The sequence below is a fragment of the Corallococcus sp. AB032C genome (genome assembly GCF_003668935.1).
Classification (GTDB): Bacteria; Myxococcota; Myxococcia; order Myxococcales; family Myxococcaceae; genus Corallococcus; species Corallococcus exiguus.
On sequence record NZ_RAWP01000055.1, the window covers coordinates 1 to 56673 of the forward strand.

Sequence of the window (56673 nt, forward strand, 5' to 3'; positions counted from 1 at the left end):
GTCCCCGGCTCCTGGACCGGAGGCGGGGCTGAAAAGCCCGATCCGGACAACTGCCAGGATTCGAAGTTGGGGTGCCCACCCTCGGAGCAGCCTTCGCTACCGGGCGAGGTTCCACCTCCGGGGAGCGGCACGCAGACGCCGCCGGGCAATCAGAACCCACAGACACCACCGCCTCCGGTCCAGGAGCCGGGGACCGTGCCGCCCGCATCCGGGGCCACGATGTGGTTCGCGAAGGAGGGCGCCGCGCAGGACGACCTGGCGCTGGACCTGGCGGTGGATGCCACGGGCGACTTCTTCACCGCCGCCGTGCACGGCTACGACGACCTGGAGGCGCGCACGCCCACGGATGACGCCGTGGAGCTGGTCCTCACGCGGCGCTCCGGCGCGGGGCAGACGCTGTGGACCCACGCGTACGACGTGCGCGTGGACGCCACGCCCGAAACGCTGCGCGCGGACGTTCAGGCCCGCGTGGCGGCGGACGGCGCTGGCGGCATGCTCCTGGCCGGCAACATCCAGGGCACGGTGGACCTGGGCACGGGCAAGCTCAGCGACGGCGCCATCGTCGCCAGGCTGTCCGCGGACGGCGCGACGCTCTGGGCGCACCGGGTGCCCGGCGAGCTGAGGGTGAAGGACGTGGCGGCGGATGCGCAGGGCCGGCTGTACGTGGCCTATACGGCGCCGGGCACGGTGGACCTGGGCAACGAGGTGAAGGGGGCCTCGGCCGGCGTGGCGGTGTTCACGGCGGACGGCACGGCGGAGCGCGCCTTCGCCGTGGGCAGCGCGGAGTCCGAGGGCGCGGGCGCCGAGCCCCTGTCCCTGGCCCCCGGCGCGGACGGCAGCGTGGCGGTGGCGGGGCGATACACGGGCACCGTGCGCTTCGGCACCAACGTCACGCAGGGCTCCGTTTCGGGCAGCCCGTTCGTGGCGCTGTACGGGCAGGACGGGGCGCTCGGCTGGGCGAAGCCGCGGCCTGGCGTGAAGGGAAGCGTCCGCGACGTGAGCCGCGACGCCGCCGGTGACGTGGTGGCGGGCGGCGACTTCCAGGGCAGCTTCTCCTGGGCGGGCGCGGCGCTGAAGGGCGCGGCCAGCCCCAGCCCCTTCGTGGTGGTGACGGGCGCGGACGGCACCGAGCGCTGGGCGCGCGACCTGGGCGTGGACGCGTCCGTGCAGGGCGTGGCCATCCACTCGACCGGCGAGGTGCTGGTGGTGGGCTACACGTACTCGTGGCTGGAGAACGGCGCCACGGGCCCAGACGGCCTGGGGTCCGCGCAGCTCTTCACCCAGCGCTTCGACCCCACGGGACAACCACTGGCCTCGCGCCTCTTCCTGGGCACGGCGCCGGAAGCGCGCGGCGAGCTGTACGGCGTGGAGGCGGTGCCAGCGGTGACGTTGATGCCGGACGGCGACGCGGTGCTGTTCGGCTACACAGACCGCGTCACCGACTTCGGCGTGGACAAGTTCAAGCCCACGCGCGGCGACGTCTTCCTGGTGCGCGTGAAGTATTAGGCCCCAAAGACAACGGGCCCGGCGCACTGAAGGCACCGGGCCCGTCCATGTCTCACTGCGGGGAATGCCTCAGCTGCCGAGCGCCACGTTCTCCAGCACGCCCAGCGCGTCCGGGACGAGCACGGCGGCGGAGTAGTAGGTGCTCACCAGGTAGTTCGTCATGGCCTGGTCGTTCACGGCCATGCGCTTCACGGTGAGGCTCGGCTCCACCTCGTCGGGGATGCCCGCGTTGTGCAGGCCCACCACGCCCTGGTCGTCCTGACCGATGCGCATGGCGAGGATGGAGGTGGTGTTCTCCCGGCTGATGGGCAGCTTGTCGCACGGGAGGATGGGCACCCCGCGCCACGCCTGGAACTTCGCCCCGCCCACGTCCACCACCGTCGGGTACAGGCCGCGCTTGTTGCACTCCCGGCCGAACGCCGCGATGGCACGCGGGTGGGCCAGGAAGTAGCGCGTCTTGCGGCGGCGCGACACCAGCTCATCCATGTCGTCCGGCGTCGGTGGACCCGTGCGGGTGTTGATGCGCTGCTTGAGGTCGGCGTTGTGCAGCAGGCCGAACTCCGGGTTGTTGATGAGCTCCCACTCCTTGCGCTCCTTCAGCGCCTCGATGGTCAACCGCAGCTGCTCCGCGGTCTGGTTCATCGGGTCGTTGAAGATGTCCGACACGCGGGTGTGCACGCGCAGGATGGTCTGCGCCACGCTCAGCTCGTACTCGCGCGGCTTCAGCTCGTAGTCCACGAAGGTGCCGGGCAGCACCGGCTCGCCGTGGTGACCGGCGGCCAGCGCGATGGCGGACTGGCCCGCCTTGTCCTGGGGCTTCTTGAGATTGGCCTGGTACCGCGCCACGTGCGCCTTGAGCGCCGGGGACTGGTTGATGAGGGACTCGAACACATCCTGCGGCAGCGCCATCACCGTGCAGGCCGTGACGGCCTTGACGGTGAAGGGCCACACGTCGTTCGACTCCACCACCGCCTGGTCACCGAAGTGGTCGCCGTCCGCCAGCGTGTCCAGCACGACGGGGTCGCCGTACTTGCCGGCCTTCAGCTTCTGCGCCTTGCCGTGCGCCAGCAGGATCACGTGCTCGGCGGACTTGCCCGCCTCCACGATGGTGTCCCCGGCCTTGTACTGCTGCTGGGTGAAGCGGCTGGCCAGGGTGCGGATGAGCAGGTCATCCACGTCCTGGAAGCCCCGCATCAGCGGCAGCTTGAGCAGCTCCTGGGGGATGATCTCCACCTTGGCGCCGATGTTGCTGAAGTTCAGCCGGTCGTCGCCCACGGTGTACGTCAGCCGCCGGTTCACGCGGTACGTGCCGCCGGACACCTGCACCCAGGGCAGGATGTTCAGCAGGTAGCGGGGCGAGATGCCCTGCATCACCGGCTGCGTCTTGGTGGTCGTCGCGAGCTGGCGGGCGCCGGCCGTGCTCAGGCTGGTGCCGTCGTGCGCCGCCAGGTTCTTGTCTGGATTCGCCATGGAATGCCTTCCGTTCGGTCAGGGGGACGGCGACGACTACGAGCGGCCCAGTTCCACGCTCTCCAGGATGCCCAGCGCGTCCGGCGTCAGCACCGCCGCGGAGAAGTACGCCGTCACCAGGTAGTTCATGATGGCCTTCTCGTTGATGCCCATGAACCGGACGTTCAGGCTGGGCTCGATCTCATCCGGGATGCCCGCCTGGTGCAGGCCGACGACGCCCTGGTTCTTCTCACCCGCGCGCATCAGCATGATGGACGTGGTGCGCGACTCGCTGATGGGCAGCTTGTTGCAGGACACGATGGGGATGCCGCGCCACGCGGGCACCATGGTCCCGTTCACGTCGGTGCTGGTGGGGTAGATGCCGCGCTTGTTGCACTCCTGCCCGAACGCGGCGATGGCGCGCGGGTGGGCCAGGAAGAACGACGGCTCCTTCCACACCGTGGCCAGCAGCTCGTCCATGTCGTCCGGCGTCGGCGCGCCGGAGCGGGTGTGGATGCGCTGCTTCAGGTCCGCGTTGTGCAGCAGGCCGAACTCACGGTTGTTGATGAGCTCGTGCTCCTTGCGCTCCTTCAGCGCCTCCACGGTCAGACGCAGCTGCTGCTGGGTCTGGTTCATGGGGTCGTTGAAGAGGTCCGCGACGCGCGTGTGGATCTGCAGCACGGTCTGCGCGATGGCCAGCTCGTACTCGCGCGGGTGCGTCTCGTAGTCCACGAAGGTGCCGGGGAGCACGGGCTCGCCGTGGTGGCCGGCGGCCAGCTCGATGGCCTTCTGGCCGGACGTGTCCTGCTTCTTCTTGGAGCGGGCCTTGAAGTTGTCGATGTGCTTCTGCAGCGACGGCACCTGCGCCACGACCGCCTCGAAGGCGGACTGCTGCAGGACCAGCGCGATGACCGGCGTCACGGCCTTCGCCGTGAACTGCCAGTAGTCCTGCGACTCCAGCAGCGCCTGGTAGCTGTAGTGGTCGCCGTCCGCCAGCGTCTCCAGCACCACCGGCTCACCGTACTTGCCGGAGCCGACGCGGTTCACCTTGCCGTGGGCGATGAGGACGATGGAGTCCGCTTCCTTGCCGGCCTCGGTGATGACCTCACCGGCCTTGTACTCCTTCTGCTCGAAGCGGTTGGCCAGCGCGGTGAGCGCGTCCACGTCCTCGTAGCCGCGCAGCAGGGGCAGCTCGCCCAGCTCCTGCGGAATCACCTGCACCTTGGCGCCGGTGCTGGTGAAGGTGACGCGGCCGTCACCCACCGCGTAGGTCATGCGGCGGTTGACGCGGAACGTACCGCCGGACACCTGCACCCACGGCAGCAGCTTGAGCAGCGTCCGCGAGGAGATGCCCTGCATCTGCGGCTCGGACTTGGTCGTCGTCGCCAGCTGACGCGCCGCCTGCGTGCCGAGGCTCTGGTTGTTGTCGTCGAACTTCTTGATGTCGTTGGACATGGGGTCACCCTTCTCCAGGTTGAAGAATCAAAAGGCTTCGGACTGCGGTTGAACTCAAGGCTTGCCGGTGCGGAACAGCTCGGCGATGCGCATCGCGGACTTGCCCAGACCGGAGACGTTCCCGGCCTTGAACTTGGGCGCTGCGTCGTGGGTCAGCTCGGTCTCCGTGTAGCGGGTCACCTCCGCGTGCCACCGCGGGATGCCCGCCATCCACTGCTGGAGCTGCTCCACGTACTTGTTCAGCTTCTCCTGCGCCTTCGCATCCAGGTTGAAGGTGCGGATGACCACCGGCAGCTCCTTGGCCACCAGGTGCTCGAACTGCTTCATGCGCGCGGTCATCAGCTCGTTGACCGTGAGGACAGCCGTGTCCTTGTCCACGCCCAGGAACTTCTGGACCACGAGCACGCAGTTGTTGAGCTCGCCCTCGAACTCAATCTCCTTTTGATAGGAGAAGAGGTCGTTGACGAAGCAGGCGTAGTCCGCGGCGGAGTTCTCCAGCCCGCGCAGCGTGCGGGTGTTGAAGACGTCCTCCGGCACCGCGTCGCCCTTGGAGAGGCGCGACAGGCTCATGGTGAGGTCCGAGCCGAACGTCTTGCGGCGCATCTCTATGTAGTCCACGGGGTCCGGCACGCGGTTGACGATCTGGTTGTTCAGCTCCCACACCCAGCTGTCCGTCATGTCCTGGATGGCCTTGCGGAACAGTGTGCGGCCACGCGACGACAGCGGGCCGGCGGTGCGCTTCCACAGGTCCACCAGGCCCAGCTCCACCGGGTTGGTGGGCACCGCGGCGTTGGCGGCCTCCACGTCATCCGGCATGAACTGGCCCAGCCGCGCGGTGAACATCTTCGCGCCCGCCATGTCCCGCGTGTTCGCGTAGAGCATGGGGAAGTAGTCGTCCGCGTAGGTGCCCCAGACGAGCCAGCACGCCGTCAGGTCCAGCTGCTCCGGCGTCGCGTCCGGGTGGATGTACGCGCCGCAGAGGGCCACGTCCGCCGCGTCGAACTTGTGGTCGTCCCAGACGTAGAACCCCACGACGGGAACCACCTCCAGCATGCCCACCCGCCGCGCCCACTCCTTGGAGTGCTTGCGCGCGCGGTCCAGGTGCGGGCTCAAGTACGTGCTGTACGGCATGTAGAACTTCGGCAGCTTCGTGGGGCCCACGTGCTGGCGGGGCACGTGGCTCAGGGAGCGGGAGCGAGGCCCCAGTCCCAGCCCGCCGGGCGTCAGCGGAATCCGCAGCGCGGAGGTGCCCAGGCCGGAGGGCACGGGGATGGACAGCGCCGGCCGCTCCTCCGAGTGCTGGTTCATGTAGCGGTTGGAGCGCATGTGCCACTCGTGGCCGCCGGACTGCCAGTCCTGGAGTCCGCGCAGGTACGTGAGCACCTGCGCCTGCTCCACCGGGTTGAGCCCGTACTCCGCGAACAGCCACGGCAGCTCCGTGGCGAACGTGGTCTCGAACTGCTGGAGCCGCGACGTCAGCAGGTCGTTGACCAGGTCCGCCGCGCGCTGGGTGTCACAGTCGAGGAACGTCTCCACCACCAGCACGCCGTTGGAGAGCTCGCCCTCCTCCAGGATTTCGCGCTCGTAGGAGAACAGGTCGTTGCGCAGGTGCACCGCGTCCGAGAACGTGTCCTTGAAGACGCGCATCGGGCGGCTCTTCACGACGCGGTCCGGAATCTCCGCGGCGACGGCGTGCTCCACCAGGTCGGACGACCAGGGCGCGCCGCCCACCTTGCGGCGCATCTCGATGTACTCGATGGGGTTGGAGATGCGCGCCTCGCTGATGTTTTCGATCTCCCACATCGATTCATCGAGCAGGTGCTTGGTGTTCTCGAAGAAGCGCTTGCGCCAATCCATGGACATGGAGGGCACGGTGCGCTGCCACAAATCCCAGAGGCCGCGCTCCACCGCGTTGGTGGGCTCCGGCGGCGTCTGGGACATGTCCAGCGGCATGAACAGCGGCAGACGGTCCAGGTAGGCCTGCCCACCCGCCACGTCGCGCGAGTACTTGAAGACCTCCAGGAAGTGGTCGTCGAAGTAGAAGACCCAGACGTACCAGTCCGTGATGAGGTCCAGCTCCGGGCCCGGCGCCTCCGGGTGCGTGTACGCACAGAGCAGCGCGTAGTCCATGCCGTCGAAGCGGCGCTCGGACCAGATCTCGCGGTCCGTGCCATCCCTCGGCGGCCCCAGGATGCCCATCTGGTACGACCACGCCTTGGTGTGCGCGCGGGCCGCTTCCAGGTTCGGGTTCAGGCGCGCCGGCCACGGCACGTAGAACTCCGGCAACTGGAATGGCTGCTTCTGCTTCCCCTTGGACATCTCCACCCCTCGTTGGACCCCGGACGACTAGTACTGTCGTTCAGTGTCCAACTCCACGCCTATCAGGCCCAGCCGGAAAACTCGATTAATCCGGCGAATAAGGGGGCGCGGGGATGGAAGATGACCCGCCCCTGGGTCACTGGCGGGAACCCGGTGATGGGGGGTATTTCCGCCAGCGACGGGGGCTGTTAGCGGCGCGTGGAGCGGCGCGACGGGCTCTTGCGAGCCGTCGTCTTGCGCGCGGACTTGCCACGGGCGGACGTCTTGCGTGCGGTACGTCCGGCGGCGGCGCGACGGGCCGGAGCCTTGCGGGCGCCGCGCTTCGCAGTGGCCTTCTTCGCCGTACCGCGCTTCGCGGTGCCGCGCTTCGCGGTGGCCTTCTTCGCGGTGCGCTTGCCCGCGGCCTTCTTCGCGGTGGTGCGCTTGGAGGTTGCGCGCTTCGCGGCCCCCGTGCGGCGGGACGATGCCTTGCGGGCACCCTTCCGCGCGCCGGAGGAGCGGCGGCGCGACGGAGTGGCGGGCGTCGCCTCACCGACCGGCAGGATCGTGTTGGACGACGGGGTCTCGTTCGGGTCCTGCATGTTCGACTCGGCGTGCATCAACAACCTCCAGGGATGACGACCCTGCAAGGGTAAGCGCAACCGCCGGAGTTGCATCCATGCCCCCCTGCGCAGATGCACGCCACCTGACGAATGCGCGAGGCCGAGAATCCGGCCCCGGAGCGCACGACGCTCGCGAGCCGCTAAGCCGCGCCCTTCAGGAACGCGGCCAGCTTCTCGTACGCCACGGCCAGCGGAGGGATGGGCGCGCTCTCGTGGAGCTGGTGCGCCTGCGCCGTCTCACCCGGTCCGAAGTTCACCGCGTCCACGCCCCACTCACCGAAGCGGGCCACGTCCGTCCACGCCTGCTTCGACGCGGCGGGCAGCCCCGTGAGCGACATCAGCCGCTGGAACAGCGGGTTGCCCGCGGCCACCGGCCCGCTGGGTGACGCGTCCGTGAACTCCACCTCCGCGCGGCCCGCCACCAGCGCCAGCACGTCCTCCTTCGCTTGCGCCACGGTCTTGCCCGGCGCGAAGCGGTAGTTGAGGTTCAGCTCGAACGCCTCCGGCACCACGTTGCGCGCCCGGCCGCCCTTGGCCAGCGTGGCGCTCATGACTTCATAGAAGGGGAAGCCCGCGACGTTGACCTCCACGCGCTCGCGGCCCAGCAACTCCGTGAGCAGCGGCCCCGCCTTGTGGATGGCGTTCTCCCCCTGCCACGGCCGGGCGGAGTGCGCGCTGCGCCCCGTGAAACGGACGGTCACCTGCATGCTGCCGACGCAGCCCACCTGCACCACGCCGTCCGTGGGCTCCATGGCGATGCCGAACTTCACGTGGGACAGGTCCGGCCGCTTCGCGTACAGCGGGATGAGGCCACTCTCCGCGTAGGCGCCCTCCTCGCGCTCGTACAGGAGGAAAGCCACGTTGACGGGCAGCGTGTCGCGCTTGAGGTCCTCCGCCAGCGCCATCATCACCGCGACGCCGCCCTTCATGTCGGACGCGCCCAACCCATGCACGCGCTCCCCTTCGATGCGCGGCGCGCGGCCCACGTCCCCGGGGTGCATGGGCACCGTGTCCAGGTGACCGATGAGCGCCACCGTGGGCCGGGGGTCCTCCAGCGAGCCCAACAGCAGCGTGTGCCCGACGCGGAAGACCTCCTCGCGGCGGAAGTGCTTCAGCGCCCAGCCTTCCACGTGGTCCGCGATGGGACCCTCGTAGCCAATGGGGCTTTCAATGCGACACAGCTCGAGCGTCGTCTGGGCGAGTCGGGTGGCGAGGTCGGTGGAGGACATGCGCGAAGCACCATACTCCCCGCCCGGGCCCGGGACATCGTCCCGTCAGGCGCCGTCCGCCAGGTCCTCGAAGGACGTCACGCCATCCAACACCGAGACGCAGATGCACGCGGGCCCCTGCAGCGCGGTGAAGTCGTGCAGCGAGCCGTCCGTCTTCTCCAGCTCGTCCCCGGGCCACACCTCGTGGCCGGAGTCCTCGCGGAAGCCGCCCTCCAGCACCAGGTTCCACTCGCGGCCCAGGTGCGTGTGACGCGGGTAGCGGGCGCCGGGCTGGAGGCGCACGATGGCGGCCATCATCCCCTCGCGCGCCGGGCCCGTCTCCACCGGCATCAGCTCCACGCCCTCCACCGGGCCGGGCATCCAGTGGGACGGCTCCGACATGGACTCCAGCAGCTCTCGGGCCCGAGCCTCCGCCACGTCCAGGAACGCGGCGACCTTCCCGGCCTGGCGGGCGAAGCGGCCGGGGCCCTCCATCTGCTCCATCAGCCGCTGGAGCGATTCGACGGGGGGCGCCACCGGCTCCACGAGCGCCCCCAACGCATCCACGGCGGGCGTCAGCCGGGCCAACTCCGCCCGGCAGTGCGCACAACCGTCCAGGTGCCGTGCCGCGGCGTCGCGCCGGGCCGGCTCCAGGGTCCCGAGCAGCCACTCGGGGAGGATTTCGTCGAGGTGTTCCATGCTCTCCTGAAAACGACGCGGCCGTAACAAGTCGCGTAACAACTCCTATACGCGACCCCGCCCGCGCCGGATTTGTCGCAGGCTCACACCGCGACGGCGAAGTCCCGCAGGGCGGAGTTGAGGCTGGTCTTCTGGTCGGTGGACGCCTTGCGCTGCCCGATGATGAGCGCGCACGGGACCATGAACTTACCGGCGGGGAACTGCTTCTCCCGCATGCCCGGAATCACCACGCTGCGCGCCGGCACGCGGCCCTTGTGGATGACCTCCTGGGTCCCGGTGACGTCGATGATCTGCGTGGACGCGGTCAGCACCACGTTGGCGCCGAGCACCGCCTCCTCCTCCACCACCACGCCCTCCACCACGATGGAGCGGCTGCCCAGGAAGGCGCCGTCCTCGATGATGACCGGCGACGCGGTGGGCGGCTCGAGCACGCCACCCAGGCCCACGCCGCCCGACAGGTGGACGTTGCGGCCCACCTGCGCGCACGAGCCCACCGTGGCCCAGGTGTCCACCATGGTGCCCGCGCCCACCCGCGCGCCGATGTTCACGTACCCGGGCATCACCACCGCGCCCCGCTCCACGAAGGCGCCGTAGCGCACGGTGCCCGGCGGCACCACGCGCACACCCGCCGCCTCCAGGCCCTTCTTGAGGGGCACCTTGTCGTAGAACTCGAAGGGGCCCACCTCCATCACCTTCATCTCCGACACGGCGAAGAACAGGAGGATGGCCTCCTTCACCCAGGCGTTGACCCGCCAGCCTTCCGGGCCCTTCTCCGCGACGCGCAGCTCCCCGGTGTCCAGCCGCGCGAGCGTCTCGCGCACCGCCGCCACCGTGTCCGCGTCCTTCAATTTCGCCCGGTCCGCGAACGCCGCGGACACCCGCTGGGAGAGCTCTTCGAGGGAAGTCGCCATGACGCCAGGTTGAATCACACTTCAGGTGTCCACGCCCTCCTCAATGTCCACCGCCGGACGGCCTCACGCGTGCGACGGCTCGAGCCCCAGCACCAGGGGCAGGGTCTGTGTCGGGATTTCTCCGTGAAACATGGCGTCCGCGTGAGTCAGCGGGCCCGTGCCCTCCTTCAGGATGACGGCGCCCTGGAGCACCCGGCCCACGGCGGACAGGGGGGCCTCCTTCCAGTGGCGATGGCGGACGAAGGGCGAGCGCCGGACGTAGAGATGCTCCTGGCCGATGAGGGCCACGTACCCCAGGAGCTTCCCGTCCGCCGAGCGGACGCGCATGCCGCTGATGATGGAGCGCCGTTCGGACGGCGTGTCGTCGAAAGCCATCGGTCGTCTCCTCCTGTGCGATGGAAAGGTGGGGACGGCCCGGGGTCGCCGCGAGCCACCCGCCCCTTGCCGGGCCCCTGCCCGCCCGGTCCCTCCGGGAGCGGAAGGGTTCCGCCGGCCGGCCTGGAGCCCATCCGTCACCTCGTGCCCCGGTTTCCCGTACCCGGGAGATGCGCTCCCGTTAGCGTGCGCCCGCCATGACGACCCCCGTCTTCCCTCCGCTGCGCGCCGCCTATGAACCGGAGGCCTTCCGGACCACCGCCCACGCCCTGATGGATCAGCTCGCGGACTACCTGAAGGCCGCGCTCGCCGGGGGCGCGCTGCCGGTGCTGCCCTGGGCCCCGCCCGCGGTGAATCAGGAGCGCTTCGCCACGGCCTTTCCGGAGGAGCCGGCGCCAGAGCCTTCACAGGCCTTCGCGTCACTGATGGCGCGCGTGCTGGAGGGTTCGCACCACCTGCACCACCCGCGCTACGTGGGACATCAGGTGACGGCGCCCGTGCCGCTGGCCGCGCTGTGCGATGCCGTGTCGTCGCTGCTCAACAACGGCATGGCCGTGTACGAGATGGGCCCCGTCGCCACCGCGATGGAGCACCACGTGCTCGCGTGGATGGCGGCGAAGCTGGGCCTGCCTCCCAGCGCCCGGGGCGTGCTCACCTCCGGCGGCAGCGCGGGCAACCTCACCGCCCTGCTCGCCGCCCGTCAGGCGAAGGCCGGCTACGACGCGTGGAACGGCGGCGCGCACGCGGGCCCGCCCCTGACGGTGCTGGTCCCCCGCTCCGCCCACTACTGCCTGGCCCGCGCGGTCCGCATCATGGGCTGGGGCGAGGGCGGCCTCACCCCGGTGGACGTGGACGACCACTTCCGCGTGCGGCCGGACGCCCTGGAGGACGCGCTCGCCCGGGCCACCCGCGCGGGGCGCAAGGCCATCGCCGTGGTGGCCAGCGCGGGCTCCACCGCCACCGGCGCGTTCGACCCGCTGGAGCCCGTGGCGGACTTCGCGCAGAAGCACGGCCTGTGGTTCCACGTGGACGGCGCGCACGGGGCCGCGGCGTCCCTGAGCCCGAAGTACCGCGCGCAGGTGAAGGGCATCGAGCGGGCGGACTCCGTGGTGTGGGACGCGCACAAGGGGCTGCTCATGCCCGCGCTGGTGACGGCCGTGCTCTTCCGCGACGGCGCGCGCTCCTTCGACGCCTTCTCCCAGGAGGCCCACTACCTCTTCCACGGCGACGGCGACGACGCGCGCCCCTACAGCGACGTGGGCCTGCGCACGCTGGAGTGCACCAAGGAGATGATGCCCCTCAAGGTCTACGCGTGCCTGTCCGTGCTGGGCACGCGCGTCTTCGAGGAGGCCGTCACCGCCTCCTACGACCAGGCCCGGCGCTTCGCGGGGATGCTCACCGCCGCCCCGGACTTCGAGCTGGCCCTGGAGCCCGACTGCAACATCGTCTGCTTCCGGCACACCCCCGCGCACGTGCCGCCGGAGGGCTGGGACGCGCTCCAGGTCCGCCTGCGTGAAGCGCTGGTCTCCCGTGGAGATTTCTACCTGGTGCAGACGCGGCTGCCCCGGGGTGTGTACCTGCGCACCACGCTCATCCACCCGCTCACCGGGGACGCGGACCTGGAAGCCCTGCTGGACACGCTCCGGAGCGCGGCCCGGCCCTGAATTTTGTGTGCAAGGGAGTCGCCCTGGCGGGGGAAATGCGATAGGGCGGGGCCGCCATGCTCGTCTCGCTCGTCATCCCCGTCTACAACGAGATTCCCACCCTGGCGGAAATCCTCCGGCGCTGCATCGCCGTGGACTTCCCCAAGGAGCTCGTCCTGGTGGACGACTGTTCCAAGGACGGCAGCCGCGAATTCCTGCGCCAGCTGTCCGAACAGGGTCTGGAAGTCCTGGGGGGCTCGCCGAAGAACCGGAACGAAATCCGGGTGCTCTTCCAGGAGAACAACCAGGGCAAGGGGGCCGCGCTGCGCCGGGGCTTCGCCGAGGCCACGGGCGACATCGTCCTCGTGCAGGACGCGGACCTGGAATACGACCCCCGGGACATCCCCCGGGTCATCCAGCCCATCCTGGACGGCGACGCGGACGTCGTCTTCGGCAGCCGCTTCATCGGGTCGCCACGTCGGGTGCTGTACTACTGGCACACCGTCCTCAACAACCTGCTCACCACGCTCTCCAACATGACGAGCGGGCTGAACCTCACGGACATGGAGACCTGCTACAAGGCCTTCCGCGCGGAAGTCATCCGCTCCGTGCACGTGGAAGAGGACCGGTTCGGCTTCGAGCCCGAAATCACCGCCAAGGTGGCGCGCGGCAACTGGCGCGTCTTCGAGGTGCCCATCAGCTACCATGGGCGCACCTACGAGGAGGGCAAGAAGATTGGCTGGAAGGACGGCGTGCGCGCCCTCTACGCCATCGGGAAGTACTCGCTGAAGCGCTGAGAAGCCCGGACGTCCGCCCGGCTGCTGGCCTGGGGAGGACGCGGGTTGGGGTCCTTCAGGAAAAGCGCGGTCCGAATGCGGACAAGGGAACAGACGGGCGGGTGCGGTTGGTTGTCCAGCGAGCGGCGCCCAGAGAGGGGCTCCGGCTTTTCTTCCTCCGTATTGCGGCGCGTAGTAGTTTCGACAACGCACTCCGTCTGAAGGGCGGAGAGTTTCCCGGCCCTTCCGAAAGTTTCCGTCCCCGTATGTTCGACTGGCTCCACACCCTGTTTTCGCGCGACCTCGCCATCGACCTGGGTACGGCGAACACGCTCATCTACATCCGCGGCCAGGGCATCGTGTCCAACGAGCCCTCCGTCGTGGCGGTGCAGCATGACTCGCGCGGCGGCAAGAAGGTGCTCGCCGTGGGCAAGGAGGCCAAGGAGATGCTCGGCAGGACGCCGGGCAACATCGTGGCCATCCGGCCCATGAAGGACGGCGTCATCGCCGACTTCGAAATCACCGCCGCGATGCTGCGCTACTTCATCCAGAGCGCGCACAACCGCAAGACGCTGGTGAACCCGCGCATCATCATCGGCATCCCGTCCGGCATCACGGAGGTGGAGCGCCGCGCGGTGCGTGAGGCGGCCGCCAACGCGGGCGCGCGCGAGGTCTACCTCATCGAGCAGCCCATGGCCGCGGCGATTGGCGCGGGCCTGCCGGTGACGGAGCCCAGCGGCAACATGATCGTGGACATCGGCGGTGGCACGTCCGACGTCGCGGTCATCAGCCTCGCGGGCATCGTGTTCGCCAAGTCCGTGCGCATCGGCGGCGACAAGCTGGACGAGGCGATCATCCAGTACGTCAAGCGCAAGTACAACCTGCTCATCGGTGAGCGCACGGCGGAGCTCATCAAGATGGGCATCGGCACGGCGTACCCGACGGACGAGGTCATGACCATGGAGATCAAGGGTCGCGACCTGGTGGCCGGCGTGCCGCGCACGCTGACGGTGTCCAGCGACGAGGTGCGAGACGCGCTCGCGGAGCCCGTCAACGGCATCGTCGAAGCGGTGAAGCTGACGCTGGAGCGCACGCCGCCGGAGCTGGCCGGTGACATCGCGGACAGGGGCATCGTGCTGGCCGGTGGTGGCGCGCTGCTCAAGAACCTGGACACGCTGCTCCGCGAGGAGACGGGCCTGCCGGTGTTCCTCGCGGAGGACCCGCTGTCCGCCGTGGTGATTGGCGCGGGCAAGGCGCTGGAGTCGTTGGACATCCTCCGCCAGGTCTGCCAGCCGGGCTGAGGTTCCCCTTCCCCGCTGCACCGTGACGGCGCCGGACCCGGTTTCAGGGGTCGGCGCCGTTCGCGTTTCTACGGCGTCGTCGTGGCGGCGGTCCGGGGAAGCGGCAGCCCCGTGGGCCTGACGATGCGCGCCTCGCAGTTGGGGCGGCGGCCCTCCCGGTCGTCCTCCTGGCGGGCCTGCTCTTTCACAAGGTCACCCCTCAAGAGGATGCCCTGGGGCAGGGACTGCTCCACCTTCGTGTCCATGCAGGCGTCGAACGCGCGCCGCATCCAGGGGCCGGCGGCGCGGACCGAGAAGCCGCCCAGCGCGTCCATGCGGGCAAGACCGTCCAACCGCTCCGTGAACACCGGGTAGCCCTCCTTCGCCTCGCGCCGGGCGTGGACCAGGGTGGCGGCGGCGCGCAGGCCCGGGGGCAGGCGGAGGAAGTCCGGTCCCGGGACGCCCGAGACGGACAGGACGTGGTTTCGCAGCGGTTCGCGCGCGAGCATCAGCGGCAGCGAGACACTGAAGAGCCGTTTCCCCACGGCATCGCCGGTGCGCGTGAACTCCAGGGCGAGCAGCGCGAGGATCTCCGGATCCAGCCGGGGCAGCACGACCAAGGGGTCGCCGTCGGCCTCTTTCAGCGCGCGCTTCGGATCCACCAGCACATCCCGGGTGAGGCGCAGCATGGAGCGGTCCTCGGGGGACGCCAGCGCGGCGAGCTCCGCGTCCTTCGGCGAGCGCTGGCCGGTGAGCAGGTCCAGCAGCAGCATCCGTTCCGGCTGCCGCGCGAGGTCGGCGGGGATCCAATCACGCATCACGTAGGACGTGTGCTCAGGCCCTGCGGCCTCCGCCGTGCGTCCGGCCAGCACCAGGAAGGCCCAGGTCCGGTGGCGCGGGTCCTGGCCGTAGCGGCGCACCAGCCCCGTGGCCGCGTCTCGCAGCCGCGCGCGCAAGAGGATGCGCACGTCCAGCTCCAGCGCCTCCAGTGTCTCAGGTGGGTGCTTCTCAACGAAGGGCTTCAACAGCTCCGCCGTCTGGACCTCGTACGGCGAGCGTCCAGCGTCGTCCCCCCGGTCCGGGTGCTCCAGTTCGAAGCGCCACCGCGCCTCCAACCACGCACGGGTCACGTCGGGCGAGTCCGGGAAGCGCGCCGCCAGCTTCGAGTAGGCGTCGACGGCGTCCGAGGAGCCCAGGTCCGGCGGGCTCGCGCGCTGCAGGTAGAGGGCCGCCAGCGGCGAGTCCGGATGCTGCTGCGCGTGCTCCGCGTAGCGTGCGCGGGCCTGGGACCCCTGGCCGATGTGGCGCATCAACGACAGCGCCAGCGCTTGCGCGGCCGGGTCCTCCTGCCAGGTGTGCATCAGCATCGCCGCGAAGTCGCGCGTGTTGCGCCAGCGCAGGTCGGCCGGCAGGTTCGCGGGCACCTGCGTGTCCACGAAGAGCCATGCGCGCGCGGCCATCTCCCGAGCGACGGTATTGCCCGGCTCCACCTCCGCCACGGCGGACGCCACGCGGCCCGCGGCCTGCCAGCTCCCCTCTTCCGCGTAGAGGCGCGCGGCGGACTCCCACTTCGCGGACTGCACGGAGAGCTGTTCGCCCGGCTGGAGCACCGAGGCGATCTCCGGAAGGGACCTGGCGTAGGGGCCCGCGGAGACGACCCCTTCCTCAGGGACCGCCTCCAGCATCGCCGCGCCCTTCACGTTGTAGAGGATGCGCTCGCCCTGGACTGGAAGTGTCACGTCCTCGATGACGGACTCCTGGCCGGGCCAGGTCGTCACCGCATGGAGCGGTCCGTCTCCCAACTTCACGCGCCCCTGCTCCTGCGTCCCGGGCGCCACCACCCAGTGCTCGCCTCCGATGCGCACGTCCACGGGGCGCGACAGACCGTTGACGACCGTCACGGCGCGCATGCTGCGCGCGTCCAGCCACACCGCGCCCAGCCCCACCAGGCCGCAGAGCCCCAGCGCCATCCCAGCCAGGGACACCGCGCGGCGGCGCGACCTTCCAAGCGAGGGCGGCACCTGTCCGATGACCTGGACCCGCGCCTTGCCGTCCGTGCGCACGAGGTAGCCGTCCATCGGCCACACCGGAATGCCCAACACCGTCACCGTGCGCTCGGCGACGAAGGGCGCGTCCGGCGCGGCGCCGCGAGGAGGCGCGCCCCTCCACCGGACACCCGTCCCCAGCACGGAGGACGTCTCCGGCGACCGTGCCGCGATGACAAAGGCGCCCCGGTCCTCCACCAGCGTCGCCAGCAGCTCCCGCATGGGGCCAGGCGGCTCGTGCTCCAGCCGGCGTGAGAGCACCGCATGCACCGCCCACGCATCACCCCGCGTGAGCGCCTCCGACAGCGCGGCATCCGGCAGGAGCTCCGCCAGACGCGGCGCGCGCTCCAGTAAACCGCTGGGGTCCGTGACAGGGACGAGGGACATGGCCCGCATTCAACCGGGACCCGGCGGGGGGAAGGCAAGACCCCAAGCCCTGAATCCTGTCAGGCCATGGCCCGAAGCCTCCCCGCGCAGCGGACGCCGTCGACCTCGTAAGGGTTTCCACCATCCATCGTCCCGCCAGGCCTTCAGGCCTGAAGGCTGCCCCCACCGATGAGAAGGTAAGAACCCCGCCGAGCCCCCGGCGGCGGCGCGCGGCCAAAACCTGTCCGACTGTCGGACAGCTTTGGACCACCGCATCCAGGGTCCCCGACACCCGAGCCGAGAAATCCTGTCCGACTGTCGGACAGCTTTGGGCCATCGTGGCTGGCCGGGGCCTCCGCTCAGTCCCGCTCGCGGAAACCTGTCCGACTGTCGGACAAGTTCGGGGGCAACCGCGGCCGAGGGAGCACCCCATCGGGCCATTGGAAATCCGCTGGACCGGTTCGTTCGGTGCGCCACTGGCGGGGTGCGGCATGCCACTTGCCTTGAATCCCGTCAGGCCGTTGTCCGAAGCTCCCGCGCCATGGGCGCCTTCGACCTTGTGATCATCTCCGTCATCGTCGCGCTCGGCCTGGGGCGCTTCCTCGTGATGCGCGACCAGCGCAGCGCGCCGCCTCCGGAGGCCGGGCCGCGCAAGCCGACTCCGCAGCGCATCGCCGGTCGCGTCCTGCTGGGGTACGCCTACGCGATGGCGCTGTTCATCCTGGTCCGCTTCTTCCTCAGCCGGATGTGACGGGGGCTGGCTTGCATCCCCTCCCGAGCGCGCTGGATGCTTTCCCCCATGACCCCATGGCTCGTGGCAGGGATGGTGTCCTTGGCGCTGGGGGCATACCTGCGCCGCCGGGATGAACGCGGCCCCACGAAGGGCGTCATCGACCGGCGGCACCTGACGCCGCTGCAAATCACCTACATCCTGCTGTTCGCGTATCCGTTGTGCGCGGCCTACACCGCCCTGGACCTGTACCTGGGCCCCTGAGCGCACGAAGCGCCCCGAGGCCCGAGGTCCAACCCGCGCATCAGTGCTTGCCGTACTCCAGCTTCACGCCCTTGCGCTGCGCGTAGATGTACGCCTCCATCGCGCGCATCTTCGGGTCGCCGTCCGCCAGCGGCTTGCCTCGCACCGGGTTCTCGATGCACCAGTTGATCATGTCGCGCAGCAGCGCCACGCGGCCCAGTTGCACCTGGTACTTCGGGTAGGTCTCCGGGTGGGTGTTGGCCGCGTCCGGATGGCACATGTCGCACGACACGCCCACCGTGCCGCCCAGCGCGTCCGCGTCGTGGAACACGCGGTGGCCCTCCTTCACGGCCGCCTGCACGGAGTCCGCCCACACCTGCTCGTCGCGTTCGGAGTACGCGCCGTAGGTGTGGCCCGTCTGGAGGTTGGCCTTCTGCTGCTGGGGCACCGCCTTGGCGCCCGTCTCCGCGCCCACGCCGCCCTGGCGCACGTCATTGCCCGAGGGCTTCGAGCCGGGGTTGGGCTGGGGCGCGGGAGTGGGGGACTTCTTCGTGGCCGGGGGCGAGGCCTGCGCCAGCACCGGGCCGGGCACGTCGTCCCAGTTCGCGTCCGGGTTCTTCTTGCGCCAGTCATCCATCAACTGCGCGGTGGCGGTGATGGCCTGTGTGCGGGTGAGCTTCTGGCCGTCCTTCACGCCTTGCACTTCCATGGACGTCTCACCGTCGCACAGGCCCAGCACCAGGTTGCCGTCCTTGGACGCGGGCAGGACGTGCTTGGGGAGCGGTTCAGGCTTCGACTCCGGGGACGTGGCGAGCGCCACGCCGCCGGCGAAGGACAGAGCCGCGCACGGGACCACGAGCAGCTTCATTCGAAGGTTCATGGGGAGGGAGTTCCTCTTCCGGTCCTAGTAGGTGGGCAGCTTGGGCTTGGGGGGCGCGGACTGCTTGCCACCGGAGCCCAGGTAGCTGGCGCGCACGGTGATGGGGTCGCGCTGCCAGAGGTTGTAGACCTTGTCCACGAGCCCCGACTCCAGCACGTCCATGCGGCCGTCACCGCAGCCGTCGAACTGGCTGAACGGATCCGCGCGGTTCATGGGCACCGTGAGCGTGGGCAGGCCTTCCGGCGCGTACGGCCACGGCCACGCGGTGGACAGCATCCCGTGGAAGGAGATGTTGCCAATGCGGTTGCTGAGCAACTGGTGCGTGTGGCCGTGGATGACGGTGACCTTCTCGTACGGCTTGAGGATGGCCTGCACCTCGTCCGCGTCGTCGGTCCAGAAGTTCCAGGGCTTGTAGTACTTGTAGAGCGGGGAGTGGCTGAAGACGATGACGGGCGTCGTCTTCGCCACCTTGGCCAGGTCGTTCTGGAGCCACTGGCGCTGCTCGGCGCCGACCTCGAAGCGGGACTGGATGCCATTGTCCAGGCCGGCGACGATCTTCATGCGCTCCATGGGGGAGAGCTTCCGCTCCGTCCAGAAGTCCTTCTCGTGGATGGAGTTGAGCACCACGAAGTGCACGCCCTTGTGGTCGAAGGAGTAGTTGGGCGCGCCGAACAGGTCACGCCACAGCTCGCCCATGTCCAGGAACCAGTCGTGCTCGCCCACCATCATCTTGATGGGGGCCTTCACGGACTTGAGGATTTGAGCGCCCAGCTTGAGCTCACCCGCCTGGCCCAGCTGCGCCAGGTCTCCGCCGAAGAGGACGAAGTCCGGCTGGGGGTCCAGCGCGTTCACGTCATCCACGGCCTTGAGGATGGCGCGCACGAAGCGGTCGTTGAGCTTGTTTTCATACAGGTGCGTGTCGGAGATGTACGCGAAGGAGAACTTCGGCTTCTCCCCCTGCGCCTCCGCCACGTTGACCAATTGGAAGCTGTTGGGCGTGAGCTTGCCCATGCCCGCGACAATGCCGGCGGAGATGCCGGCGACGCGCATGAAGGCGCGGCGGTCCAGCTTCTTCAGGCCCTCGAAGAAGGCGTCGCGTTCGGCGTAGTGCTTCGTCTCGATGCTCTGGAACTTGTTGGCCATGGCGCGCCTCCGTTACCGCTGCTTGGTGGTCGTCACCGGGGTGACGTCGCCGTAGAAGCCCAGGTCCGCCGGGTTCTTCACGTTCAGGTCCGGGTTTGGAGCCAGATCGCCCAGGTTGCCCTTCTTGCCCATGGCGATGGCGTTGTCCCGCTCCGGCCGGGTGTTCTTCCGGGCGCGCTGCTTCGCCAGCTGCTCCTTGTTGAGCTTGTCGAACTTCGTGTCCGTGAGGGTGAAGAGGAACGCCACCAGGTCGTCGATTTCCGGCTCCGTGAGCCCCAGTCGCTGCATCCCCCCGTCGAGGTAGGGATTGGCCACGCCGCCCTTGTTGTAGTGGTCCATCACGTCCCACAGCGTGGTGAGCGACCCGTCATGCATGTACGGGCCGGTGATGCCCACGTTGCGCAGGATGGGCGTCCTGAACGAGCCCACGTCGTTCTCCTGCTTGGTGACGAGGAAGCGGCCCAACTCGGAGAACTCCGAGTTGAGCGCCAGCTCGTCGATCTGCTTCTCATCGCCGGTGCGGACCACCTGCACGCCCTTGCGCGCCAGGGTGACGAAGTCCTGCTTGTGCGCGGCGACGCCGATGTTGTGGAACTTCTGGTCGCTGAACAGCGGGGACACGGCGTTGCCCGCGTGGCAGGAGTTGCAGCGCGCCTTGCCGTTGAAGAGCGCCCAGCCGTTCTTCTCCGACGCGGTGAGCGCCTTGCTGTCGCCCATGATGAACTTGTCGAAGCGCGCGTCGCCGGAGAACTGCATCCGTTCGAACGCGGCGATGGCGACGGCCAGGTCGTCGAAGTTGGGCTCGCGGCCGAACACCTTCTGGAAGTCGGTGACGTACTCGGGGATGCCGCGCACCTTCTTCACGACGGTGTCCGGGTCCGGCATGCCCATCTCACGCGGGTTGAGGATGGGCAGCTTCGCCTGGTCCTCCAGCGTGGCCGCGCGGCCGTCCCAGAACTGGGTGGCGTTGAAGAGGGCGTTGAGGACGGTGGGGCTGTTGCGCGCCACCTTCTGCTGCTTGACGCCTTCGGACAGCGGCTTGCCGTCGGTGAAGCCCAGCTCCGGCTCGTGGCACGTCATGCAGGCCACGGTGTTGTCCACCGACAGGCGCTTTTCCCGGAAGAGCTTCTCGCCCAGCGCCACCCGCTCCGGCGTGGGCTCGGAGCCCTTGGGCACCGCGAGCCGCCACAGCGTCGCGGAGACGCCTGGCGGGAGCTGTGGCGGTGTGGCGGTCGCCGGTGGTGAAGGGGGAGCTGCTGCCAATCCCACGCCGGAGTTGAGCACCACGGCGAGCATCGTGACGACGCCCGAGGGCAGCCGCATGAACGCCTCCTACCCGTTCTCTGGAGCCGCCGCGGGACATCCGCTCGGGTCCGAGGCCGGTCCGGGCATTTCACGCAATCCGCGAGAGCCGTTCAACGGCCTCTCGTTCCCAGGGGAGGGAGAGTGTCTGGGATTGAAACGTCAGAGAGGCTTCATCTTTCCGTCCGGGCGGGACGTGGAAGTCCACGAGGTCGCCAGAGGGTTTGTCCTCGCAGCCGGACTCAGGGCTCCGGGACGCGCAGGTCGCGTGAGCGCAGCAGCATGGCGGACGCCGTCGCGGGGGCGAGCACCGACGCGATGATGATGCTCCAGTCCCACGGCCCCCTCGCCCTGGCGGCGTTGAAAGCCAACGCCTGCACCAATGTCAGACAGGCATCCGCGGTGGTGAGCCGCCCCAGCAGCGTGGCCAGCCCGTCGCGCCAGCGGCGCAGGAGCAGCAGCAGTCCCGCGATGAGCCCCACGTCGAACACCACCCAGCCGTGCTGCACCCACGGCGAGGGGAACCAGTGCGCGCTCATGGGCAGCGCGAGCAGCACCGTCCACGGCACCAGCAGCGCCGTCAGCGCACGTACGAAGAAGCGCGGCCGGCGCAGCAGCGTGACAAGCCCGAACTTCACCAGGCTCCCCCGCGCGAAGGCCCGGAGCGCGTCGTAGATGGCCCACGGCGCTGGCTCGTCCTTCGGGTGGGACAGATAGAGCGTCACCCATGCGTCGGGGCGGAACTTCGCCTTGAAGGAGCGCAGGCCCTCGAAGTCGAACAGCGGACGTCCCGCGCTGCGCGCGAACCGCAGCCACGGCCGCACCGGGCCCGCGAGCGGCGCCAGGCCCAATGTCACGTACTGGCGCCCGTTCAACGCGGCGGCGCGCATCGCGGCGTCCACCAGCGTCTCCGCGGTGCCGTTGGGCGCGGAGGGTTCGCGCAGCAGGTCCTGGAGGAACCAGCCGTCACGCGCGTACACGGGCGTCACTGAAAGGAAGCCCACCACGCGGCCCTCCACCTCCGCCACGAAGGCGCGGCGCTCTCGGGCGAAGGCTCCGGGGGCCAGCCCCACCAGGAAGCCCATGGTCGCCATGCGGCGCGACGCGAGCCAGTGCTCGGCCAGCACCTCCACCGCCGCTCGCAGCGGGTGGCCTTCCGTCTCCATCACCTCCGCGGGCACCTCGCGCACGCGCACACCGTGGGAGCGCGCGCGGCGGAGCTGTTCGCGCAGGCTGCGGCTGCCCTTCACCACCGCTTCCCATTTCGTCGGGTCCCACACCGGCTGCTCGCCAATGGGCAACTCCTCGAACGGGACGAGCCGGGAGAAGCGCGACTCCGTGGCGAAGAAGCTCACGCGCTTGCCCGCGCTCCGGGCCTCCTGGAGGAAGGCCTCCACCACGTCGTGCACGCGCTCATGCGAGGCGATGGGACCGCCTCCCGCCACCCATGCGCCGCCCGTGTCCACGTAGGCGATGCACCCGTCCGCCTCCGGAGAGAACCAATACTGGAAGCCCGGCTGCAGCACCTGGAAGGACGTCGCGTTCCAGCCGTGGTGCTTGAGCAGCGCCAGCACCCGCTCGCGCGGGTCGCCTGCGGGGTCCTGGTGGGGGTCGGCCATGGTGTTTGCGTTCAAACTACGTCCCACGGGACAGCCCCGCCAGCCAAAGCCGCCCGAGGAGACAGGGCCCTCCTGGAGGGACGGGCTGTGAGGAAGTGCACCGCCCCCGGGTGGAAGTGCACGGGGAATGGATCCAATCCGGCCGCTCCCACGCACTACAGGAGGACGTCCTTGACGGGGAAATCAGGGCCGGAAGCCGGGCCCCCACGGCACGGCCCTGCCTTGGGCGGCCCGGCTTGCAGTACCGACACGACGCGCCTTCTTCAGGGGCCGTCGTCCTCCGCGTCGTCCCCGCCCCCGTCGTCCGCGGGAGCCCGGCCGAGCAACTGGTCCACCTCCGCGTGCGCGCTCTCCGCCTGCGCCGCGCTGATGCGCTTGTAGGTCTTCAGCGCGTCCACCACGTGGTGCGCGTGCTTCCACAGCGCTCGGGAACCACTGGCCGGCGAGCGCTTGCGCGGGGACGGCAGCATCGCGGCCAGCACCGCGCCCTGCGCCACGGAGAGTTGGGACGCGGACACGCCGAAGTGCTCCCGCGCTCCTGCCTCAATCCCATACACGCCGTTCCCCCACTCCACCACGTTGAGGTACAGCGTCAGGATGCGCTGCTTCGTCAGCGCGTCCTCCAATCGGCGCGCGAGCACCAGCTCCTTCAGCTTGCGCGTAAGGCTACGGTCCGTGGACAGCCAGAGGTTCTTGGCCAGCTGTTGCGTGAGCGTGGACGCCCCCCGCCCCAGCTCCCCCTTCTCCACCGCCTGCCCCACCGCGCGCGCCAGCTCCACCGTGTCCACGCCGTCGTGCAGGTAGAAGCTCGCGTCCTCGGAGATGAGCACCGCGTCCACCGCGGGCTTGGACACCGCCGACAACGGCACCCACTGCTGCCTCCGGCGCGGCTTGCGCCCGGCCTCGCGCGCCTCGCCCGCCCGCTGCTCGATGAGCGCCGTCGTCTTCGGGTTCTCCTTCGCCAGGGGACTCGCGTCCGGCAGTCCGGCGAACGTGAGCGCCGCCGTCCCCAGGCCCAGCACCCACACGCCCACGAGTATCCAGCGCGCCCAGCGCCTCTTTCGCGGCGGCGCGGGCTGCACCTCCGGCGGTGTCGGCGGGATGGGGCCGGCGGGTTCGGGGCTCAAGGACTCGGATGGACCTTCGACGGTGGACATCTTCCGGCCGTGTCTAGCGCCGTGCCGTCCGGGCGTCACCCTTCACGGTGAGCTTCGCGGAGGCCAGGCGCGGCTGCTCGGGCGAACGCCAGCGTTCGTCCACCGACGCGAAGCCCGCCACCAGCTCCCCCGCCAGGTAGCCGCGCGTCTTCTTCCCCTGGCGGCGCAGCCAGTCGTTGATGACGTGTCCCTCCGCGTCCTTGCGCGCCTCCGGCTGCGCGAGGTTGAAGCGCGAGCGCTTCACCAGCCCGCCGGACTTGTGCACGAACGTCACCGTGCCGTCCGTCCCCACCCGCTCCACGATGCCGATGTGCGTGAGGCCGTCGTTGATGAGGCCGTCGCGGTTGCGGTCGAACGTGTTCTTGAAGAACACCAGCGCGCCCGGCTTCGGCGTCTCCGTCAGCATCCCCAGCGCGCGCGCCTTGCGGTGGATGGCCGTGACGCCGTTCTCCTCCGGCAGCACGTCGTCCGGCAGCAAATCCAACCGCCGCTGCTGGAACGCCAGACGCGTCATGCCCGAGCAGTCATCGCTCACCGTCGAGCTCATCTTCGCCAGCGTCGTCATCCCCACCCAGGACTTCGCCCGCCACAGCGCCCGGTCCGACAACTCGACCACCGGCCGGGCCTTCTTCGCCGCCGTGGCCTTGTTCGATGCCTGAGCCACCCCGCCCCACACCAGCGCGCTCACCAACGCGCCCACCCACACGCCTCGTCCCATGCACACGCGACAGAGCAACCGCCGTGCCCGGTCTTCGCGGCATTGCGCATGTCCACCTCACGACGGAGCGCGCCCACCTGTCGGCATGCGCTGGGCAAGGAAGTTCCCACCCATGGCAACCGCGCACCCTGAATCCCTCAGGGCGCGACGCTGTTCGAGCTGCGTCCGGTCGCGCCCGCGGGCAGCGGCGCGTCACCCGACGCGGGGTTGTTCCACCGGCGCGTGGGCGGCGGCATCCGCTTCTGTTCCTCGCGGAACAGCGTGCGCAGGTGCTCGTCATGGAGGACGGGCGCCGGACGGGGCCGGGGCTCGGTGATGATCCCTGGGGACGGTCGCGGCGACGTGGGGCCCAATCCACTGTTCCCGCAGACCACGCCCACGCATCCGGGGCTGATGTACTCGCCGGGCGTGCTCGGGACCGCCCCGGGCCGCTCGATTTCCCAGGTCCGCGTGGGCCTGGGCTGCATCAGTCTCGGAGGGTTGGCGGGCGGAAACTCCACCGGCGTCGGGCTCTTCTCCCGGGCCTCCAGCGCGACCATCAGCGGCAGCGCCAGCCCCAGCACCGCGAACTGCCCCAGGGCGCCGGGCATCCGCGAACCGGCCGCGGGCAGCACCTGGGTGCGCAGGCTCGACAGGATGAACGCACCGCCAATGGCCGTGCACAGCGCGAGCGCCCCCCACGTCATGGCCTGCGCCGTGATGACAATGGAGGACAGGCGCCAGGTCGCGCCCACGTCCACCGCCGCCCTCAAAGCATTGGCCTTCCAGTCCGCCGCCGGCCCGGCCATGCCGTAGCCCACCGCGCACGCCGCCACCCACACGGCGGCGCCATGCACCTCGCGGCGCAGGAGCCACCCCTGCGTGAGACCCACCGCCACGCCCATCCCGATGGACGCCGTCCCGGGCGACAGCCCCAGCGCCACGGCCAGGGCCCGCGAGCCCACCAGGCCCACCGCCACCGCCATCGCCGTCAACCCCGCCCAGCCAGCCACCTGAAGCCCCGCCCGGCGCAGCGCGAAAGCCTGCGCGTTCCCGAGCATTGCCCCCGCGACCGCGAAGACGCCCAGCTCCGCGAGCCGGTGCACCACGCCCTGCTCCACCGAGGACAGCCGCCAGATGGCCGCCGAGCCCAGCACCGTCTCCAGCAGGCGGGCCCAGCCGTCCGCCTGCGCCCACGGGACGAGCAGCCCCAGCACGGTGACCACGGAGATGAGGAGGACGTGGACGAGACGAGAGCCCATGGCACGGCAGTCTGCGCGAGTCCCCCGCTCCAATGCCATTCACCGAGCCACCTTCCTGCCCGCCGGCCAACGAAGGTGTCGCCCGGTGGAGGTGGATGTACGGCGCGACGCGAGCTGCACGGGCTCTACACGTGGGCGCCCGGGCAGCGGCCCCGCATCCAGGTGTGGATGCGCACCGCGAAGCGCGGCCGGGTCGTGGCCTTCCGCACGGAGGGCTTCTTCCAGCGCGAGTCGAGCCTCTTCGGGCAGCTGGTGCCCCCGTCAGCGGGGTTGGAGCGCCGTGAAGCGGCGGACACTGGGAAATGGAGCACGAGCACAAGGCGCGGCCGGCGCTAGATTGCCGCCCCTATGGCGCATCCCACCGACGACAAGAACTTCCGCCTGCCCACCACCCTCCGCCCGCGCCGCCATCAAGCGACGGTGACCCTGGACCTGGAGGGGCGCACCTTCACGGGTGAGCAGCGCGTGGAGCTGGAGCTGTCCCAGCCCACCTCGGAGATCATCCTCCACGCCAACGCACTGGAGCTGGGCGAGGTCACCTTCCGCGCCGGCAACGACGTGCGCAAGCCCGCGTCCAAGCGCGTGGCCCCGGTGAGCGAGACGGTGGTGCTCACGTTCGACGCGCCCCTGCCCGCGGGTAGCGCCACGCTGGACGTGCTCTGGACGGGGCACTTCAGCGACGGTCTGCGCGGCCTGTACGCGGCGGGCAAGGTGGCCGCGACGCAGTTCGAGGCCGCGGACGCGCGCCGGCTGTTCCCCTGCTTCGACGAGCCGGCCTTCAAGGCGCGCTGGGCGCTCACGGTGCGCGTGCCGGAGGGCCACGCGGTGCTGGGCAACGGCCGCGTGGTGAAGGACGAGAAGGACGGGGCGCTGCGCAAGGTGACGTTCGAGGAGACGGAGCTGCTCAGCTCGTACCTCATCGCGCTGGTGGTGGGCCCGCTGGTGGGCACGCCGGAGGAGAAGGCGGAGGGCATCCCGGTGCGCACGTGGGCGCTGCCGGAGAAGGCGCACCTGGCGAAGTTCGGGCAGGACGCGGCGCTGCAAGTGCTGCCCCGGCTGCAGGACTACTTCGGGCTGCCGTATGCCTTTGGCAAGGTGGACCAGGTGGGCATCCCGGACTTCGAGGCGGGCGCGATGGAGAACGCCGGCCTCATCACCTACCGGGAGGTGGCGCTGCTGTTGGACCCGGCCACCGCGCCGCTGTCCGTGCAGAAGCGCGTGGCGGAGGTGGTGACGCACGAGCTGGCGCACCAGTGGTTCGGCAACTGGGTGACGATGGTGTGGTGGGACGACCTCTGGCTCAACGAGGCGTTCGCGACGTGGATGGCTTTCAAGATTGTCGACCAGTGGCGGCCGGACTGGCGCATGTGGCTGGACTTCGACGCGCACCGGGCGAGCGCGCTGGCGCTGGACGCGCTCAAGTCCACGCACCCCATCCACGGTGAGGTGCGCAACGCGGGCGAGGCCGGTGAGAGCTTCGACGCGATTACGTACGAGAAGGGCGGCGCGGTGCTGCGGATGCTTGAAGGGTTCCTGGGAGAGGGGCCCTTCCGCGAAGGCATCCGGCTGTACATGCGCAAGCACGCGCGCGCGAACGCGGTGAAGGAAGACCTGTGGAACGCGCTGGGTGAGGCCGCGAAGCAGCCGGTGAACGAGCTGGCGACGAAGTGGATTGGCCAGAGCGGCTTCCCGCTGGTGTCGGTGAAGGTGGAGGGGCGGAAGGTGACGCTGTCGCAGCAGCGCCTCTATTCGGAGCCGGGGGTGAAGAGCTCGGAGACGTGGCCGGTGCCCATGGTGCTGCGCTTCGAGGACGCGAGCGGCGTCAAGGAGCAGCGGGTGCTCTTCCGTGACGCGGAGACGACGGTGACGCTGGAGGGCGGCTCGGGCGACGTGAAGTGGCTGTGCGCCAACGGCGGCTCCACGGGCTTCTACCGGGTGGCGTACGAGAAGCAGGCGCTGGACGCGCTGGCGGCGAACATGGGGACGCTGGCGCCGTCGGAGCGCATCTCGTTGCTGGCGGACATGTGGGCGCTGGTGCGCTCGGCGCAGGCGCCGGTGGCGGACCTGCTGGACCTGGCGGCGCGCTTCGGGGACGAGGAGGACGAGGCGGTGCTGGACGAGCTCGTCGGGCGGCTCGGGTACATCGAGAACCGGCTGACGGAGGGCGAGGACCAGGAGCGCTTCCGCCGGTGGGTGGAGCAGCTGTTGGGCGGCGGCCTGAAGAAGCTGGGCTGGCAGGCGGCGCCGGGCGAGCCGGACCGGGTGCGGCTGCGCCGCGCGGCGCTGGTGCGCGCGGTGGGCGGCCTGGCGCGCAGTCCGCAGGTGCTGGCGGAGGCACGTCCGCTGGTGGCGCGGATGCTCCAGGGAGACAAGACCGCGCTGGACGCGAACCTGCTGGACACGGCGGTGGGCATGGTGGCGCGCGCGGGCGACGCGGCGCTGTTCGATGATTTGTCGCAGCGGATGCCGAAGGAGCCGGACCCGGCGACGCAGCGGCGCTACCTGATGGCGCTCACGTCCTTCGAGGACGCGAAGCTGACGGAGCGCGCGCAGGCGCTGTTGTTCACGGAGACGGTGAAGACGCAGGACGTGGCGAGCTTCGCGACAGGCCTGTTGGGCAACCGCACCGGGCGCGACGCGTGGTGGGCGCAGCTGCAGAAGCACTGGAAGGACCTGGTGGGGCGCACGGGAGCGGCGCCCATGCTGCTGCGCCGGGTGGTGGAAGGCCTGGGCCTGCTGCGCACGCGCGAGCAACTGGAGCAGATGAAGGCACTGCTCCAGGCGAACCCGATTCCGGAGGCACAGCAGGCCACGGCGCAGACCCTGGAGCGGCTGACCCAGGACGTGGCCCTGCGCGAGCGCGTGGCCCCAGAGGTGTCCGCGTGGCTGAAGCGTCGGCCGTGAAGTGAGCGCCAGCCGGGAGGGGTGATGTGGAGGTCACTTCTGTTCTGCATGACCTGGGGGCTCGGGTGCGCGGCATCCAGCCCCACCGTTCATGCAGAACGGCTGTAGGGGTCCCATCCGCATGCGCACGCGCACACTCTTCATCGTGTCCGGATTGATGCTCGGTGGCTGCATGAAGGCCCATCGACCCTCGCTGGCGGAGTCAGAGCCTTCACTCGTCTTTCCCTCCTTCTTCTCCAGCCCTGGGGAGGCCGTGGGGAGTCCTGGAAGAACGTATGCGTTGGACGGTTCCGTTCTGCGCGCGCTCTCCCTCGCGGTCGCGGACTTCCTTCCGCCCCCGACGCCATCAACGCCGTGCTGGGACCGGCCCGAGTCACATCGCTACAGAATCCTCCGTGAGTCAGGGGTCAATTTCATCCGGATCGAAGAGGACCCTGCCCCTGTGGTCGACAGGTCCCCGCACTGCACTCCGGAGCGCGCTACGCCTTCAGTGACGACGGCCGGCTCCTGCGGCGCCTCATCGATGGAGAGCCGGAGCAGATTCCGAACGAGGTGTCCTCACCGGACGATGCGGGCGAGGATGCGGCCCCCGGTACGCCTCCACCTCCGGGCCTCCAGCCGGGAGGCCCTCCTCCTCGTTTCTCCCATGCCCCGGACGGCGGGACTCGCGCCATGATGTCAGCGCCTCCATTGGAGCCGAGCCTTCCTCCCGATGGCGGCCCCGGAAACCCATGAAGACCACGCTCACGCCCGAAGCCTCCGCCGCCTCCCGTGAAGCCCTGCGCCGCGCCAACGTGGCGTTCACCCACGTGTATCCGGGCGAGTCCTCCCGGCGCCAACCCGTGCACACCGTGTACGGCGGCGCCCACCTCTTCCGCGCTGGCACCGCGCGAAAGATGGGGGACCTGGCGCTCGCGGCGCTGCGCGACTACGCCGCCGATGGCTCCCAGCTCGCCCATGGCCTGGGCCTGCCCCAGCGCGGCGGCTTCGCCCAGCGCGTCCATGACCGCGTCGTGGACAAGCTCCAGCGTGAACCCGTGGAGGACTTCCGCATCGACTTCGAGGACGGCTATGGCCACCGTCCTGACTCGGAAGAAGACGCCCACGCTGTCTCCGCCGCCACGGAGGTGGCCCGGGGCCTGGAGCAGGACTCGCTCCCTCCGTTCATCGGCATCCGCGTGAAGTCCTTCACGGAAGAGCTCTACGCCCGCGCCTCGCGCACCCTGGACCTCTTCGTCACCACGCTGCTGGAGCAATCCGGTGGCAGGTTGCCTCAGTCCTTCGTTGTCACCCTGCCCAAGGTCACCGTGCCTGAACAGGTGACCGCCCTGGCGAAGCTGCTGTCGGAGCTGGAGTCCGCCCACCGCCTGTCCCCCGGCGCGCTCTCCCTGGAGCTGATGGTGGAGACGCCCCAGGCCCTCTTCGACGCGCGCGGCCGGCCGCACCTGCGCTCGCTCGTGGAGGCCGGAGAGGGCCGCTGCTCCCACGTGCACCTGGGCGTCTACGACTACACCGCCGCCCTGGATGTCAGCGCGCACATGCAGCACATGCTCCACCCCGCCTGCGATTACCTGCGCGACACCGTGCAGGTGCTCCTCGCGGGCAGCGGCGTGCGCCTGTCCGACGGCGCCACCAACGTCATGCCCGTGGGCCCCCACCGCAAGCAGGGCGACACCCCGCTCCTCCCCATGCAGCGGCGCGAGAACACCGACGCCGTGCACCGCGCGTGGCAGGTGGCGTACCGGCATACGCGCCACTCGCTGGAGCGCGGCTACTACCAGGGCTGGGACCTGCACCCCGCCCAGCTCCCCGTGCGCTACGCCGCCGTCTACGCCTTCTTCCAGGAGGGCCTGGAGCCAGCGTCCCAGCGCCTCAAGGCCTTCGTGGACAAGGCCGCCCAGGCCACCCTGCTGGGCGACGTGTTCGACGACGCCGCCACCGGCCAGGGCCTGCTCAACTTCTTCCTGCGCGGGCTCGCCTGCGGCGCCCTCACGGAAGAGGAGGCCCGCTCCACCGGCCTCTCGCTGGAGGAGCTGCGCAGCCGCTCCTTCCGCGCCATCGTGCAGGGCCGCGCGTCACGCTGACGCGGGCGGCTCCGTGGGGGGCACCGCGCTCCGGGGCCCCAGCCACTCGCGCGCGACGGCCACGTCCACCGCGAGGATTCCCAGCAGGAACAGCCACGGCCCCGGCTTCGAAGACAGGCCCGTCAGCGCCCAGACGGTGATGAGCCCCGCGAGCACCGCCGGCACCACAGAAGGCAAGGCCTCCCGCGCGCGCCGCACCGACCCCAGCACGCCCAGCGCCAGGAGCCCCAGCACCACGCCCGTCGCGCCCAGCCGGCCGCGCCCCGTCCCCGCGCCCTGCCCCGACGGGAGCACCAGCGTGTTGAACTTCCACGTGTCGTTGTCCTGGATGTCCCAGGCGAAGTTGTTGTCGATGGTGATGTTGCGCTCGCGCTGCAGGTGGGCCGTGGGCACCAGCGACCATGCCGAACTCCAAGGCAGCAAGAGCCCCACCGCGCACGCCGCCACGCCCGCGAACACCCACCGCTTCAGCCGCACGTCCGCCGGCCGCTTCGTGAGCGACGGCTCCGCCAGCGACGACGCCTTGAACGCCCGCCACTGCACGGAAGCGAGCACCACCGCCGCCAGCACCCACAAGAGCGGCGCCACGCCCAACCCCAGCGACAGGAACGCCTGCGTCACGGTGAGCGCGGTGAACATGGGCAGGAACGCCGGATGCGCGGCCCACTTCACCACCGGCACCAGCGCGTCCGGCAGCTTCCGGCCCGCGGCCACCCACTCGCGCGCGCCCAGCATGCCGGCGCCCACCAGCATCAACACCGACCATGGCAGCCCCAGCCCACCGCCGATGAAAGGCAGCACGGGCGCCACCACCGCCGCCGCCACCAGTCCGGAACCGAGCAGCGGCAGCGAGCCTCCGGGCAGCCGCTCGCGCAGCCTCGGGTCGTCCAGCACGTCCTGCACCGCGCGCCCCGCCGAGTCCGCCGCGCGCTGGGCATGGTCCGCCACCTCGTCCATCACCGGCGACTTGGGCGCGTTCACGTCCCCGCCGCAGTGGGGACACGTCCGCGACGACTGGCCTTCAGGGAGCGGCTGACCACAGTGCGGGCAGGACATGGGGTGGAGTCCTCCTCAGGCGAAAAAGGCGCGGAAAGAGCCTACACCGCGCCCCCGCTGCGTCTTCCATGAACGCGCACGGAGTCCCCAGGGCTTCGCACCCTGCGCACGCCCGGCCGCTACCAGAGCATGTCCTGGTCCTCGGTGACGCCGGGGACGTTGGACAACTGGAGCTCCCGACCACCCACGCGCAGGGTGCCCTCGAAGAAGCCCACGGGCTGGGCGAAGTGGCTCACCACGAGCCGCAGGTTGCGCTCCTCGCGGTGCACGTAGATGGGCTTGAAGCGCAGGTCCACCGCGCCGTCATCCGTCGTCAGGCGCCACGGGTCCAGGAGCTCCTTCGCGTCGTACTCGAAGCGCGCGCGGCCCACCGGGTAGAGCCGGTCACCCAGCCAGACGGCGTTCTCGTTGGCCTCGGTGGCGCCCTCGTTGAAGCCCTCCACCAGGTTGAGGCCCACGGGCGTGCCGTCCGGCAGCCGCCCGGCCGCGAAGGCCCAGCGCCAAGCGGTGTGCCGCGCCAGGTAGCCCTGCGTGTAGTCCATGCCGCCCACGCCGCCATCCAACCGGAAGCGCCGGCCCCCCGCCTCCAGGCTCCCGAAGGCCAGGAGGCCGCTGCGCTTCTGGGTGACGTTGACCAGCCCGTCGCCCGCCACCGGAGCGATGACGGTGAGGGCCGGCGGGCCGCCCGCGACCAGCAACTCGCCGTTCCACTGGAACGACTGGAGCGACTGCGTGCGCATGCGGCTGACGTCCACCTCCACCTGGTAGCGCTCGTCGGACTCGCCGCGCTTCACGGACATGCGCCCGCCCAGTGTGCGGAAGGCCGCCACGAGCCCCGCGCCCGGCTTGTCGCTCACCTCCGCGAGCGGCCCGGGCACGCCCAGGAAGCTCACATCACAGAGCGGCTTCTTCTCCTGCAGGTCCACCGCCACCGCGAAGGCGTTGGCCGTGTAGCCCAGGTCCACCACCGCGAAGAGGGCCGCCACCTCCTGCGTGGCGACGAAGGTGTAGTGCCAGCGCTTGCGCTTGAGCAGCCGCGTCGCGCGCCCCGGAGCCCACTTCCCCAACAGCCGGGGCAGGTCCACCTCCGGCAGCTCTCCCTGATACGTCCCGAACCGCGGTTCCCCTTCCGTGGAGGCCACCGAATTCGGGGCGAAGGGCAGCAAGGCTTCTCGTTCACGCTCAAGCGTCATCGCGAAACATCTGACGGCACTTCGCCGCCCCTGTCACGTGAACACGCGAGCCAAGTTGTGCCCCGAAGACACTCGGGGCCGTCGAGCCTGCTCGCTAGCTCCTACCGAAGATGATGCGCTCCTGGGTCAACAGACGCGTGGTGAAGCGCAGCGCCACCAGTGACACCGCCACACAGGACAGGAACGCGAGCAGGAAGGGCACTGGCCCCAGCGTCTCGCCGCGCATCACCTCGCCCGCGAGCATCTCCTGCCCCAGCACCGGCACCGCGAACATCCACGTCTGCGTCTGGATGGGGGACAGGGCCAGCATCATCCCGGGCAGCGTGGGCAGCACCATCAGGAGCGACAGGTACGTCTGCGCCTCCTTGAACGACCGTGCATAGGTTGACACCCACATCTGCACGGCGGACGCGGCCAGCACCAGCGGCATCACCGCTGCCAGCATCCCCAGCGCGGCCGGAGCGTCGAAGCGGGCACGCACGCCCAGGTCCTCCAGCGGCACGCGCTTCACCACCAGGAAGTAACCCACCAGACACAAGAGCACGCCCGTGCCCGCCATGGCGCAGGTGGCCAGCCACTTGCCCGCCACCACCGCGCCACGCGGAGCGGGGTTGAGCAACAGGGGCTCCAGCGAACCGCGCTCGCGCTCGCCCGCCATGGTGTCGCTGGCCAGCTGCATGCCGCCCGCGAACGCCGCCATCACCAGGAACAGCGGGATGGTGGTGAGCACCGTGGCCGCGGTCCGCTCGGGGGTGGACAAATCCAGCTCGTCCACGCGCACGGGCACCGCCAGCTCCGGCGACACGCCGCGCGCGAACAGGCGCTGGCTGCCGGTCTGCTGCGAATACACCGCCAACATCCGCTGCGCGCGCTGCACGGACTGGCGGGCCTTGTTGCGCGAGCTGTCCACCACCAGCCGCACCGCGGCGGTGTGCCCATCCGCGAAGTCCTTCGAGTAGTCGTCCGTCACCACCAGCACCAGGTCCAGCTTCCCGGCCTGCACCAGTGACTCGTAGTCCTGAGGGGCCTCCGACAGCTTCGCGCCGTAGCGCTCCAGGAAGGCCATCAGGCTGGGCGCGTGCTCGCGGCCCACCACCGGCATCTCCAGCGGCCGGTCCTGCCGGTACCAGGAGGCCATCACGTTGAACATCACCAGGAACACCAGCGGGCCCAACAACGGCCACATCAGCGCGGTGCCCAGCGTGCGCTTGTCCCGCAGGTGGTCCAGCACTTCCTTGCGCAGCACCGTCCCGATGAGGCCCTTCATTCGCGCAACCCCTGCTCGCTGCCAATCACGCTCACGAAGGCTTCCTCCAGGCTGTCCTTGCCGGTGCTCGCGCGCAGCGCGTCCGCCGTGCCGTCCGCCACCACGCGCCCGCGCGCCACCACCACGATGCGGTCACACAGCGCGGCCACCTCCTGCATCACGTGGCTGGAGAACACCACGCAGCAGCCCTGCGCCTTCAGCTTGCGCAAGAGCGTGCGCACGGAGCGCGTGGCCATCACGTCCAGGCCGTTGGTGGGCTCGTCCAGCAGCACGTTGCGAGGCCCGTGCACCAGCGCGCGCGCCAGCGCCACCTTCACGCGCTCGCCCTGGCTGAAGCCCTCCGTGCGCCGGTCCGCGATGTCCTTCATGTCCAGCAGCTCCACCAGCTCCTCCACGCGCGCGTCCAGCGCGGCGCCGGACAGGCCGTGCAGCTCGCCGAAGTACCGTGCGTGCTCGCGCGCGGTGAGGCGCGGGTAGAGGCCTCGCGCGTCGGGCAGCACGCCCAGCGCGCGACGGGCCACCTCCGGCTGCTTCGCCACGTCCACGCCGTCCACGGTGGCGGTGCCGCCGTCCGGGCGCACCAGCGTGTAGAGCATGCGCATCGTGGTCGTCTTGCCCGCGCCGTTGGGGCCCAGCAGGCCCGTGATGACGCCGTCCTCCGCGGTGAAGGTCACGTCGTGCACGGCCGTCACGGAGCCGAAGCGCTTGTGCAGGTTCCTGGCTTCAATCATGGGCGCTTGAGTCCTACGGAACAGGGCCAGCGAAGGAGGTGAAGAAGGGCGGCCGCTTGAGGCCCGCGCCACAGTCGGGCGTCAGGCCCTCCACGCTGCCGCGCGTGAGCACCTCCGCCATCAACGTGCGCGCGCAGTCCGCGCCCACCGTGTTGTGTCCCAACCCCGGCACCACCACGTGCAGGCTGTGCGTGAGCGTCCGCTTCGCCTCCTCGCCCCAGGGCGGCGGCGTCACGGGGTCCAGCTCGCCGGACAGCAGCAGCGTGGGGATGTCCGACTTCACGGGCTCGCGGAAGCTCGCGGGCACGTTCGCCTGCGGCCACTTCGCGCACCCGCGCTTCACGTCCAGCGCCATGCGCGAGCCGAACCAGGTGCCCTTCGCTTCACGCTCGGCGTCCTCCTCCGTGAAGAAGGGCGCGTCCTCCGCGCACACCACCGCGAGGAACATGCCCCGGCTGGTGGTGCGCGCCACCTCGTCGGTGAGCCCCAGCGACAGCGCGACGAAGGGCGTCCAGTCATCCTTCGCGGCGCGGTCCAGCATCAGCGGCACCAGCGACGCGACGTCCGGGCTGTAGAGCAGCGAGAACAGCTCCGACAGGAAGACGCGCCGGGTGAGCGTGAAGTCCTCCGGCACGCCCGTGCGCGGGTGCGACAGGTGCACCTTCGCAGGGGCGGCCTCCAGCTTCGCGAGCAGCGCTTCCGTGCGAGCGCGCAGGTCCGGATACGCCTTCGCGCAGACGCCGTCCTTCGCGCACGCGTCCATGAGCAGGTCCAGGGCGCGCTGGCCATCGCGCGCGGCGTACAGCGGCAGGTACTGCCCCATGGGGGCCACGCCATCCAGGATGGCGGTGCGCACGCGGTCCGGGTGCTGGCGCATGTACACCAGCGCCGCGCGCGTCCCGTAGGAGATGCCCCACAGGTTCACCTGCCGGTAGCCCAGCGCCGCGCGCACATCGTCCAGGTCGTCCATGGCGATGGACGTGGTGTAGAGCCGCTCGTCCGCGTCCCAGCCCTTGCGGCACTGGGGAATCACGTCCGCGTCCTCGCGGTCCTCGAAGCGCTCCGCCAGCGACGTGCGCGAAGGGTTCAACGCCTCGCAGTCCAGCGGGTGCGAGTCCCCCGTGCCGCGCTGGTCCACGAACACGATGTCGCGCTGACGCCGGATGCGATCCAGCGCGGGAAGGATGCGCGTGCGGGACGCCGCCTGGCCGGGGCCTCCCGCGAGGAAGAACAACGGATCTTCCTTCGGCTGCGATGCGAGCGCGGGCACCACCACCACGCGCAGGGAGATTTTGCGCCCCTTCGCCGCGGCCCGGTCCTCGAAGACCTCCAGCGTGCCGCAGAGCGTCTGCGCGGCCACTCCGTCCAGCCGGCACGGCTTCAGGTCCATCCGCCGCGCGGAGGCAGCCTCGGCGTTGGAGGACCGGGAGCAGCCCGTGAGCGACAGCGCGGCCAGTACCGCCAGCGCGGCGAGGGGGTGAGACAAGATGCCACCTGTCACGGCGGGCCAACCTCCAGCACGGGGGAGTCCCCTGGCGCATACCATTGGAGTGCCGAAGGTGCACCCGTCGAGGCCCCGACACGCGCGGCGATTGAATCCGCGCGAACGCGGTGCGTCCTCTGCTACGCCCATGCCCATGAAGAAACGCGCGTTCCTGGTCCTCTTCGCCCTGTCGCTCACCACGCTCTCCGGCTGCGCAGCGCTGCAGAGCCTGCTCAACGGTGCCTTCAAGAAGCCCACGCTGAAGTTCAAGACAGCCCGGCTGGCGAACGCCTCCCTGTCCGACGCCACGGTGGACCTGGTGTACGAGTTGGACAACCCCAACAGCCTGGGCCTGAAGTTGGCGTCGGTGGACTACGCCTTCTTCGTGGAGGGCAAGCAGCTGGTGGCCGGCAAGCCGAAGGAGGGCTTGAACCTCAAGTCCAACGGCAAGAGCCAGATTGTCTTCCCCGCCAACGTGAAGTTCGCGGACATCGCGCCGGTGGTGACCACGTTCCTGGACAAGGACGTCGCGGCCTTCAAGGCGCAGGGCTCGCTGGGCATCCAGACGCCGCTGGGCGTGCTGAAGTTCCCCCTGGAGAAGGAGGGCACGTTCCCTGTCCCCAAGATTCCCCAGGTGCAGTTCCAGGCGCCGCGCATCACCAACGTCACACTGAGCGGCGCCACGGTGGAGTTCCCCCTGGCCATCACCAACCGCAACGCCTTCCCCCTGCCGGTGGCGGGCATCACCGGTGCGCTCAAGGTGGCGGGCGCCAACGTGGGCAACCTGTCCACAGGCAACCTGGGCATGCTGGACGGCAGCGGGACGAAGCAGGTGACGCTGCCCCTCACCATCAACTTCGCGAGCGCCGCTTCCGCGGCCATGGCGCTGCGCTCGGGCGGTAACGCGCAGGTGAGCCTGACGGGCAACCTGACGTCGGACGCGCAGTCCGTGCCCCTGAACCTCAGTCAGCTCGTGAATTTCACGAAATAGAGAGCAGGGCGTGCAGGGAGGCAGGCGGTGCGTGGGACACCGGGGATGTTGTCCCCGGGCAGGGGAGCCGTTACGGTTGCGCCGCTTCCCGAGGGCCCCCCATGCGCCGCATCCTCTTCAAGTCCAAGATCCACCGCGCGACGGTGACCCAGGCCGACCTCGACTACGAGGGTTCGGTGACCATCGACCGAGATTTGCTGAAGGCGGCGGACATCCTCCCCTTCGAGAAGGTCGCGGTGTGGAACGTCACGCGCGGCACCCGGCTGGAGACGTACGCCCTGGAGGGCGAGTCCGGCAGCGGTGTCATCTGCATCAACGGCGCGGCCGCGCACCTGAATCAGCCGGGCGACCTGGTCATCCTGGCCACCTTCGCGGAGGTCGAGGAGGCGGAGCTCGCCAACTGGAAGCCCACGGTCGTCTTCGTGGACGGAAAGAACCGGGCGGTTCCCGGCGTCACCGAGGAAATCCCCGGGCCCGCGCGCCGTATCGCGTAGAGACGCCCACGGGTCCTTCCGGCACCTTTTGCCGCACCTGGCCCTGTCTGCCATGCTTCCCGCCCTTTCCTTGTTGGCGCGGAGGCGCGGCGACGCGCGTCCCGGAGGCGATGACGCGATGAAGTGGACGTGGGCGGGCCTGACGGTCCTGGTGGCGGTGACGGGGTGCAAGCAGGTGGGCCCGTATCAGCGCGACCCCAACGAGGAGGACGCGTTCATCTCCAACGTGCCGGTCATCCGGGCGCCCGCGCAGGACCGCTGCGCGGCGTTGGGGAAGTCCTCCGTGCGCGGCGGCTGTGACGACGCCCTCTACCTGGCCCAGGAGTACGCCCGGCGCCTGTCGGTGGGGGACGAGGTGTGCCTGGAGGGCGGCTTCGGCGAGGAGCCGGGCGCGGCGTGCAAGGCGCGCGCGGCGGTCATCGACACGGGGCCCAACCGGGTGAAGCTGGAGGTGCGCTCGGCGCGTCCGGATTCGCGGTGGTTCAAGTCGGAGATGCGACACGGCTGGTACGAAGAAGGCGCGTTGGTGGACCTGTACCTGGCCGAGCGGGGTTACTAGAGACGACCGGCCGCGTGCATCGCGGCCAAGGAGGAGGACATGGCCTTCTACGACGGCGTGACAGAGCGGCTGGGCTTCATGAAGAAGCTGACCCCCGCGGAGCTGAAGAAGCTGGGGTCGCTGCGTCTGTCGGACCTCATCCAGGGGGAGATCGGCCGGGCGCGCGTACGCGTGGCGGCGCTGGAGAAGCGCTACCCGTCCGCGACGACCAAGGAGCTGGCGCAGCGGCTGGTGGACGAGAAGAAGAGCCTCGCGAGCATGGTGGGCGGAGTGAGCGGCGTGTTCGGGCTCATCTCGCTGCCGGCGGACCTGACGTTCATGGCGTACCTGCAGCTCGTCCTGCTCACGGACGTGGCCACGCTCTACAAGGCGAACCTCAAGACGGACCGGGCGCGCGGGGAGATGTTGGACCTGTTCGGCTACGCCAACGGACTGGGGCCGCTGCACCGCTCCGGGCCGAAGGTGCTGGGGAAGCTGGCGGCGCTGCTGCTCGCGAAGGGCGGCATGACGACGCTGGGTCGCGCGATGCCGCTGGTCGCCGCGCCCATCACGGCGTACCTCAACAACCAGCACATCCAGATGGTGGGTGAGCAGGCCGTTCGGTTCTACGAGGGATTCGACAAGGCGCACGCGAAGGCACGCAGCGCTCGGCGCAAGGCTGCGGGCGCGGAGTAGCCGTAGGCGCTGCCCCAGCGTGTTAGGATTGCGGAAGCAAGGCCTGACACGCTGGGGGGCAGTCAGTGAAGACAGACACTGAGTCGGTTCTCGAGTCCATCGCGCTCGTTGTGACTCCCGGGATGACCGCCAAGGAATCCCGCTGGCAAGCAATGGCGACGTTGCTGGCGCCTGGATTGGCGATCACCACCGACCACGCCCTTCCCGACGGTGTTTCTCGCCTCTTCGTCAACACGGCAGGAAGGCGAGCGGCTTCCGCAACAGCCCGCATCATAGGGCGTGATCCACAGAGAGACCTTGCGCTCTTGGAGTTAGTGCACCAGGACGGTGTCTTCGTACATCCCCTAGCGCCGAGCCTTCGGCTCCCGCAGGTCGGAGTGAACTGGCAGTCCCATGGGCTCTTCGAAGAGCTGACTCAATTCACACAGCCGTTCTCGGGAGTTGTCGATCTAGTCGAGAACAGCGGCCTGTTGATTCTGAAAGTCGACGGTTCACTTCCCGAAGCCGGAAGCAGTGGGTCCCCCATCGTCTCCGAGGGTCGCCTCATTGGCGTTCTTCGTTCTTCCTACACGTCCACCACTTCGCCACCGCGGTGCATCGCAATCCCCACGACTTGGCTCAGGGAAAGCCATCTCTGGCCACTCATCGAAAAGCACCTCGCACTTGACGATGAAAAAGCAGCATCGTTCCCGCATAGGCCTACCGACCAGAGGTGGTTCGAGCGGCTGTCACCTTCCGCGCGACAGGTCGTCTCGGTCGCGGATGCCATGCGTCAGGCCGTCCAGTCCCCCTGGTACAAGATCCTCCTGGAGTACCTCGTCACCGCGCTCGCGGAAGAAGCAGGCGGTCCCCTCCCTGGGCTGATGCAGCGCCAAGGCATCTCCCTGGACGAACTGAGGGCTGGCATCCGCAAGGAGAGCCGCACCGACATTCCTCCCAACGGGAGCTACAAGGTCTCCGCGCTCAACGAGCCTCCAGAGCTTTCATCCTACGCGCGCGAAGCCCTGGACCTCGCCGCGAAGGCAGCCGACACCCAACGCTCGGATCACATCGAGAGCACCCACCTGCTCCACGGAATCCTCTCCGTTACAGAGAGTCCGCTGGTCCAGGCGATGGCGGCCATGGGCCTGAGCCGGGAACTCATCGCCTCCGCGCCCATCGATGCGCCGATCCTCGCGGGCTTCAGCTCGGATGGCCATAAGGGCACCGACCGCTTGAACCTCACCTCGGAAGTGCAGGCCCTGGTGTCCGTCCTGGCCGCCAGCGACGTGGTTCCTCCGTTGTCCCTGGGCCTCTTCGGCGACTGGGGTAGCGGCAAGAGCTTCTTCATGCACCAGTTGGAGCAGTCCATCGGCGACGTCGCGAAGACAGCGGCTCCGGGGTACTGCAAGGACATCGTCCAGATCCGCTTCAACGCCTGGAGCTACATCGACACGCAGAACCTCTGGGCCAGCCTGGCCTCGGAGATCTTCAAACAGCTCGCCGAGAAGGTCTCCAGCGGTGACCCCGTCACCGCCGCCACGAAACGTGCCCAGCTTCTCGCGGCCACGGACAGCTCGCGCAACGTGCTGGCCGAGGCTGAGCAGCAGAAGGAAGCCATCGAGACCAGCCTCCAACAAAGCGAGGAGCTGATCCAGAAGCTGGAAAACGAGGAGGCCAACCTTCGCGCGGACCTCCGTGAAGTGAAACTGAGTCGGACCACCCTCCAGAGCATCCTGGAAGCCTCGGGGCTCCAGAAGCAGGCCGAGAAGATTTCCGAGGAGCTTCAACTGCCCCTGAAGCAGGCGCTGACTCCCGAGGGAATCGAACAACTCCGAGAGTTGCGCGATGTGTCCGGGCGGCTCCGAGCCTACTGGCGTGCGCTATGGGAAAGGCCTCCAGGAGAGCGTCAGCGTGCCCTGCTCCTGTTGTTCATATGCCTGAGCATCCCTGTCCTGGCAGTACTGGCCACGCCGTTCCTCACACGTGCTTGGCACGTCATGTCCGCGCTGCTCAGTGCTGTCAGCCTCGTGGGGTTCTGGAAACAGATCCAGCCCTTCCTTGAAGCGGCGAAGACAGCGGCAAAGAAACTGGAGACCGCATGGGACAAAGCCAACACACAAATCGAGGAGACGAAGCAGACCCGGCGCCAGAAATTGGAAGAGAAGCGCACCGCACTCTCGAAGCAATTGAATGAGGCCCGGAAGTCCGTGGATGAAGCCACCACCGCGCTGCACAACGCGGAAGCCAAGCTCGATGCCCTGCGCGCGGACCGGAAGGTGTCCGAATTCATCCGCAATCGGCACCAGAGCACGGACTACACCCAGCACCTGGGCGTCCTTGCCCGTGCCCAACACGACTTTGAAGAGCTCACCAAACTGATCAAGAAGGCACGCGAGGAGGGCCCAAGTGACCCCTCCAAGCGGGAGAAGGACCCAAGTGTCCCCCCCAAGCTGCCGCGCATCGACCGCATCATCCTCTACATCGACGACCTGGACCGCTGCCCGGAGGACAAGGTCGTCGAGGTGCTCCAGGCCGTCCACCTCCTCCTCGCCTTCGAGCTGTTCGTCGTCGTGGTTGGCGTGGATTCACGCTGGCTGCTGCACTCCCTCCAGCAGAACTCCAAGGTCTTCCAGTCCTCGCTCCTGAAGGACAGCGGCATGTCCACCGAGGAGCAGCACCACTGGCAGTCCACGCCGCTCAATTACCTGGAGAAGATCTTCCAGATTCCCTACGCCCTGCGCAGCATGGAACCGGAAGGCTTCGGCTCCCTCATCGATGACCTGACCGGTACCACCGCCGAAGCGCCTCCGGCCACCGTCCAGGCACCCGTGCAAGAAGTCACCGAGGCCGCCGGAGCGCCAGAGTCCCCTTCAACGCCCAAGGCCATCGTCAGCGAAGCAGCCCCTCATTCCAGCACCGAACCCAAGCGCACGAGCGAACCACCCCCTCCGCCTCCAGCGCCGCTCCTGCTGAGCATCACGGACGAGGAGCGCCGCTACATGAAGTCGCTGCATGGCTTCATCCCCTCGCCCCGCGCCGCCAAGCGCTTCGTCAACACCTACCGGCTGCTGCACGCGTCCCTCCCCGCGAGCGAACGGGCCGCGTTCGTCGGCGGCCCGGAGCACCCCGGCGAATACCGGTACGCCCTGCTCCTACTGGCGATGATCATCGGCCACCCGGCGGAAGCCACGCGGATGCTCGCGCTGCTGGTGGAACAGGAGCCTCCCGGTTCATGGTGGACCTTCGTCACGGCATGCGTTCACCAAGAGTCCGGACACGGCACGTCGCCGGATCGCTGGGCGGAGCTGGGCGCTCACCTGGAACAACTCCAGACCCAACACGTCCTCCCAGAGAACCTCTCCTGTGACGCCCTCGTGAAGTGGGCACCGAGGGTCGCGCGCTACTCCTTCCAGGCGCGCTCGGTGCTTCTGGCCCGCCGGAAGAAGACGCCCTCCCCGAACCTCACCCTGGCCCATGGCTGAGCGCCCCGCGAAAAATCCCGGTCAGAAACCAGATCGATATGTCCGTCACGTATTTCCGTTGATGACTTCGCGGGCTCCTCGAGCCCGCGGGATGCCGGATGCGTCGCACGCGGGGCCGGACGCGGCGCTTGCTCACGGCAGGGAGGGGTGCATGACGGAGCTCTCGGCGGAGGTGCGCGTGCAGGTGGCGCGTTGGCGGAATCTCCTCGTGGACGCGGCCCGCTGCGGCGCGCTGGAGAGTCCCCTGGACGTCCTGAGCCATCCCCACTGGGAGCCTCGGGAACTCCAGGCGATCTGGTGGCTGCGCTCGGAGAGCCTGCTTCCCGTGGGTGTGCTCGCGACGCGCCTGGGGGGCCTGGCCATGCCGCGCCTGAGCCGTCTGGTGGACCGGCTGGAGGACGGCGGCCTCGTGCGGCGGGAGCGCTCGGTGCGGCATGACCGCCGGCGCGTGCGCGTGCGCCTCACCGACGCGGGCCGCGCGCTCGCGGATCAACTCGATGCGCAGGTGCAGGCACGCATGGCGCAGCGGCTGGCCCCGCTCCAGGGCGAGACGCGCAGCGCGCTGATGGACGTCCTGGAGCTGTGGGTGCAGGCCCTGACCGTCCAGGCCCGCACCGCCGAGGAAGTCGCCGAGGAGAACGCCGAGCTGGCCAACGCCCCCGACGAGCTTCTAGCGGCGTCGGCCGCCTGACGCACCCTACAGCCGCACCTCCACGACGCCCGAGCGGAGGCAGGGTTCCGCTCCGTCGCCCTCCCATTCATTCCCCGCGCCCTGCACGAACATCGGCAGCACATCCGAGGTCACTGTGCCCAACCGCCAGTGCCCAGCGCTGTCCGTCTCTCCGCGCATGGGCGGCATCGAGCGGTACTTCCCGCCCACCATCACCAGGGCTCCCGCCACGGGACGTCCTTGATGGGTGACATGGACCTCACAGGAGGAGCCGGAGGAAGGCGCTGGCGACAGCCGCACGTCCACGCTCGTGTCGTCCGCGCCCATCCGCGCCACACTGCTGGGCCGTGACGCATAGGGCGCTGACGCGACCTGGACGCGGTAGGTCCCGGGCTCCAGCAGGGACACCGCCATGCCGTCCTCCTCCGGAACGAACTCCCGCGAAGGCACCGCGCTCCACAGGCCCTGCGCGTCGCGACGCTCCAGCAGGTACACCGGATAGGGCGGCACCACGCGCTCCTTCAACTGCGCTCGCGTGAAGCCATCCATCCGGACGACCAACCACCGGTACAACGGCACGCGCCACTCGACGTCCACCACGCCCTGCATCTCCTCCGTTGGCGTGAAGTCGAAGTCCCACATCGAAGGCGCCGCCGGACGGCCTTCCTCCTTCAGTCCCCGATAGACGTTGAAGCGCGTCGCTCGCCATGCCGGCACGTCGGGGATCGTGAATCGCCCGTCCGCGTCCACCGGCTCCTCTCCGCCCGGCCAGCTCACCATCCGCCCACCGGACCGGGACGTGTTCCCCAGCAGAACCCGTCCGCGAAGGGTCACCGCGCGGCTCAGGCCTTCGGGGAACAGCCTCGCCACGTCCAGCGTCACCGGGGTCACGGTGCCTTCACGCAGGCGCACCTCGACCGGGCCACCCTCCCGCCCCGAGGGCGCGCGCAACCACAGCCGCACCGCGCGGTCCGGAGGCAGCGGCGCCAGGCGCGTGTCCGCGTCCGGGCTCAGCGGCACCGGCCTGCCATTCACGAGCGCCCATCCCAGGTCCGGGTTCACCACTGCCAGCACGGGCTGAAGGGCGCTGGCCCGCTCGGCGTCGTGCGGATCCACGTCGCGCTCGATGCGCACGGAGAACGTGCCCTCCATGTTCCGCGCACCGTCCAGCCGGATGCTCACGCCCGTAGGCCGGTTCGCTCTCAGCACGCCCGCGTTCAACGTGCCCGTCTTCGGCAAAGAGCCCGGCACGAAGTCCGCCCACCAGAAGGTCCCGTCCGGTTCGAACGCGACCACCTGGTAGCGCGGCGCGGGCGGCACGGCGACGGGCCCCACCACGCCTCCCTGCGACGAAGCGGTGGCCGGCGCTCTCATCCACTCGCGCACGTTGGCCAGGTCCTCCAGTCTCGAAGGCCCCACCAGGCTGATCGCCTTCTGCCGCTTCTCCTCCTCCCACCACCCCTCGTCCCCTTCGATGATGTACGCCGCGCCCACGCGAGCCTCGCCTGCGAACGGATGCGCGCCCTCCAGCGTCGCCGTCAGCCACAGGCCCGCGTCCACGGCAGCCGCGGCCTCCACCCGAGGAGCCACCTCCGGCACACCGGCGTCCTCGACACTCACGGACACGGGAGGTGACGGCGGCACCAGCGGCGGCGCAGGCTCGGGACGCAACAACATCCACAAGCCCACGCCCAGCAGCACCGCCACCAGCATCCCGCCCAGGACCCGCTTCAAGCGCATGCGGCGTCAGTCCGTGTCGCTGTTGGAGTACAGGGACAGCCACACCGGCGCGTGGTCCGACAGCCGGGTGACGTAGTCCAGCGGGTTCGCGATGTAATCACGGCCCGTGCTGGAGAACTCCGTCACGTACGTGTCCTGCATCCAGAAGTGGTCGTACGCGTTGGCGTAGCCCCCGGACGAGTTCATGGTGGTGGCCACGTCCAGCTTGCACGTCACCGCGGGCGTCAGGCCCTTCAGCTGGCTCCAGGACGCGTGGGTGCAGGCCATGTTGTGGTCGCCCACGAGGATGACGTCCTGGTCCGTGGTGCTGGCGGACTGCACGGACGCGAACACGCCGTCGATGGCCTGCGCCTCCAGCGTGCGGTCCGCCGCCGTGCCCCACACCGCGTGCCAGTTGAGGAACGTGTAGTCCGCGCCCGTGGGCACGTGGCGCACCTTCACCACCTGCGGCTCGCGCTCGAACAGGTCTCCCGTGTCCGTCCACACCGTGGAGGACAGCAGCGACACCGTGTCCGTCCGGTACAGCACCGCGTAGTGCTCCTTGTAGGACGACCGGCCGATGAGCGGCGTCACCACCGCCGTCCACGACACCCCGGAGACCTGCGTCAGGTTCGTCGCGATGGCCGTCGCCGCGGACGCGTCCATCACCTCCTGGAGGAACACCAGGTCACAGCCATTGTTCGAGTTGCTGTTCGCACCGAACTGGTTCCACAGCTGCTTCGCGTCATCCAGGTAGGTCTGCTCGGCCGCCCACCCCTCGTGGCGGAGGTTCCAGCTCACCACCCGGAGATACGAGCCCGCCTGCGCCAACGCGGGGAGCACCAGCACGGACAACACCAGGACGCGCGACAAGAAGGACGGCCCTCTCATTTCACGGCACCTCCAGCCCTGCGGGAGAAAAGCGCCCCATCTTCGGCATGCCAGCGCCCCAGGACCAGCCCTCCTTCGTGGAATCAAGGTCACATCCCACCCCGCACGACACTCCCCGGACACCTCCCATTAAATGCAACTTGATTGCATGTGACTCCAAGTGGCACTTATTGCGGGCCCTGCCTTCACCCGCGGTACCCACCCAAGGAGTCCCCATATGTTGAAGCATCCCCATGCCCTGTTCGCCGCTGGCGCTGTCTTCCTGCTCGCCGGCTGCGGTACCGAAGAAGCCCCCGCCCCGGAGTCGCAAGCCCCCGTCACCCAGCAGTCGGAGCTGCTCGCCGCCTGCGAGGACACGGAGGAACTGGCGGAGGTCGCCGAGCACTCCTGCATCCACGCCGAATACGGTCCCTTCGAGTCCGTCACCGCCGCGCCCCATGGCGGCCCGTCCTTCGTGGACGTGAGCGTGGGGCACACCGCGTACAACGTCACCCTGCCGGCCATCAGCTACCGGAAGTGGACGCTGGGCTACGCGGGCTCCGTCATCTTCACCCCGGAAGAGTCCACCGAGTACGCCTTCCTCACCTCCGGCTACCGCGCCGTCCGCGTCTTCAACGCGGCCACGAATGAGGAGGTCGGCCTCGAGTGCCGCTACCACGTCCCGCAGGAGGTCTGCGGCAACCTGCGCACCGCCGTCACGGCCGACCTGGAGGGCGGCGTGGACTACCGCCTGGACTTCGCGGCCGTCGCTCCCCAGCCCGCCACGTTCCTCCTCGTCGTCGAGGAGACGGGCCACGACCACCACGAAGAGTAGGCCCGCGTGAGTGAAGGCCCGTGGACACCTCCAAGGCCCACGGGCCTCCCCAACATCCAAAAACTTCTGTATCTCAATTGCATCTACACCACGGATTCCAATGAGGCAGCCCCATGCGCACCCCGTTTCCAGCCCTCCTCCTGGCCGGCGGCCTCGCGGTCCTGACCGCCTGCGGCGGCGACGACGCATCGCCCGGCCCGGACGACACGCCCCAGGAGCAGGGCGACCCATGCGCCCCCAACGGCCACATCCACCGCGAGCCTGAGGGCGACTGGTGCCACTGCAACCGGGGCTACCTGGCCAGCGAAGAGGGCCTGTCGTGCGTGGCGGACCCGGACTACGTGCCGCGCACGGACTTCGACTTCGGGGACAACGGCGAGCACGCCTGCTGGCACGTCACCAACGGCCCCTTCGCCACCGTCACCGCGTCGCCGGAGCGGCAGCCGCGCGTGGATGACTTCCACACGCACTACACCGTCCAGCTGCGCCCGGAGAACGGCCAGTCCGTGGGCACCTTCAGCTTCAAGGCCTGGGCGAGCGGTGACTTCATCCTCTACCTGAGCACGCCCGACGTGGCCGTCACCGTGAAGGAAGGCGAGCGCGTCGTGGAGCCCATGGGCACCCAGGCCACGGGCGGCTTCTGCGACGGCCTGAAGCAGATGGTCGGCTACGAGCTGACGGACAAGGTCCAGTACACCGTCACCTTCGGTCCCACCGCGAACACCGGGCTGGGGCTCGTCATCGAACACCTCCAGTGATGGGCTGAATCGCACCAGGCCTTATTGCAACCAAGTTGCATTTACGGCATGAGTGAGTCACCGGACGCACCGGCGGCTTCCTGGCCGCCTGGCACCCCGCCGCGCCCGGCATCCCGAAAGGAAACACCCATGTTGAAGATGAAGCGCATCGCGCTGGGCGCGTTGTTGTCGCTCGGCCTGACGGCCTGCGGACCGATGGAGGAGGCGCCGGAGGCTTCCTTCGAGGCGCGGGATGCACAGGAGTTGGAGGCCGGTTGCACTTCGCTGGGCACGGGCATCACCACGCACGCGTGCACCCACTCCGGCAACCCCACGGACCACGTGTCCGTCACGGCGAGCGCCACGCGCGTCACCAGCGCGCCCGCCATCAGCACGAAGCACAAGGCCTATGACCTGACGCTGCCGTCCGGCGCCGAGGGCTCCGTGACGTACGTACCGGCCACCACCGGCTCATACGCGTTCTACCGGACGCAGAACGTGGCCTTCACCGTCGTCAACGGCGCCACCAGCGCCACGGTGCCCTCCGCGCTGACGCATAGCGTGTCGTCCTCGGGATGCTCGCTCACGCACGTGTCCGTCTACGACCTGACGGCGGGCACGACGTACATCCTCGCGGCGGGGCCGGCGTCCGGCGACGCGCTCACCGTGGTGCCGGAGTTCCTCAACGACACGCGCACGCGCTACTACCAGGACGCGGACGGTGACGGGTACGGCAACAACGCCACGTCCGTCCTCACCGCGTGCACGCCGCCCTCCGGCTACACGACGCAGCGCTTCGACTGCAACGACACGCCGGGCTCCGGCGCCAGCATCAACCCGGGCGCCACTGAAATCTGTGGCAACGGCATCGATGACAACTGCGACGGGCTGCAGTGCTGACCGCCGTCCCCTGACGCGGGCCTGAGCCGGTCCGCTCCCGCGCCGGAGCATCTCACCTCGGAACGGTGCTCCGGCGCGGGCCTTTCCCCGCATGCATGAAGGACTCCCCTCGATGCGTCTCTCCTCCGCCACCTTCCTGTTCGCCACCTGTGCCGCCCTCGCGCTGAGCGGCTGCGATGACGACGCCCCCATCGTCACGCCAGACGCCGGCCTCCCGACGGACGCGGGCTCCGATGCGGGCACCGGCACCGACGCGGGCACGACCGCGTCCACCGCCACCGTCACCACCTCCCGTCCGTCCGAGGGCGAGACGGACGTCTACCCACTGGAGATGTACCTGGACGCGTCCGGACAGACGCCGGTCATCGCCTTCCGCAAGGTGCTGATGCTCACCTTCAGCGAGCCCATGGACCCGTCCGCCGCCCAGGTCACGCTGCACGACCGCACGGACACCACCGCCCCGGCCCGCGTCCTCACCGGCACCTGGTCCGAGGACGCGCGCACGCTCACCGTCACCGTGCCGCGCACCGAGGAGAGCACCCGGCCGCTGGAGGTCTCCACGCACCACGCCCTGGCGCTGGACGCGCTGAAGGACGCGGCCGGACGCGCGCTGTCACCAGCCACCGTGGGGCTGGGCGGCGACACCGCGCTGGACTTCACCACCGGCGAGCGGGACCCGGAGCTGGAGCACGCGTGCACGCACACGCTCGTCAACACACCGGAGGCGGTCACCGCGGGCCGCACGCCCTTCGACTTCCCGCCTGACACGCACACCGGACACGCGCGCTACGACGTCACCCTGCGCCCGGGTGAGGCGGGCTTCGGTGGCTACACGGGCTTCATCTCCGACCCGGAGAACGCCGAGCACGTCACGCTCTACCTGAACCAGCAGGTCCCCACGAAGGTCACCAACGACACGGCGGGGACGGACGTGGCGTCGGTGCTCGCCCCCGCGCGGTTCATCTGCGCCGGCATCACGCACACGGTGACGTTCACGTCGGAGCCGGGGGATCAGATCCACCTGTTCCAGTTCGGTCCCGTGGCCTCGGAGCACATCCAGTTCGTGCTGGAGCGCGAATAGCAATCCCCCTCAGCCCGAGGGGAGGGCGTGCGTCCACCAGGACAAGGTGGGCCACCCCGCCGGTCCAATGCCGCGTGAAGGTCTGCCCGCTACGGTGACGGTATCTCTCGGATCCGGAGGCCTACCGCATGCGCCACGCCGCTCCCCGAAGGACGCTCGCCCCTCACGAGGAAGTGCAGACGTTGCCCCACTACCTGGTGGGCGAAGCACTGGATGGCATCCTCTACGTCTCGTCGCCGCCCATCGCGCGCAAGCAGGGCATGACGCCGCTCATGGGACGCGCGCCGGAGGGCTGGTGGTGGACCTCCGAGCCCCGGCTGCTGTTGGGCGAGGACGTGCTCGTCCCGGACCTGGCGGGCTGGATGAGCGGACGGCCGCCGACACTGCCGGATGGCTCGTTCATCGACCGCGTGCCGGATTGGGTCTGCGAGGTGCTTTCGCCCGCCACCGCGAAGCTGGACCTGACCATCAAGCTGCCGCGCTACGCCCGCGCGGGCATCCGCAACGCGTGGATCATCAACCCCGTGCACCGCGTGGTGGAGGTGTTCCGCCAGGACCATGAGCGCTGGGTGCTGCTGAACACCTTCGTGAGCGAGGACCGCGTGCGCGCCGACCCCTTCGGCAAGGCGGACCTGGTGCTGGCGCCGTTCTGGACGCAGGTGTGAATCACGCCGCGGGTTCCCACGCGCCCGTGAACGCGTCGAAGCGGCGCACGTTGACGCTCAGCGCCCGGTACACCTGGGTGTCCGTCCCCACGTCCACCGGCGTCCCATCCGCGGGCACCGTCAGCCGCTCGAAGCGCGCGCCGGTGAACCAGCGGTGCGGCTGCGGCTCCAGGACGAAGAGGCCCTCGTCATCCAGGTCCACCTCGATGGGCACGAAGTCCACGCGCTGGAGCTCCACGGGCGGCGGGAAGTCCATCGCGACGCGGAAGGGCACGCGTGCCGAGTCCTGGGTCGCGACGCCCTCCAGGAACAAGGAGCGCCCCTGCATCACGTCCGCCTCCGCTCCCAGGGCGCTCGACGGCGGCTGGAGCAGCAGCGACAGCGACCGCGCCATGCCCGCGATGCCAGGGGAGCGCCCCAACACGCGCGCCTGCCCTGCGTCCGCGAGCAGGTCGAAGACCACCTCGCGGTCCCACTCGCCCAGCACGCGACCTCCGGAGAAGAAGTCCCCTTCGTGCGCGTGCGCGGTGGGCAGCAGCACGTCTCCCAGGCGGCGCAACAGGGCCTGGGGCTGGAGGGGCGAGGCCTTCTCGAACAGATAGATGGGCCCCAGCACCAGGCGCGCGGTGGTGAGCGTCACGCGCCAGTCGGTGTCGGTCGTGAAGGCGCCGACGGTGGACTCACCGGACGCGAGCGCCGTGCGCAGCCCCATGCGGAAGGTGATGCTCCGACCTCCAGTGCCGGACAGGCCACAGCCCGCCGCGAGCGCTCCGCCCAACATCCACGTGAAGGCACGACGCGAGTAGTGCTTCATGGCCGGTCCTCCTGGAGGTCCAGGTACACGGTGAGGGTGCCGCGCACGGTGCGAGGTGCACCGGCGGAGAAGTGGCGCGTGGCCAGCAGGGACGCGGGCGCGTCGGGGCCGCGGAAGTTGGACACATAGTTGAACTCGGACTCCCGCCAGCGCGCGTCCAGCAGGTTCTCCACCGACAGGCCCAGCTCCACGGCGCGCCAGCGCGCGCGGGCCGCCACGTCGAAGAGGAAGATGGACTCGCTGTAGCGATCCAACGGCAGGGGCTTGGGCCCGATGGCGCTGTGCCCCAGCGCCACGCTCCACCCCACCGGCTGCCGGGCCACGGTGGCCGTGCCCCGCCAAGACGCATCCACGCGCCCCAGCACCTGCGGGATGTACGGCAACACCGCGCCGTCCCACATCCTCCATGAGGGCGCCCCGGGCAGCGGCTGCGTCGCGCGGGCCCACGCGAGGCTCGCCTGCACGTCCAGGTGTTGCTCCCACTGGAAGCGCGCGCTGCCGAACGCGCCCAGCCGCTGCGACGGGCCAATGGGCTGGTTGCGCCCCGTCGTCTCGCTGAACACCAGGTCCAGCGACACGCGCGTGGCGAACACGGCGCTCCGCAGCTCCAGCGACGACGGACCGTCGCCCCACCGCCAGCCCAGGCCCGTCTCCCCGGACGTCACTCGCGCGTAGGGCGCGAACTCCGCGTCGGACAGGCCCGCCGCGTCGCTGGAGCGCGCCCCCAGGCCCGCGCTGGTCAACCACGTGAGGCGCGGCGTCAGGCGCACCTCCGCGCTGGCGCGAGGGCTGGCGAAGAAGCCGTAGGCCTCCACGGACTCCTCCGGGATGCGAGCCCCCTGCCGGTCCTCCGCCGGCCGGTTCAGGTCCTCCACGCCGAACAGGAACGTGTCCACGCGCACGCCGCCGCGCAGCGTGAGCCACTCCAGCGGCGCGCCTCGCAAGGACAGGTATGCGCCCAGGTTCGTCACGCGCACCTGGTTGTCGAACACGGTGGCGTAGGGCGCGCCGCCCTTGTCGCGCAGGCGCCGCGCGCGGGTGTGCACGTTGTCGTAGCGGGCCACGTAGCCCAGCTCCACCGGCTGCGGCTGGCCCCACCAGATGAGGCCCGGCGTGTAGCGGCCGCGCAGGCCCACGGTGGTGCCCTGATAGGACTGCTCCGTGTTGTCGCCGCGCTGGGCCTCGCCGATGGGAGGCGTATCCTGGAGGAAGCCGGTGAAGTTCTCGCGGCTGCGCATCCGCCGGGCGATGGCGAAGGCCTGCTGTACGAAGCGGCCTCCGCGCTCCAACCGGGACGTCAGCTCCACGGAGGCGATGTGGCGCTGGCTCGCGCCGCCCTGGTTCGGGTCGTAGAGGCAGAAGAACTGCGAGTCCGCGTCCGGCTCACACGGCAGCCGAGCGTCCACGACGTCCGTCTCCCGCACCACGCCCGCGGAGCCATAGCGCGCGCCGTAGCTCGCGCCGAACAGGCGCAGCTTCGTCTCCGGGCCCAGGCGCAGCTCCGTCTGGGCCATCAGGCCCGCGTTCGCGTATGCGCGGTTGGGACCGAAGCCGTGCCCCTGGCGCAGCAGCACGCCGACGAAGGTGGCGGCGGTGGACTCGGGCGGGCCCCACACCAGGGACAGCCGGCGCGACGCGAACCCGCCGTAGCTGGCGGACGCGGTGATGCCCCGCTGCTCCAACCCCAGCTGGTACTCCACGGTGCCCGCGACGCCGAAGTCGCCCTGGGATGGATCATACGGACCCTCCGTCACGCGCAGGGACTGCACCAGCTCCGGGATGATGAAGTACGTGTCCGCGTAGCCGTGACCGTGGGCGTTGGAGACCTCGTTGAGGGGCACCCCATCCAGGCGGATCTCCACGTCCTTGCCTTCGCCCGCGTCGAAGCCGCGCAGGTAGACGGTCTCCGCGTGCCCTTCCCCGCCGTGGTTGGCCAGCATCACCCCCGGCGCCAGCAGCATCAGGTCCGTGGCTGAATTGCGAGGCACGTCCGCCAGCTGCCCCACCGTGATGTGGAAGTCCCCCACGGCGACCGGAGGCGGCGCTGCGGACTGCCCACGCACCGTGGTGGAGAACGCGGGTGGCTCCGGCTTCGGAGGGGGCGCGGGCTCCTCCACCTCCACCTCCACCACAGGCGACAGGGCCACCGGCTCGAACATCACCGGCACGTCCACCCGCACCTCCAGCGGCTCTTCTCCCTGGCGCGCAGGCTCGAAGCGCCAGCGCAGGGCCGCCGCCATCGCGGCCCGGTCGAACGCGGTGCCCCCGGACTCCTGGACCTCCACCTGGGACACCTCTCCCCCACTGTCGATGGTCAGCCGCAGCAGCACCCGCACGGCCTCCGTCAACGGCGGGACGTCCGCCGGCATCACGGGCGGTGGTGCCTCCACGGGAACGGGCGGCGTCACGGGCGCTTCGGGCGACGCGCTCAACAGCCAGAGCACCAGCGTCGGGATGAACACGGGCAACGACCTCGGCCTTCGGGGTCCACCCGGCACGGGCAGCCTTTCCAACGGCCGTCCGTGGATATCGCAACCCAGACTTGACTTGCAACATAGTTACAAATACCAACCGGATGCATGAACCGACGAAGCAAGTGGACCCGGGGTCTGCTGCCAGGCGCGCTGGCGCTCATGGCCTCCGGCTGCGGTGACGCCGTGGCGCGGGGCGACGTGCGGGTGTCGTTGAGCGGCGGGGACGGCACGCAGCGCGGCTACGCGGATCACCTCTTCCAGGACGGCTGGTCCGTGCAGTTCACGAAGTACCTGGTGTCCCTGGGCGACTTCACCCTCACGTCCGCGGCCGGCGACGTGCACGCGACGACGGAGCACCTGCTGGTGGACGTGCAGAAGGGGGACGTGCCGCTCACCGGCCTCACGGGCCTGGAGGCGGGGCGCTACGGCGTGGCCTTCCGCGTGAGCCCCCCGGAGGCACGCACCGTGGCGGGCACGTCCGTGTCCGCGGAGGACCTGACGATGATGCGCGAGCGCGGCTTCAGCTACTTCGTGGAGGGCCGCGCGCAGAACCGCGACCCCACGCTGGGCCTCTACACCTTCCGCATGGGCTTCCCCGTCGACGCGCGGATGGTGGACTGCATCAACGGCGTGGACGGCACCCAGGGCATCGTCGTGCCGGAGAGCTCCATGGCGGAGGCGGAGGTCACCATCCACGCCGAGCACATGTTCTACGACCGGCTGGGCACCCACCGCGGCGTGCAGCTGCGCTTCGAGGCCATCGCCGCCACCGCGGACGCGAACCACGCCATCACGCCAGAGGGACTGGCGTCCCAGGACCTGCTCGACCTGCGCGGGCTGGACGGCGGCGAGCTGCGCGACGCCCAGGGCCAGCCTGTCGTCTACCAGCCCGGCGCCTACGCCCTTCGCACGCTCCAGGAGTTCGTCACCCAGAGCATCGTGGATCAGGCGCACCTCAACGGCGGCGGCGTCTGCACCGTCGCCGCGCCGTAGGGCCTCCCCGTCACGCGGGAAGGCCCCGGCGGAGGCGTCAGGCCTTGGGCGCTTCCTTCGCGGCGCGCTGCTCTTCGACCTCGCGCCGCACGTCATCCATGTTCAGCCCGCGGACCTGCCGGAGCAGATCCTCCAGCGCCGCCGCCGGCATCGCGCCCGGCTGCTCGAACAGGAGGATGCCGTCCCGGAACACCATCAGCGTGGGGATGGAGCGGATCTCGAAAGCACCGGACAGCTCCGGCTGCGCGTCGGTGTCGATCTTCCCGAACACGACGTCCGCGTGCTTGTTGGAGGTGCTCTCGAAGATGGGCGCGAACGCGCGGCAGGGACCACACCAGGTCGCCCACCAGTCCAGGATGACGATGCCGCTCTTGCCCACCGTCTCCTTGAAATTGTCCTTCGTGATTTCGAGCGTCGCCATGAAGTCCTCCTACCGAACGTCCAACAGCTCCACCTCGAACAAGAGGGTGGCGTTGGGGGGAATCACACCGGCCGCGCCGCGCGAGCCGTAGCCCAGCTCCGGCGGGATGGTGAGCTTGCGGACGCCGCCCACCTTCATGCCCGCGACGCCCTGGTCCCAGCCCTGGATGACCTGGCCCGCGCCCAGCCCGAAGGTGAAGCCCTGACCGCGGTCCCGGCTGCTGTCGAACTTCTTGCCGTCCGTGAGGGTGCCCACGTAGTGCACCGTCACCCGCTTGCCAGCGACCGCTTCCGTCCCGGTCCCGACCTTCACGTCTTCCACTCCCAAGCTCATGCCAGGCTCCTCCTCAAGGCGGGAATCCGCCGTGGAAAGATGCGCACTCTAATGCCGGACGCAGCCTCCCGCCTCCCTGAATGCCCAGCCCCGGACCGGAATAAAGTGACGGCGGGGCTCCGGATGATTCCGGACACCCCGCCGTCAGCTCCTGCCACGGACCTCAGGTCAGAACGTGCCACCCACGTTCAGCGTGGTCGTGTAGCTACCACCGCCCGACGGGTCGCTGCCGCCCGGAGCGATGTCCGGAGCGAACTGCTTGTCGAACAGGAAGTTGTAGTAGCCACGCAGGTCCGCGGTGAAGTGGCCGAAGTGGCCGCGCACGCCCACGCCCGCCGGGACGTTGCCCACGGTGTCGTCGCTGTAGCCGAGCGCCTCACCGCCGCGGAAGTGGTAGTTGCTGATGCCGATGCCGCCCAGCAGGTACGGCTGCACCGCCGTCGGCGTGATGGCGAGCGTCAGGGCCGCCTGGCCACCGTTGCGCACCAGGTCCGGGCCGGTATCCGCGCCCAAGGAGCCGGCGTTCTTGATGTTGTTCAAGGCGCCGGAGTAGCCGACTTCGACACCCAGCACGGACGTCGGCTTGAGCGACGCCGTCACGGCCGCGGAGGGACCGGGGGCGAGCTGCGGAGCCAGGGCGCCGGTGTAGCCTTCCACACCGCCACCGATGAGGAGCGTCAGGCCCCTCTTGGCGTTCTTGCTCTTCTTCTCCACCTCCAGCGGCTGCACTTCCTCATTGGCTGACGCCGAGGGCTGGTAGCTCGTGGGAGGCGGCGTGGTCACTCCGCTGCCGCCCGTGGCCTCATGGCCGTACGGCGCGCTCTCGCTCTGGCTCATGCCGCCGCTGCTCGTGCCGGACGGAGGCGGAGGCGGAGCAGGAGGCGCCGCCGCGGGAGGCGGCGCCGGGGGAGGCGGCGCGATCGGTTCGTTCTGCGGCATGGTGCCGCTGGAGCCACTGCCGCCCACCCCTTGCGGGTTCACCGGCTCGCAGCGCATCGGCGTGTTCAGGTAGACCACGCCGCTGCCACCGGAGCTGCTCAGGCCCTGGTCGCTGGTGCCCGGGTGCTTGCTGCTCTTCGAGGAGTCATCGAGCGACCCGCTGCCGCCCGTGCCCTGAAGCGATTCATCCACCGGCGCCTCCTCGATGAGGAGGTCCTCCTCCTGGACCCCACCCTGAGAGGATTGCGACGTCGTGTCCTTGTGCTGCTGGTCCTTGGGGACAGCGGCCTGCCCTGGAGGGCAATCCTTCTCCGCCGCACCCGCGCCCGTCCCATACATGAGCGCCGCGATGGCGCCCGCCAGAATCTTCGCTTTCATCCAACCCTCCATCGTCGACTGACTGACATGAAGGTTGTCTTGAGCGGGACATCCGGCAAGCCTTGCCCGGGCGGTCAAAGACAGCTGACCTGCCCGCCTGCCCCCCAGGGGGCAAGGCGTGGTTTCAGAGCCACTTCACGGGGACGGAGGGCTCGGACGCCTCCCCGTCCACCGTCAAAGACAGACGTCAATAGACGTCCGTCACGCTTCGCGCAGCCAGGCCGAACCGGTGACGACAGGCAATTGCAATGCGCGCTCGCGGTCCAGGTCCAGGTT

At 69.7% G+C, this 56673-nt stretch carries 50 protein-coding genes (1 of these 50 only partly in view); 21 read left to right on the top strand and 29 right to left on the bottom strand.

The features are described from left to right. The first annotated feature begins 195 nt into the window (after positions 1–195). Positions 196–1506: a PQQ-binding-like beta-propeller repeat protein gene (locus D7X99_RS23375; protein WP_147476236.1), complete on the top strand. Its 1311-nt coding sequence runs from the start codon at positions 196–198 to the stop codon at positions 1504–1506. A 69-nt stretch (positions 1507–1575) separates the two neighbouring features. On the opposite strand, the gene D7X99_RS23380 is transcribed toward D7X99_RS23375, so the two are convergent. The 8 genes from D7X99_RS23380 to D7X99_RS23415 form a co-directional block, all read right to left on the bottom strand. Further along, entirely contained in the window at positions 1576–2976 is a 1401-nt protein-coding gene (locus D7X99_RS23380; RefSeq protein WP_121779714.1) for a family 2B encapsulin nanocompartment shell protein, read from the bottom strand. 36 nt (positions 2977–3012) lie between these two features. Further along, on the bottom strand, positions 3013–4410 hold the full coding sequence (locus D7X99_RS23385) for a family 2B encapsulin nanocompartment shell protein (protein ID WP_121779715.1): 1398 nt from the start codon (positions 4408–4410) through the stop codon (positions 3013–3015). Between the two features lie 54 nt (positions 4411–4464). Next, positions 4465–6729: a family 2 encapsulin nanocompartment cargo protein terpene cyclase gene (locus tag D7X99_RS23390; RefSeq protein ID WP_121779716.1), complete on the bottom strand. Its 2265-nt coding sequence runs from the start codon at positions 6727–6729 to the stop codon at positions 4465–4467. Positions 6730–6917: 188 nt separating this feature from the next. Continuing rightward, complete coding sequence (locus tag D7X99_RS23395; protein ID WP_121779717.1) at positions 6918–7328, bottom strand: histone; 411 nt, start codon at positions 7326–7328, stop codon at positions 6918–6920. Positions 7329–7471: 143 nt separating this feature from the next. Beyond that, the gene (dapE, locus tag D7X99_RS23400) at positions 7472–8560 is read right to left on the bottom strand and encodes a succinyl-diaminopimelate desuccinylase (RefSeq protein ID WP_121779718.1); all 1089 of its coding nucleotides are present in this window, start codon (positions 8558–8560) and stop codon (positions 7472–7474) included. A gap of 45 nt (positions 8561–8605) precedes the next feature. Beyond that, positions 8606–9238: a cupin domain-containing protein gene (locus D7X99_RS23405; RefSeq protein ID WP_121779719.1), complete on the bottom strand. Its 633-nt coding sequence runs from the start codon at positions 9236–9238 to the stop codon at positions 8606–8608. A gap of 83 nt (positions 9239–9321) precedes the next feature. After that, a complete protein-coding gene (locus D7X99_RS23410; RefSeq protein WP_120597335.1) occupies positions 9322–10149 on the bottom strand; it encodes a 2,3,4,5-tetrahydropyridine-2,6-dicarboxylate N-succinyltransferase in 828 nt (275 codons plus the stop codon). A 63-nt stretch (positions 10150–10212) separates the two neighbouring features. Further along, positions 10213–10524 (bottom strand): hypothetical protein, encoded by a 312-nt coding sequence (locus D7X99_RS23415; protein ID WP_121779720.1) that lies wholly within the window; start codon positions 10522–10524, stop codon positions 10213–10215. Between the two features lie 197 nt (positions 10525–10721). Here D7X99_RS23415 and D7X99_RS23420 point away from each other — a divergent pair, with 197 nt between their 5' ends. The 3 genes from D7X99_RS23420 to D7X99_RS23430 all read left to right on the top strand — a co-directional run bounded on the left by D7X99_RS23420 (position 10722) and on the right by D7X99_RS23430 (position 14244). Further along, the gene (locus D7X99_RS23420) at positions 10722–12188 is read left to right on the top strand and encodes an aminotransferase class I/II-fold pyridoxal phosphate-dependent enzyme (protein ID WP_121779721.1); all 1467 of its coding nucleotides are present in this window, start codon (positions 10722–10724) and stop codon (positions 12186–12188) included. Positions 12189–12244: 56 nt separating this feature from the next. Next, the gene (locus D7X99_RS23425; RefSeq protein ID WP_120575652.1) at positions 12245–12964 is read left to right on the top strand and encodes a glycosyltransferase family 2 protein; all 720 of its coding nucleotides are present in this window, start codon (positions 12245–12247) and stop codon (positions 12962–12964) included. Between the two features lie 245 nt (positions 12965–13209). Beyond that, complete coding sequence (locus D7X99_RS23430; protein WP_120598366.1) at positions 13210–14244, top strand: rod shape-determining protein; 1035 nt, start codon at positions 13210–13212, stop codon at positions 14242–14244. A 68-nt stretch (positions 14245–14312) separates the two neighbouring features. On the opposite strand, the gene D7X99_RS23435 is transcribed toward D7X99_RS23430, so the two are convergent. After that, on the bottom strand, positions 14313–16655 hold the full coding sequence (locus D7X99_RS23435) for a hypothetical protein (protein WP_121779722.1): 2343 nt from the start codon (positions 16653–16655) through the stop codon (positions 14313–14315). Between the two features lie 520 nt (positions 16656–17175). Here D7X99_RS23435 and D7X99_RS23440 point away from each other — a divergent pair. Further along, complete coding sequence (locus D7X99_RS23440) at positions 17176–17385, top strand: hypothetical protein (RefSeq protein ID WP_121779723.1); 210 nt, start codon at positions 17176–17178, stop codon at positions 17383–17385. 48 nt (positions 17386–17433) lie between these two features. Next, positions 17434–17628 (top strand): hypothetical protein, encoded by a 195-nt coding sequence (locus D7X99_RS42390; protein WP_147476237.1) that lies wholly within the window; start codon positions 17434–17436, stop codon positions 17626–17628. Positions 17629–17668: 40 nt separating this feature from the next. Here D7X99_RS42390 and D7X99_RS43850 read toward each other — a convergent pair whose 3' ends face one another. The 7 genes from D7X99_RS43850 to D7X99_RS23475 form a co-directional block, all read right to left on the bottom strand. Further along, on the bottom strand, positions 17669–18487 hold the full coding sequence (locus D7X99_RS43850; RefSeq protein ID WP_211484369.1) for a c-type cytochrome: 819 nt from the start codon (positions 18485–18487) through the stop codon (positions 17669–17671). A 24-nt stretch (positions 18488–18511) separates the two neighbouring features. Further along, on the bottom strand, positions 18512–19630 hold the full coding sequence (locus tag D7X99_RS23450; protein ID WP_121779724.1) for a metallophosphoesterase: 1119 nt from the start codon (positions 19628–19630) through the stop codon (positions 18512–18514). Between the two features lie 12 nt (positions 19631–19642). Further along, positions 19643–20953: a cytochrome-c peroxidase gene (locus D7X99_RS23455; RefSeq protein ID WP_121779725.1), complete on the bottom strand. Its 1311-nt coding sequence runs from the start codon at positions 20951–20953 to the stop codon at positions 19643–19645. 221 nt (positions 20954–21174) lie between these two features. Beyond that, positions 21175–22551 (bottom strand): bifunctional lysylphosphatidylglycerol flippase/synthetase MprF, encoded by a 1377-nt coding sequence (locus D7X99_RS23460; protein ID WP_169827421.1) that lies wholly within the window; start codon positions 22549–22551, stop codon positions 21175–21177. Positions 22552–22814: 263 nt separating this feature from the next. After that, positions 22815–23708 (bottom strand): transglycosylase domain-containing protein, encoded by an 894-nt coding sequence (locus tag D7X99_RS23465; protein WP_121779727.1) that lies wholly within the window; start codon positions 23706–23708, stop codon positions 22815–22817. Positions 23709–23721: 13 nt separating this feature from the next. Beyond that, entirely contained in the window at positions 23722–24426 is a 705-nt protein-coding gene (locus tag D7X99_RS23470; protein WP_121779728.1) for a CHAP domain-containing protein, read from the bottom strand. A 137-nt stretch (positions 24427–24563) separates the two neighbouring features. After that, positions 24564–25667: a hypothetical protein gene (locus D7X99_RS23475; RefSeq protein WP_121779729.1), complete on the bottom strand. Its 1104-nt coding sequence runs from the start codon at positions 25665–25667 to the stop codon at positions 24564–24566. 75 nt (positions 25668–25742) lie between these two features. On the opposite strand from D7X99_RS23475, the gene D7X99_RS23480 reads away from it, so the two are divergent. The 3 genes from D7X99_RS23480 (at position 25743) to D7X99_RS23490 (ending at position 30655) form a co-directional block, all read left to right on the top strand. Further along, positions 25743–26003, top strand: a complete 261-nt coding sequence (locus tag D7X99_RS23480; protein WP_233613644.1) for a hypothetical protein — start codon at positions 25743–25745, stop codon at positions 26001–26003. Positions 26004–26015: 12 nt separating this feature from the next. After that, positions 26016–28571 (top strand): M1 family metallopeptidase, encoded by a 2556-nt coding sequence (locus D7X99_RS23485; protein WP_121779730.1) that lies wholly within the window; start codon positions 26016–26018, stop codon positions 28569–28571. A 731-nt stretch (positions 28572–29302) separates the two neighbouring features. Beyond that, complete coding sequence (locus D7X99_RS23490; protein ID WP_121779731.1) at positions 29303–30655, top strand: phosphoenolpyruvate kinase; 1353 nt, start codon at positions 29303–29305, stop codon at positions 30653–30655. Here the strand turns inward: D7X99_RS23490 and D7X99_RS42895 are convergent. The 5 genes from D7X99_RS42895 to D7X99_RS23520 all read right to left on the bottom strand — a co-directional run bounded on the left by D7X99_RS42895 (position 30647) and on the right by D7X99_RS23520 (position 36388). After that, positions 30647–31711 carry a zinc ribbon domain-containing protein gene (locus D7X99_RS42895; RefSeq protein WP_158627058.1) on the bottom strand — a complete coding sequence of 355 codons (1065 nt, stop codon included), beginning with the start codon at positions 31709–31711 and terminating at the stop codon, positions 30647–30649. The two genes, D7X99_RS23490 and D7X99_RS42895, sit on opposite strands and share 9 nt — an antisense overlap. A gap of 119 nt (positions 31712–31830) precedes the next feature. After that, complete coding sequence (locus tag D7X99_RS23505) at positions 31831–32904, bottom strand: DUF2804 domain-containing protein (protein ID WP_121779734.1); 1074 nt, start codon at positions 32902–32904, stop codon at positions 31831–31833. Positions 32905–32998: 94 nt separating this feature from the next. Next, positions 32999–34171 (bottom strand): ABC transporter permease, encoded by a 1173-nt coding sequence (locus D7X99_RS23510; RefSeq protein WP_121779735.1) that lies wholly within the window; start codon positions 34169–34171, stop codon positions 32999–33001. Continuing rightward, positions 34168–34902 carry an ATP-binding cassette domain-containing protein gene (locus D7X99_RS23515; protein ID WP_120578489.1) on the bottom strand — a complete coding sequence of 245 codons (735 nt, stop codon included), beginning with the start codon at positions 34900–34902 and terminating at the stop codon, positions 34168–34170. The genes D7X99_RS23510 and D7X99_RS23515 overlap by 4 nt, the downstream gene beginning before the upstream one ends. A 13-nt stretch (positions 34903–34915) precedes the next feature. Then, on the bottom strand, positions 34916–36388 hold the full coding sequence (locus tag D7X99_RS23520; RefSeq protein ID WP_306465338.1) for an alpha/beta hydrolase: 1473 nt from the start codon (positions 36386–36388) through the stop codon (positions 34916–34918). A 145-nt stretch (positions 36389–36533) separates the two neighbouring features. Here D7X99_RS23520 and D7X99_RS23525 point away from each other — a divergent pair, with 145 nt between their 5' ends. The 6 genes from D7X99_RS23525 to D7X99_RS23550 all read left to right on the top strand — a co-directional run bounded on the left by D7X99_RS23525 (position 36534) and on the right by D7X99_RS23550 (position 43259). Further along, on the top strand, positions 36534–37376 hold the full coding sequence (locus tag D7X99_RS23525) for an LEA type 2 family protein (protein WP_120578487.1): 843 nt from the start codon (positions 36534–36536) through the stop codon (positions 37374–37376). A gap of 101 nt (positions 37377–37477) precedes the next feature. After that, a complete protein-coding gene (gene panD, locus D7X99_RS23530; protein ID WP_121779737.1) occupies positions 37478–37870 on the top strand; it encodes an aspartate 1-decarboxylase in 393 nt (130 codons plus the stop codon). Positions 37871–37988: 118 nt separating this feature from the next. Further along, positions 37989–38429 (top strand): hypothetical protein, encoded by a 441-nt coding sequence (locus D7X99_RS23535; RefSeq protein WP_121779738.1) that lies wholly within the window; start codon positions 37989–37991, stop codon positions 38427–38429. A gap of 39 nt (positions 38430–38468) precedes the next feature. Next, positions 38469–39104 carry an EcsC family protein gene (locus tag D7X99_RS23540; RefSeq protein WP_121779739.1) on the top strand — a complete coding sequence of 212 codons (636 nt, stop codon included), beginning with the start codon at positions 38469–38471 and terminating at the stop codon, positions 39102–39104. Positions 39105–39226: 122 nt separating this feature from the next. Beyond that, on the top strand, positions 39227–42568 hold the full coding sequence (locus D7X99_RS23545) for a P-loop NTPase fold protein (RefSeq protein WP_121779740.1): 3342 nt from the start codon (positions 39227–39229) through the stop codon (positions 42566–42568). A gap of 151 nt (positions 42569–42719) precedes the next feature. Next, positions 42720–43259 carry a MarR family transcriptional regulator gene (locus D7X99_RS23550; protein WP_121779741.1) on the top strand — a complete coding sequence of 180 codons (540 nt, stop codon included), beginning with the start codon at positions 42720–42722 and terminating at the stop codon, positions 43257–43259. A 6-nt stretch (positions 43260–43265) separates the two neighbouring features. Here the strand turns inward: D7X99_RS23550 and D7X99_RS23555 are convergent, their stop codons facing one another. Next, positions 43266–44978 (bottom strand): carboxypeptidase regulatory-like domain-containing protein, encoded by a 1713-nt coding sequence (locus D7X99_RS23555; RefSeq protein ID WP_147476239.1) that lies wholly within the window; start codon positions 44976–44978, stop codon positions 43266–43268. Between the two features lie 6 nt (positions 44979–44984). Continuing rightward, entirely contained in the window at positions 44985–45848 is an 864-nt protein-coding gene (locus tag D7X99_RS23560; RefSeq protein WP_121779743.1) for a deoxyribonuclease I, read from the bottom strand. Between the two features lie 217 nt (positions 45849–46065). Here D7X99_RS23560 and D7X99_RS23565 point away from each other — a divergent pair, with 217 nt between their 5' ends. The 5 genes from D7X99_RS23565 (at position 46066) to D7X99_RS23585 (ending at position 50045) form a co-directional block, all read left to right on the top strand. Continuing rightward, complete coding sequence (locus D7X99_RS23565) at positions 46066–46662, top strand: hypothetical protein (protein WP_121779744.1); 597 nt, start codon at positions 46066–46068, stop codon at positions 46660–46662. Positions 46663–46775: 113 nt separating this feature from the next. After that, on the top strand, positions 46776–47420 hold the full coding sequence (locus tag D7X99_RS23570) for a hypothetical protein (RefSeq protein WP_121779745.1): 645 nt from the start codon (positions 46776–46778) through the stop codon (positions 47418–47420). A 129-nt stretch (positions 47421–47549) separates the two neighbouring features. Continuing rightward, entirely contained in the window at positions 47550–48299 is a 750-nt protein-coding gene (locus D7X99_RS23575) for a putative metal-binding motif-containing protein (protein ID WP_121779746.1), read from the top strand. 112 nt (positions 48300–48411) lie between these two features. Further along, positions 48412–49380: an Ig-like domain-containing protein gene (locus D7X99_RS23580; RefSeq protein WP_121779747.1), complete on the top strand. Its 969-nt coding sequence runs from the start codon at positions 48412–48414 to the stop codon at positions 49378–49380. A 128-nt stretch (positions 49381–49508) separates the two neighbouring features. Then, entirely contained in the window at positions 49509–50045 is a 537-nt protein-coding gene (locus D7X99_RS23585; protein WP_121779748.1) for a Uma2 family endonuclease, read from the top strand. A gap of 1 nt (position 50046) precedes the next feature. Here D7X99_RS23585 and D7X99_RS23590 read toward each other — a convergent pair whose 3' ends face one another. Together D7X99_RS23590 and D7X99_RS23595 are read right to left on the bottom strand one after the other, a co-directional pair. Then, complete coding sequence (locus D7X99_RS23590; RefSeq protein ID WP_121779749.1) at positions 50047–50859, bottom strand: hypothetical protein; 813 nt, start codon at positions 50857–50859, stop codon at positions 50047–50049. Then, complete coding sequence (locus D7X99_RS23595) at positions 50856–53321, bottom strand: TonB-dependent receptor (RefSeq protein WP_121779757.1); 2466 nt, start codon at positions 53319–53321, stop codon at positions 50856–50858. The genes D7X99_RS23590 and D7X99_RS23595 overlap by 4 nt, the downstream gene beginning before the upstream one ends. Positions 53322–53438: 117 nt before the next feature. On the opposite strand from D7X99_RS23595, the gene D7X99_RS23600 reads away from it, so the two are divergent. Further along, positions 53439–54326, top strand: coding sequence for a hypothetical protein (locus D7X99_RS23600; protein WP_121779750.1), 888 nt, complete (start codon positions 53439–53441; stop codon positions 54324–54326). 37 nt (positions 54327–54363) lie between these two features. Here D7X99_RS23600 and trxA read toward each other — a convergent pair whose 3' ends face one another. The 4 genes from trxA to nadE all read right to left on the bottom strand — a co-directional run. Next, the gene (trxA, locus tag D7X99_RS23605) at positions 54364–54747 is read right to left on the bottom strand and encodes a thioredoxin (protein WP_121779751.1); all 384 of its coding nucleotides are present in this window, start codon (positions 54745–54747) and stop codon (positions 54364–54366) included. 9 nt (positions 54748–54756) lie between these two features. Beyond that, entirely contained in the window at positions 54757–55080 is a 324-nt protein-coding gene (locus D7X99_RS23610; RefSeq protein ID WP_120595922.1) for an FKBP-type peptidyl-prolyl cis-trans isomerase, read from the bottom strand. A gap of 168 nt (positions 55081–55248) precedes the next feature. Then, entirely contained in the window at positions 55249–56397 is a 1149-nt protein-coding gene (locus D7X99_RS23615) for a hypothetical protein (RefSeq protein WP_169831358.1), read from the bottom strand. Between the two features lie 201 nt (positions 56398–56598). Next, positions 56599–56673, bottom strand: partial view of an NAD(+) synthase gene (gene nadE / locus D7X99_RS23620; RefSeq protein WP_121779753.1) — the end only. It continues 1818 nt past the right edge of the window; 75 of the gene's 1893 nt are visible here — the last part of the coding sequence; its start codon lies off the right edge, out of view; the stop codon is at positions 56599–56601.

Coding starts and splice junctions, on each gene's coding strand:
- D7X99_RS23380 (WP_121779714.1), bottom strand. CDS start 2,976: ATGGCGAATCCAGACAAGAACCTGGCGGCGCACGACGGCACCAGCCTG.
- D7X99_RS23385 (WP_121779715.1), bottom strand. CDS start 4,410: ATGTCCAACGACATCAAGAAGTTCGACGACAACAACCAGAGCCTCGGC.
- D7X99_RS23390 (WP_121779716.1), bottom strand. CDS start 6,729: ATGTCCAAGGGGAAGCAGAAGCAGCCATTCCAGTTGCCGGAGTTCTAC.
- D7X99_RS23395 (WP_121779717.1), bottom strand. CDS start 7,328: ATGCACGCCGAGTCGAACATGCAGGACCCGAACGAGACCCCGTCGTCC.
- dapE (WP_121779718.1), bottom strand. CDS start 8,560: ATGTCCTCCACCGACCTCGCCACCCGACTCGCCCAGACGACGCTCGAG.
- D7X99_RS23405 (WP_121779719.1), bottom strand. CDS start 9,238: ATGGAACACCTCGACGAAATCCTCCCCGAGTGGCTGCTCGGGACCCTG.
- D7X99_RS23410 (WP_120597335.1), bottom strand. CDS start 10,149: ATGGCGACTTCCCTCGAAGAGCTCTCCCAGCGGGTGTCCGCGGCGTTC.
- D7X99_RS23415 (WP_121779720.1), bottom strand. CDS start 10,524: ATGGCTTTCGACGACACGCCGTCCGAACGGCGCTCCATCATCAGCGGC.
- D7X99_RS23420 (WP_121779721.1), top strand. CDS start 10,722: ATGACGACCCCCGTCTTCCCTCCGCTGCGCGCCGCCTATGAACCGGAG.
- D7X99_RS23425 (WP_120575652.1), top strand. CDS start 12,245: ATGCTCGTCTCGCTCGTCATCCCCGTCTACAACGAGATTCCCACCCTG.
- D7X99_RS23430 (WP_120598366.1), top strand. CDS start 13,210: ATGTTCGACTGGCTCCACACCCTGTTTTCGCGCGACCTCGCCATCGAC.
- D7X99_RS23435 (WP_121779722.1), bottom strand. CDS start 16,655: ATGTCCCTCGTCCCTGTCACGGACCCCAGCGGTTTACTGGAGCGCGCG.
- D7X99_RS23440 (WP_121779723.1), top strand. CDS start 17,176: ATGGGCGCCTTCGACCTTGTGATCATCTCCGTCATCGTCGCGCTCGGC.
- D7X99_RS42390 (WP_147476237.1), top strand. CDS start 17,434: ATGACCCCATGGCTCGTGGCAGGGATGGTGTCCTTGGCGCTGGGGGCA.
- D7X99_RS43850 (WP_211484369.1), bottom strand. CDS start 18,487: ATGAACCTTCGAATGAAGCTGCTCGTGGTCCCGTGCGCGGCTCTGTCC.
- D7X99_RS23450 (WP_121779724.1), bottom strand. CDS start 19,630: ATGGCCAACAAGTTCCAGAGCATCGAGACGAAGCACTACGCCGAACGC.
- D7X99_RS23455 (WP_121779725.1), bottom strand. CDS start 20,953: ATGCGGCTGCCCTCGGGCGTCGTCACGATGCTCGCCGTGGTGCTCAAC.
- D7X99_RS23460 (WP_169827421.1), bottom strand. CDS start 22,551: ATGGCCGACCCCCACCAGGACCCCGCAGGCGACCCGCGCGAGCGGGTG.
- D7X99_RS23465 (WP_121779727.1), bottom strand. CDS start 23,708: ATGTCCACCGTCGAAGGTCCATCCGAGTCCTTGAGCCCCGAACCCGCC.
- D7X99_RS23470 (WP_121779728.1), bottom strand. CDS start 24,426: ATGGGACGAGGCGTGTGGGTGGGCGCGTTGGTGAGCGCGCTGGTGTGG.
- D7X99_RS23475 (WP_121779729.1), bottom strand. CDS start 25,667: ATGGGCTCTCGTCTCGTCCACGTCCTCCTCATCTCCGTGGTCACCGTG.
- D7X99_RS23485 (WP_121779730.1), top strand. CDS start 26,016: ATGGCGCATCCCACCGACGACAAGAACTTCCGCCTGCCCACCACCCTC.
- D7X99_RS23490 (WP_121779731.1), top strand. CDS start 29,303: ATGAAGACCACGCTCACGCCCGAAGCCTCCGCCGCCTCCCGTGAAGCC.
- D7X99_RS42895 (WP_158627058.1), bottom strand. CDS start 31,711: ATGTCCTGCCCGCACTGTGGTCAGCCGCTCCCTGAAGGCCAGTCGTCG.
- D7X99_RS23505 (WP_121779734.1), bottom strand. CDS start 32,904: ATGACGCTTGAGCGTGAACGAGAAGCCTTGCTGCCCTTCGCCCCGAAT.
- D7X99_RS23510 (WP_121779735.1), bottom strand. CDS start 34,171: ATGAAGGGCCTCATCGGGACGGTGCTGCGCAAGGAAGTGCTGGACCAC.
- D7X99_RS23515 (WP_120578489.1), bottom strand. CDS start 34,902: ATGATTGAAGCCAGGAACCTGCACAAGCGCTTCGGCTCCGTGACGGCC.
- D7X99_RS23525 (WP_120578487.1), top strand. CDS start 36,534: ATGCCCATGAAGAAACGCGCGTTCCTGGTCCTCTTCGCCCTGTCGCTC.
- panD (WP_121779737.1), top strand. CDS start 37,478: ATGCGCCGCATCCTCTTCAAGTCCAAGATCCACCGCGCGACGGTGACC.
- D7X99_RS23535 (WP_121779738.1), top strand. CDS start 37,989: ATGAAGTGGACGTGGGCGGGCCTGACGGTCCTGGTGGCGGTGACGGGG.
- D7X99_RS23540 (WP_121779739.1), top strand. CDS start 38,469: ATGGCCTTCTACGACGGCGTGACAGAGCGGCTGGGCTTCATGAAGAAG.
- D7X99_RS23545 (WP_121779740.1), top strand. CDS start 39,227: ATGACCGCCAAGGAATCCCGCTGGCAAGCAATGGCGACGTTGCTGGCG.
- D7X99_RS23550 (WP_121779741.1), top strand. CDS start 42,720: ATGACGGAGCTCTCGGCGGAGGTGCGCGTGCAGGTGGCGCGTTGGCGG.
- D7X99_RS23555 (WP_147476239.1), bottom strand. CDS start 44,978: ATGCGCTTGAAGCGGGTCCTGGGCGGGATGCTGGTGGCGGTGCTGCTG.
- D7X99_RS23560 (WP_121779743.1), bottom strand. CDS start 45,848: ATGAGAGGGCCGTCCTTCTTGTCGCGCGTCCTGGTGTTGTCCGTGCTG.
- D7X99_RS23565 (WP_121779744.1), top strand. CDS start 46,066: ATGTTGAAGCATCCCCATGCCCTGTTCGCCGCTGGCGCTGTCTTCCTG.
- D7X99_RS23570 (WP_121779745.1), top strand. CDS start 46,776: ATGCGCACCCCGTTTCCAGCCCTCCTCCTGGCCGGCGGCCTCGCGGTC.
- D7X99_RS23575 (WP_121779746.1), top strand. CDS start 47,550: ATGTTGAAGATGAAGCGCATCGCGCTGGGCGCGTTGTTGTCGCTCGGC.
- D7X99_RS23580 (WP_121779747.1), top strand. CDS start 48,412: ATGCGTCTCTCCTCCGCCACCTTCCTGTTCGCCACCTGTGCCGCCCTC.
- D7X99_RS23585 (WP_121779748.1), top strand. CDS start 49,509: ATGCGCCACGCCGCTCCCCGAAGGACGCTCGCCCCTCACGAGGAAGTG.
- D7X99_RS23590 (WP_121779749.1), bottom strand. CDS start 50,859: ATGAAGCACTACTCGCGTCGTGCCTTCACGTGGATGTTGGGCGGAGCG.
- D7X99_RS23600 (WP_121779750.1), top strand. CDS start 53,439: ATGAACCGACGAAGCAAGTGGACCCGGGGTCTGCTGCCAGGCGCGCTG.
- trxA (WP_121779751.1), bottom strand. CDS start 54,747: ATGGCGACGCTCGAAATCACGAAGGACAATTTCAAGGAGACGGTGGGC.
- D7X99_RS23610 (WP_120595922.1), bottom strand. CDS start 55,080: ATGAGCTTGGGAGTGGAAGACGTGAAGGTCGGGACCGGGACGGAAGCG.
- D7X99_RS23615 (WP_169831358.1), bottom strand. CDS start 56,397: ATGAAAGCGAAGATTCTGGCGGGCGCCATCGCGGCGCTCATGTATGGG.